Consider the following 57,671-nt stretch of genomic DNA (forward strand, 5'->3'; position numbering starts at 1 on the left):
TTCCTATATCTACGCATTTCACCGCTACACAGGAAATTCCACCACCCTCTACCATACTCTAGCTCGACAGTTTTGAATGCAGTTCCCAGGTTGAGCCCGGGGATTTCACATCCAACTTAACGAACCACCTACGCGCGCTTTACGCCCAGTAATTCCGATTAACGCTTGCACCCTCTGTATTACCGCGGCTGCTGGCACAGAGTTAGCCGGTGCTTATTCTGTCGGTAACGTCAAAACACTAACGTATTAGGTTAATGCCCTTCCTCCCAACTTAAAGTGCTTTACAATCCGAAGACCTTCTTCACACACGTGGCATGGCTGGATCAGGCTTTCGCCCATTGTCCAATATTCCCCACTGCTGCCTCCCGTAGGAGTCTGGACCGTGTCTCAGTTCCAGTGTGACTGATCATCCTCTCAGACCAGTTACGGATCGTCGCCTTGGTGAGCCATTACCCCACCAACTAGCTAATCCGACCTAGGCTCATCTGATAGCGCAAGGCCCGAAGGTCCCCTGCTTTCTCCCGTAGGACGTATGCGGTATTAGCGTCCGTTTCCGAGCGTTATCCCCCACTACCAGGCAGATTCCTAGGCATTACTCACCCGTCCGCCGCTCTCAAGAGGTGCAAGCACCTCTCTACCGCTCGACTTGCATGTGTTAGGCCTGCCGCCAGCGTTCAATCTGAGCCATGATCAAACTCTTCAGTTCAAACATCTTTGGGTTTTGAGAAAACCCTAAACTTGGCTCAGCAATCGTTGGTTACATCTTTGATTTCTCGCGGAGTAACTTGTGATGCTGATAATCTGTTGACTAGCAGTCTGACTCCACAAGCACCCACACGAATTGCTTGATTCAGTTGTTAAAGAGCGGTTGGCTGAGTCTTTCGTCTCAACCGAGGCGCGCATTCTACAGCGCCCCGTGTATCTGTCAAGCGGTTATTTTCAGAAGTTTTCAAAGTTTCCTTTGCAACTTCAACCACTTGCGCCTCCGATCTCTCGTTAGCGGGAGGCGAATTCTACAGCGTTACTCGCTGCTGTCAACACCTCTTTTTCACCGCTTTCGACCGAGAAGATCGAACCGCCGATAGAGCCAAACAACACCGCTCTACCTGCTCCTTCCGGGCCTCGATGAACTGAAGCCCAACACCTTCGAAACCTACTTAACTCATTGAATCTCAAGGAGTTTTCCGTTTCGACTGCGCCGGAAGTGGGGCGAATTATAGACTTCCAGAATCTGCCGTCAACACCTTTTTTCAGCTTTATTCGGATTTCAGCGTAATACGCGCGAAAGCCTTCTTGCCGGCCTGACATACATGAGTAGAACCCAGCACATATATATAGGTGCGATCCACAACCTCACCATCTATACGCACGCCGCCCGAACCCAGGAGATCTCGCGCCACCGCTGCGTTCTTGACCAGGCCTGCTTTATTAAGGACTGCCGCAATCGGCATATCCTCGGCAGCAGTCAACTCGATCTCCGGCAGATCATCCGGCAACTCACCGTCCTTCATGCGATTACCCGCCGCACGATGAGCATTGGCCGCAGCCTCCTCACCGTGGAAACGAGCAACAATCTCTTCGGCCAGCTTGATCTTGATGTCTCGCGGATTGGCCCCCGCCTCGACATCGGCACGGAACGCATTGATCTCATCCATGGATCGGAAGCTCAACAGCTCGAAGTAACGCCACATCAGCACATCAGGAATGGAGACCAGTTTGCTGTACATGACGCCTGGCGCTTCCTGGATACCTACGTAGTTGCCCAGCGACTTGGACATCTTCTTCACGCCATCCAGACCTTCCAGCAATGGCATGGTCAGAATGCACTGCGCCTCCTGACCATAGCCGCGCTGCAACTCACGCCCCATCAACAGGTTGAACTTCTGGTCAGTACCGCCGAGCTCAACGTCCGCGCGCAACGCGACCGAGTCATAACCCTGTACAAGCGGGTAGAGGAACTCATGAATGGCAATTGGCTGATTGGATTTATAGCGCTTGTCGAAATCATCGCGCTCGAGCATACGAGCCACGGTGTATTGAGACGTCAGGCGAATGAAATCCGCCGGCCCCATCTGATCCATCCAAGTGGAGTTGAAAGCCACTTCAGTCCTGGCCGGATCAAGAATCTTGAAAACCTGAGTCTTGTAGGTCTCGGCGTTATCGAGAACCTGCTCACGAGTCAGCGGTGGGCGCGTAGCACTCTTGCCGCTTGGATCACCGATCATCCCGGTGAAGTCACCTATAAGGAAGATGACCTGATGCCCCAGATCCTGGAACTGGCGCAGCTTATTAATAAGCACGGTATGACCCAGGTGCAGATCGGGCGCCGTCGGATCGAAGCCAGCCTTGATACGCAGCGGCTGCCCGCGCTTGAGCTTTTCGATCAGCTCGGACTCGACCAACAGTTCTTCCGCACCACGTTTGATCAGCGCTAGCTGCTCTTCAACCGACTTCATAACAGACCCGTAAGGCTCAGATTCAAAGGGCCCCAACCATACAAGATCGCGCACCAAATACAAGGTTTGCCCGGCGCGCGGACGCCAATCCACAGAACAGAGCGTTCGCGGGCTTGCTTCGCAGGGGTTTTGGTTATATTTTATACAGTTATTTCATCTTCATCATGTCATTCATCTTTTCCAATTCATCTTTTCAAAAGTCAAAATTACTTATGACCACAGAACCGTCTAAAGCGCCACCGCTTTACCCAAAGACCCACCTGCTTGCCGCAAGTGGCATCGCAGCCCTCCTTAGCCTGGCGCTCCTGGTGTTTCCCTCCAGCGATGTTGAAGCCAAAAAGACGACTCTGAGTCTTGAACTGGAAAGCCCTGCTGAACAACTGACACAAGAACAAGACGCCGCCGAAGCCGTTCAAGCCACAAACGAACCGGCCGCCTCTCCTTTTGCGCAGATTGAAAACAGCCCGCAAGACACCGCCGAGGCCGCCACCCAAGTAGAAGCGCCTGTAGCAGAAGAGAAGAAGGGACCAGACCATCGCGAAGTGATTGTTGCCAAGGGCGACACACTTTCCACCCTCTTCGAAAAGGTTGGCCTGCCCTCGACTTCGGTCCATGAAATCCTGGCCAGCGACAAGCAAGCCAAGCAGTTCACTCAACTGCAGCGCGGCCAGAAACTCGAATTCGAACTCAATCCAGACGGACAGCTGACCAACCTGCACACCAAGCTGAGCGACATGGAAAGCATCACCCTGACCAAAAACGACAAGGGTTATGTATTTAACCGCGTCACCGCCAAGCCTACCGTTCGCTCGGCCTACGTTCATGGCGTCATCAACAGCTCATTGTCCCAGTCGGCGGCTCGTGCCGGCCTTTCCCATAGCCTGACCATGGACATGGCCAGTGTATTTGGCTACGACATCGACTTCGCCCAGGACATTCGCCAGGGTGACGAATTCGACATCATCTATGAGCAAAAAGTGGTCAACGGCAAGAGCGTCGGCAACGGTCCGATTCTTTCCGCGCGCTTCACCAACCGCGGCAAGACGTACACCGCAGTGCGCTACACCAACAAGCAAGGCAACAGCAGCTACTACACTGCCGACGGCAACAGCATGCGCAAGGCCTTCATCCGTACACCGGTTGATTTCGCCCGTATCAGCTCGAAGTTCTCCGCCGGTCGCAAGCATCCAATCCTGAACAAGATCCGCGCCCATAAAGGCGTCGACTACGCCGCCCCCCGTGGTACGCCAATCAAGGCTGCTGGCGACGGCAAGGTATTGCTGGCCGGACGTCGTGGCGGTTATGGCAACACCGTGATCATCCAGCACGGCAATACCTATCGCACGCTGTACGGCCATATGCAGGGCTTCGCCAAAGGCGTGAAGACCGGCGGTACTGTCAAGCAAGGGCAGGTGATCGGCTACATCGGCACTACCGGCCTGTCCACCGGCCCACACTTGCATTATGAGTTCCAGGTCAACGGCGTCCACGTCGATCCACTAGGCCAGAAACTGCCGATGGCCGATCCGATCGCCAAGGCCGAGCGCGCGCGCTTCCTGGCCCAAAGCCAACCCCTGATGGCTCGCATGGATCAAGAGAAAGCCACCATGCTGGCCTCGAGCAAGCGTTAAGCATGGCGCTCTATATCGGTGTGATGTCCGGGACCAGCCTGGATGGCTTGGATATCGCACTGATCGAACTGACCCCGGCGATCAAGTTGATCGCCACGCACTACATTCCGATGCCCGCCGTCCTGCGCACCGAATTGCTCGGATTGTGCAGCAGTGGGCCCGATGAAATCGCCCGCTCCGCCATTGCCCAGCAAAGCTGGGTAAAGCTCGCTGCACAGGGTATCCATACCCTGCTCAACGAACAGAAACTCAAGCCTGAAGACATCACGGCGGTCGGCAGCCACGGCCAGACCATCCGCCATGAACCAGCCCGCGGGTTTACCGTACAGATTGGCAATCCGGCCTTGTTGAGTGAGTTGACCGGCATCGCCGTCGTCAGCGATTTCCGCAGCCGCGACGTCGCCGCCGGTGGACAAGGCGCCCCGCTGGTTCCGGCATTTCACGAAGCACTGTTCGGAGAACGAGTCGGTAATCGCGCCGTGCTGAATGTCGGCGGTTTCAGCAATCTCAGCCTGATAGAGCCCGCAAAACCAGTAGCCGGTTTCGACTGTGGCCCAGGCAACGTATTGCTCGATGCCTGGATACACCAACAACGAGGCGAGCATTTCGATCGCGACGGCCAATGGGCTGCCAGCGGGAAGGTCGAACCAGTTTTACTCAAGACACTGCTCAGCGATCCCTTCTTTGTCACCAAGGGTCCGAAAAGTACCGGGCGTGAAGTATTTAACCTGCCTTGGCTGATACAGCATTTGTCGCAGTTGCCAGCCTTCGCCCCGGAAGACGTGCAGGCAACGTTGCTCGAACTGACAGCCCTGACCATCGTCGAATCCCTTCAACATGCCCAGTCCAATACTCAAGAGTTGCTGGTCTGTGGCGGCGGCGCGCACAACCAGACGCTCATGCGGCGCCTGGCTGACTTGCTGCCGGATGCCAAAGTCAGCAGTACGGCGGTGTACGGCGTAGACCCGGATTGGGTTGAAGCCATGGCCTTCGCCTGGCTTGCCCATTGTTGCCTTGAAGGTATTCCCGGCAACCGCCCAAGTGTCACCGGCGCACGCGGGCTACGCGTACTCGGCGCCATCTACCCGGCCTGAATCCAATAATGACGGACACAAAAAAGCCGCAGGGCCCTAAGGCGCTGCGGCTTTTTATTGAAGTACTCAGATCGAGAACGAAGAACCGCACCCACAGGTCGTGGTCGCATTTGGGTTCTTGATCACGAATCGCGAGCCTTCCAGGCCTTCCTGATAATCCACCTCGGCACCTGCCAGGTACTGGAAGCTCATCGGATCGACCACCAGGCTGACCCCTTCGCGCTCGACGATGGTGTCGTCGTCGGCCACTTCTTCATCAAAAGTGAAACCGTACTGAAAACCGGAACAACCGCCGCCCGTGACAAACACGCGCAGTTTCAAACGATCATTGCCCTCTTCATCGACCAGGCTCTTCACCTTGTGCGCGGCACCGTGGGTGAATTGCAAAGCCGTGGGGGTGAAGGTTTCGACGCTCATGCTGAATATCTCCCGGCGCTTACGCCGCCATAATGCGTGATGGCAGGCATTATCCGCTTCTCCTAGAAAATCGGTCAACTATTTAGAAGAGCAGCAGCGACTACAAGCCTCAAGCTTGTAGTTGCCAACTGAAAGCGTGTGACTGCCGTTACGGCAACATCCCTGCATGGGACAGCCCCAGGCGCTCATCCAGCCCGAACAGGATGTTCATGTTCTGCACTGCCTGGCCGGACGCACCCTTGACCAGGTTATCGATGACCGACAACACCACCACCAGATCACCGTCCTGCGGACGATGCACGGCGATCCGGCAAACGTTCGCACCGCGTACGCTGCGGGTTTCCGGATGGCTGCCTGCCGGCATTACGTCGACGAACGGCTCGTTGGCGTAACGCTTTTCAAACAACGCCTGCAGGTCCACCGAACGATCGACGACGGTCGCATAAAGAGTGGAGTGGATACCACGAATCATCGGCGTCAAGTGCGGCACGAAGGTCAGGCCGACCTCCTTGCCCGCAGCCCGGCGCAATCCCTGGCGAATTTCCGGCAGGTGACGATGCCCCTTGACCGCGTACGCCTTCATGCTTTCCGACGTTTCGGAGTACAGCGAACCGACACTGGCGCCACGCCCGGCCCCACTGACACCGGACTTGCAGTCGGCAATCAGACGCGAAACATCGGCAAGACCGGCCTCGAGCAGCGGCAGGAACCCCAGCTGAGTTGCCGTCGGATAGCAACCTGGCACCGCGATCAGTCGGGCCTGCTTGATTTTCTCGCGATTGACTTCCGGCAATCCATAGACTGCCTCGTCGAGCAGATCCGGCGCGCCGTGAGGTTGACCGTACCACTTGGCCCATTCATCGGCGTCCTGCAGGCGGAAGTCCGCCGACAGGTCGATGACCTTGGTCCCGGCGGCCAGCAGTTCACCCGCCAGGGCGTGGGCGACACCGTGGGGCGTGGCGAAGAACACCACATCGCAAGCGCCGAGGGTCTTGATGTCCGGAACGCTGAACGCCAGGCCGTCGTAATGACCTCGCAGGTTCGGGTACATGTCGGCGACGGCCAGGCCGGCCTCGGATCGGGAAGTGATGACCACCACCTCAGCTTGCGGATGCTGTGCCAACAGACGCAGCAGTTCGACACCGGTGTACCCCGTGCCGCCGACGATACCGACCTTGACCATAAACCTGCCCTCAACGAACCCACTGGAAAGCCGTCGATGATAGGGGCCGCAGGGCCCGGCGACAACCGCCAAGGTGACGTGCGGACGCTCTAACCTCTACTATCGGGCTACCGTGAATCCTGGGAATAACTAAAAATGCTCTATCTGTGGCTCAAAGCACTTCACATCGTCAGCATGGTCTGCTGGTTCGCCGGCCTGTTCTACCTGCCTCGCCTGTTTGTCTATCACGCCCAAAGCGAGGACAGCGTCAGCAAGGAGCGTTTCAGCGTCATGGAGCGCAAGTTGTATCGCGGCATCATGGGCCCGGCGATGATTGCCACCCTGGTATTCGGCATCTGGCTGCTCAGCCTCAACGCCGGCGCCTACTTCACCCAAGGTGGCTGGATGCACGCCAAGCTGACCCTGGTCGTGCTGCTGATCGGTTACCACCATATGTGCGGCGCCCAGGTAAAACGCTTCGCCCGTGGCGAAAACACCCGCAGCCATGTCTTTTATCGCTGGTTCAATGAAGTGCCGGTCCTGATATTGCTGGCTATCGTAATTCTGGTTGTCGTCCGACCGTTCTAATCTCCAATCAGCGTCCATTATCCGGGGTACTTGCGATGTCGTTGCCCGCTCTGCTTGAACAACGCTTGCGCCTGCCCGTCGTGGCAGCGCCAATGTTCCTGATTTCCAATCCGCAACTGGTGCTGGCCTGCTGCCGTAACGGCATCGTCGGTAGCTTTCCGGCGTTGAACCAGCGCGAAAGCAGTGGCTTCAAGGCCTGGCTGGAGGAAATCGAAGCAGGCCTGGCGACCCTGGAAAATCCGGCACCCTACGCTGTGAACCTGATCGTCCATCACAGCAACCCGCGGCTTCAAGTCGACTTGGCCATATGCATCGAACACAAGGTGCCGATTGTCATCACCAGCCTTGGCGCGGTGAAGGAGTTGGTGGATGCCGTCCATGCTTATGGCGGACTGGTGTTCCATGACGTGACGACCCGGCGTCATGCCGAGAAAGCCGCCGAAGCCGGTGTCGATGGCTTGATCGCCGTTGCCGCCGGTGCAGGCGGACACGCCGGGACCTGGAGCCCGTTTTCATTGATTGCCGAGATCCGGCAGTTTTTTGATAAGACCTTGCTGCTTGCAGGATGCCTGAACCACGGTCATCAGATTCTGGCCGCACAATTGCTCGGCGCCGATCTGGCCTACTTCGGTACGCGCTTTATCGCTACGAGCGAAAGCCACGCCCCTGACGCTTATAAAGAGATGTTGCTCACATCCAGAGCCGCAGACATCGTGCATACTCCCGCTGTATCCGGAGTGCCGGCCAGTTTCATGCGCCAGAGCCTGGAGAACGCCGGTTTCGATCTGGCCGCTCTGCAGAACAAGGGCGAGGTGGATTTTGGCTCGAAACTCAAACCGCTGAACGATGAAGCCAAGGCCTGGAAAACCGTATGGTCCGCGGGCCAGGGCGTGGGTGAAATCAATGATTTGCCCAGCGTCGATCAGTTGGTGGCACGCCTGGATGAAGAATACCGTCAGGCACATGCCCGGGCGGCGCAGCTTGGCGGGCAATGGCCCCGCTGAAGCAACCCCAAAACAACAGTTACTTAACTTTCAGAGACAAGGATGCCGGGCATGAGCGAAACCCGTTTCAACATCGTATTCGACGGAGGCCTGATGCCGGGCGTCGATACCACCACAGCCAAACTCAACCTCGCCGAACTGTTCAAAAGCGACACCAGCGCCATTGAACGGCTGTTCACCGGTCGCAAGGTTGCCCTTAAAAGCAACCTGTCCCAGAGCGAAGCCCAGCAGTACCTGGAAGCGCTCAACAAGAGCGGAATCGACGCCCGAATCGAAGCCGAACCTGCCGCCCTCCAACTGAGCCTTGGCGAAGTACAGGAGTCGCCGCAACAGCCGGGTGGACGCCATCCAGAGTCGATCGTCGACCCCGTCTCGCCGTACGCGCCTCCCCGCGCCGAAGTGGGTGAAGCGCTCGCCGAGTACAGCACGCTAAAACCCTTCAGCTTCGATGGGCGTATCGGGCGTTTGCGCTACCTGGCCTGGACCATGGTGTTGACCCTGGCCATGCTGCCCTTGGTCGGCCTGGGCTTCTGGTTGGCCACGGCCTGGCTGCTGGCTTCCAACTCGATAGCTGCACTGATTGTCGGCGGCCTGCTCGGCGCAGCCGTTGTACTTGCCTTTGCCTTCGTGAGCATCCAGTTCAACGTCCAGCGCCTGCATGACCTCGGCTGGTCGGGGTGGTTGTGGCTGGTCAACCTCGTTCCATTCGTGGGCAGCATCTTCCCGTTCATCCTGATCATCGCCCCAGGCAATACCGGTGCAAACCAGTATGGTCCGCCGCCACCGCGCAATACCACGGCAGTCAAACTGCTGGCGTCGCTTTGGCTTGTGATGATCGTCCTGATTTTCCTGGCTACCTTTGCCGGCATCTTCGGAGCCCTCCAGGAGGATTACGACAGCAGCAGCCTGAGCAGCTATGAAAGCAGCGAGTCCAGCAACGAAACCACCGAAGAACCCGCTGTCGAGGCAGCCGAGCCCGCCTCGCCTTCTGTAGACTATGAGGAAGAAGAGGAACAATAAGCGCGCTTCATGCCGGTGACAGCCCAGTCAACTGGCGGCGGGCTGTTGCGATGGAGAACTGCATGACCCGTTACGCACTGATCACTGGCGCTTCCAGCGGCATTGGCCTGGCCATGGCTGAAGCGCTGGCCCGGCGCGGCCGCAACCTGATACTGGTGGCTCGACAGCGTGATCGGCTGGAAAGTATTGCAATCGAACTGACTCAGCGGTTTGGCGTAGAGGTGTTGTTCCGGGCCTGCGACCTGGGAGAACCGCTGAGGCTTTCAGGCTTTCTCCTGGAACTGGAGGAAGGCGAGCGGCAGATTGATCTGCTGGTCAATTGTGCTGGCATCGGCACCAGCGGGCCGTTCCTGGGCCAGGACTGGATGACCGAGCAGGATCTGATCGAAGTCAACATCCTCGCCCTGACACGGCTTTGTCATGCCATCGGTAACAGCATGGCGCTGCTTGGCGGCGGCCAGATCCTCAACGTCGCCTCGACTGCCGCGTTCCGGCCCGGCCCCTGGATGAGTACCTATTACGCCAGCAAGGCCTATGTGCTGCACTTCTCCGAAGCCCTGCGGGTCGAGCTGAAGAAATGCGCGATCAAGGTTTCGGTGCTTTGCCCTGGCCCGACCCGGACCGGCTTCTTTTCCAGGGCGCAGATGGACGAACAGAAACTCATCGACAGCAAGTTGCTGATGAGCCCGGAAGAAGTGGCCCTGTACGCCGTGCGCGCACTGGACCGCAACCGCGCCATCATCATTCCCGGACGCCGCAACCGCTGGCTGGCCGCACTGCCGCGACTGGGGTCGCGATGGCTGGTACGAACCATCGCCGGCATGATCAACAAGGCTTATTGCCCGCGCTGACCCCTTCAAGTTGAATAACCAGGCGCCTCAACCGGAGCCTTCACGCCCCCGACCTCGACGAACCCAACGGAGAAAACAGCTGTGGATACTCTGTTTACCAAGATTATCAACCGGGAAATCCCGGCGAAGATCATTTACGAGGATGACCAGGTATTGGCCTTCCACGACATCGCCCCGCAGGCGCCTGTACATTTTTTGGTCATACCGAAAAAACCGATCCGCACCCTCAATGACCTGACCGAGGAAGACAAAGGCCTGGCTGGACACATTTTGTTCACTGCTCAGCGCCTGGCACTTGAATTGGGCTGTGAAGAAGGTTTTCGCGTGGTGATGAATTGCAATGAACTGGGTGGGCAAACGGTCTATCACATTCATATGCATGTGCTGGGGCAGCGCCAGATGAACTGGCCGCCGGGCTGATACCCCTGACCCAACGCAAATCTTCGGCGGTCGATTGGGTTAAACTGGCCGCTGTGATTTTTCCCGGAGGTAAGCATGACTACCCAACGTCACTACTCGCCGATTGACCGTCTGTTGCTGCAAGCTGATACCGCGATGCGCACGCTGCTGCCCTTCAGTGGCCAGCCGTACCGCCCATCACCGGCTATCGTGCAGCCAGACGCGCAACTGAGTGACGAGCAAACCCGCCACGTCGCCGGACTGATGCGCATCAACCACACCGGCGAAGTCTGTGCCCAGGCGCTGTATCAGGGCCAGGCGCTGACAGCGAAGCTACCGCAAGTGCGTGAGGCAATGGAGCATGCCGCCGAGGAAGAAATCGACCATCTGGTCTGGTGTGAACAACGGATTCGCCAGCTGGGCAGCCATACCAGCGTCCTGAACCCGCTGTTCTATGGGATGTCATTCGGGATCGGCGCCGTTGCCGGGTTGATCAGTGACAAAGTCAGCCTCGGTTTCGTTGCGGCGACCGAGCATCAAGTGTGCAAGCATTTGAATGAACACCTCGAACAACTGCCAGCCGAGGATGAAAAATCCCGGGCGATCCTTGAGCAGATGCGCGTGGATGAGGAACACCACGCCGAGAGTGCGCTTGAGGCCGGTGGCTTCCGTTTTCCGGCCCCGGTGAAGTTCGGCATGAGCCTGCTGGCCAAGGTCATGACCAAAAGCACTTATCGGATTTGACGGCAATTGGGGACTGACTAGCTCATTCCCACGGAAATTAAAAAGGCGACGTCCCCCTAGGGAAGTCGCCTTTTTTCTGTCCGAAAACTTCAATACGGCCCGTCAGCTATCGACTCAACCCAACTCGATGATTTCATAATCGTGGGTGATTTCGACCCCGGCGGCGCCAAGCATGATCGAAGCCGAGCAGTATTTCTCGGCGGACAGCTCAATGGCGCGCTTGACCTGGGCTTCCTTCAGGGCCCGCCCCTTCACCACGAAGTGCATGTGGATCTTGGTAAACACTTTGGGATCTTCAGTGGCGCGCTCTGCCTCCAGGAAAGCTTCGCAGCTTTCGACCGCCTGGCGGGATTTTTTGAGAATGCTGACCACGTCGAAGTTGCTGCAACCGCCCACGCCCAGCAGGAGCATTTCCATCGGCCGAACACCCAGGTTCCGCCCACCGGCCTCTGGCGGGCCGTCCATGACGACCACATGACCACTGCCTGACTCACCGAGGAACATGGCTTCACCAGCCCATTGGATGCGTGCCTTCATCGCCAAGACTCCACTGTTAAAAAAAGGGTCGCCAGCTTAGCACAGCGCTCCGGCATGACCGCTCTGCGTCTTAGGAGACCTGACCTACCAGCACGTAGGTAAATTCTCAAATCAATTAAGGACGCCTCTGTTAAGCTGGCCATACGCCAACTCGCTGGCGCATGGCCAGCTTTTAGCGATAGCCATTCGCGTCTATAAAAAAACCAAATCACTGCGCAGTCTTTCGGGATACAACCATGGTTGCCATTACTCCCACGTTCAAGATCAAGAATCTCGACAAACTCTTGATGCATTGCCAGCGCCGCCGCTATCCAGCCAAACACAACATCATTTGTGCGGGAGATCGTTCCGAGACGCTGTTTTTCATCATCAAGGGGTCGGTCACTATCCTCATAGAAGATGATGACGGTCGGGAAATGATCATCGCCTACCTCAATTCCGGGGATTTTTTCGGCGAGCTGGGGTTATTCGAACAGGCGGGCAAGGAACAGGAACGCAGTGCCTGGGTGCGGACCAAGATTGAATGTGAAGTTGCGGAAATCAGCTACGCAAAATTCCGAGAACTGTCCCTGCAAGACCCAGACATTCTTTACGTTCTCAGCGGACAAATCGCACAGCGCCTGCGCAATACCACCCGCAAGGTCGGCGATCTCGCATTTTTCGATGTCACCGGACGAGTCGCACGCTGCCTGTTGGAACTGTGCAAGCAGCCCGATGCCATGACCCACCCGGACGGCATGCAGATCAAGGTGACCCGCCAAGAGATTGGGCGGATTGTCGGCTGTTCGCGGGAAATGGTCGGTCGCGTTCTCAAGGATCTGGAAGAGCGCAACCTGGTCAGTGTCAAAGGCAAGACCATGGTGGTGTTCGGAACGCGTTAGGCGCCCAGCAGATTGCTCAGCAGCTCCCGGTACAAAGCGTCGAGCCGCTCCAGCGCGTGAGGCGCCGGGAATTTTTCATGCAGGGCAATATGGCTCTCAGCTCGCACTCGCCGCTCCAGGCCGCAAGCCTCATTGAAGCGATTGACTGCCGCGACCATGGACTCGCGCTCGTTCTCCAGCAAAAGCGCGCCATGAACCAGCCCCACCGGACGTTGGCCACCCTTGCTCTGGCGCCAGCGCTGAGCGGTGCCCACCATTTTCCGGCCGTCGAGGTTGACGTTGAAGCGCCCGTCACAAAAAGCCCCTTCCACCTCTCCCAGCGAAGCTACCCCGCCCAACTCGTCCAACAGCTGACAGATGGGATCGCACAACCGGCGATACCCGGTTTCGATACGTCCGTGGTCACCTTCACTGCGCGGTGGTGCGTAGACCAAGGCGATATTGACCGTAGCGGCTGACTGCGGCACCGGTTCGCCGCCCGTTTCGCGCAACAGCACCGGCCAACCGTTGGTGGCCGATACTTCACAGGCGTGTTCAAACCCCGGCAGGCGACTCAAGCGACGCGGCATAACCAGCGCACGGTCGTTGGGCTGCCAGAACAGCAGGCCGAACTCGGCGTCGCCCGCGCAGATGCTGGCCAACAGATCCTGTTCGGCTTGCAGGCCAGCTTCGACGGTGAGGGAAATCACAAGCGACATGGATCAGTCCAGCGTCGAGCCGCTCACCGGCAGACCACGCTCAGGAAAGAACAGTCGCTGCAATTCCGTACCCGGGTTCTCGGCGCGCATGAACGCTTCGCCCACCAGGAACGAGTACACATCGCTGACTTCCATCAGCTCGACATCGGCCCGGTTGAGGATCCCGCTTTCGGTGATGACCAAGCGATCGCGCGGAATGCGCGGCAACAGGTCCAGGGTGGTTTCCAGGCTCACTTCGAAAGTGTGCAGGTTGCGATTGTTCACGCCGACCAGTTTGGTATCGAGGGTTTTCAGGGCTCGCTCCAACTCGTCACCGTCGTGGACTTCCACCAGGACGTCCAGCCCGACGCTTTTGGCAACGGCCGCCAGCTCGGCCATTTTCACGTCGTCCAAGGCGGAAACGATCAACAGTACGCAGTCGGCGCCCAGCGCACGCGCCTCGATGATCTGGTACGGGTCGATCATGAAATCCTTGCGGATCACTGGCAGCTTGCATGCCGCCCGCGCCTGCTTCAGGTAATCGTCGGCCCCTTGGAAAAAGTCGACGTCGGTCAGCACCGAGAGGCAGGTAGCACCGCCCTTCTCGTAGCTTCGCGCGATCTCGGCCGGGACAAAGTGCTCGCGAATCACGCCCTTGCTGGGGGACGCCTTCTTGATTTCGGCAATCACCGCCGGCTGTTTTTTCTTGGCCTGATCGATCAGAGCCTGGGCAAAGCCGCGCGGCGCATCCGCTGAACGCGCCAGGCTTTCCAGCTCGGCCAGACTGACCCGAGCGCTGCGCTCGGCCACTTCCTGGGCCTTGCGAGCCAGAATTTTTTCCAGAACCGTTGGCACGCTCATCCTTCGTTCTCCACTTTGAATACGGCGGTAAATGCACCCAATTCTTCGAGCTTTTCCCTGGCCAGCCCAGTGTGCAGTGCATCATGGGCCAGTTCCACGCCTTGCTTGAGGCTGCTGGCGTGGTCGGCGGCGTACAACGCGGCACCGGCATTGAGCACGATCATCTCGGCGGCTTTCTGGCCATTCTCGGTCTTGCGACGCCCCAGGGCATCACGAATCAGCTCCAGCGACTGGGCCGGGCTGTCGACTGCCAGCCCGTGCAGGCTCTGGCTCTTCATGCCGAGGTCTTCAGGTTCGACCCAATACTCGCTGATCTGATCATTTTTTAGTTCGGCCACGAATGTAGGCGCCGCCAGGCTGAACTCATCCAGCCCATCCTTCGAATGGACCACCAGTACGTGCTTGCTGCCCAGGCGTTGCAAGACTTCAGCCAATGGCCGGCACAACGCCTGGCTGAACACACCGACTACCTGATGTTTCACGCCGGCCGGATTCGTAAGCGGGCCGAGCATGTTGAACAGCGTACGCAGGCCCAGCTCACGGCGCGGCGCGGCGGCGTGTTTCATGGAGCTGTGATGGTTTTGGGCAAACATGAAGCCGATGCCGACATTATCAATGCAACGGGCCACTTGGATCGGCGTCAGGCTCAGGTAGATACCGGCCGCCTCCAGTACATCGGCGCTGCCACTCTTGCCAGAGACGGCGCGATTGCCGTGTTTGGCCACCGTGCAACCAGCTGCCGCGACGACAAATGCCGAGGCGCTGGAAACGTTGAAAATATTAGCGCCGTCACCACCGGTGCCCGCTACATCCACTACACCGTCCAGCGTCTTGAGTTCGACCTTGTCCGCCAGCTCACGCATCGCCGAAACCGCACCCACGATTTCATCGATGCTCTCACTCTTCATGCGCATGGCCATCATGAACGCGCCGATCTGCGCATCCGAGCATTGGCCGGTCATGATTTCACGCATCACGTCGCGCATCTCGTCGGTGCTCAGGTCGAGATGGCCGACGATACGGCTCAGGGCTGTCTTGATATCCATGAAAAGTCCTTAGCGCGTGCCGCCGGTTTGTTTGAGAAAGTTGGCGAACAGTTCGTGGCCCTGTTCGGTGAGAATAGACTCGGGATGAAATTGCACACCCTCGATATTCAGCGTCTTGTGGCGCAGCCCCATGATTTCATCGACCGAGCCATCTTCAAACTGGGTCCAGGCGGTCAATTCCAGACAGTCGGGCAGAGTTTCGCGCTTGACCACCAGGGAATGGTAGCGGGTTACGGTAAGCGGATGATTCAGCCCCTCGAACACGCCCTTGTCCTCGTGGAATACCGGGCTAGTCTTACCGTGCATGACTTGTCGGGCACGCACCACGTCGCCGCCGAACGCCTGGCCGATCGACTGATGTCCCAGGCAAACACCGAGGATTGGCAGCTTGCCGGCGAAATACTTGATGGCGTCGATGGAAATGCCCGCTTCGGTCGGCGTGCACGGGCCGGGCGAAACTACGATTCGCTCAGGCTTGAGGGCTTCGATTTCGGCGATGGTCAATTCGTCGTTGCGCACGACCTTGACCTCGGAGCCCAGCTCGCCGAGGTACTGCACAACGTTGTAGGTAAAAGAGTCGTAGTTATCGATCATCAGCAACATGGCGTAAGCAACCTATTGAATTCACTGACTTTAAATACAGCCTTCAGAGAGAGACCCGCACGCTGCTGCGCTTGGCGAGGCAAGTGATGCCCCTGCGAAGCGGCTCTACGAGCGGGTAAAGAAGGCAAATCGGTACAGGTCCGGCGAGGCCGGCGGAGAATGTTCAGGCGCGCCAACGCCAGCGGGCGTGAGCCTTGATCATTTGATCCAGAAGTTTGCTGACAATCGACACAGGGAAAGTCTCGTTCATACGTCCCGGCACAGTAGCTTAGCTGGGCGGAGCACGCAATATGAGCGATCCCGAAGGGCTTTGAAACAATCGCGACGTTCAAGATGGATGGCAAAATGCCGGAAGTTTTTGGTACTGTCGTTTCGTTTTCTAACAAAAATAAGATAAAAACGGACTTCCTCATGATCAAAAAAACGCTGTTCGTACCGATTGCCGGTTGCCTGCTGGCGATGGCCTGCGCCCAGGCGAGCGCCGCCCCCAACCCTTATTCCAAGTTCATCGTGTTCGGCGACAGCCTCAACGACGCTGGCCAGTTTGCCGACCCGAATGGTCCACCCGGCTCGACCGAGCGTTATACCAACCGAACCGGTCCGATCTACACCGACGGCAGCGGCGAGGCCTACTCCGCCAACTCCACCCAGTTGCTCGGTGGGCGCCTGGGTTATTCCGCCGACGAGACCGCCGCTTCCACTTCGGCGGTCCGCGCCGGCGAGGGGCTGGCGGACGGCAACAACTGGGCAGTGGGCGGTTATCGTACCGACCAGATCCTCGAATCGATTACTGGCGTGTCCGACACCGGCGAGCGCAGCCGTCCCGGCTACTTGCAGTCCAATGGCCTGCGCGCCGATCCGAATGCGCTGTATTACATTTCCGGTGGTGGCAACGACTTCCTACAAGGTCGGGTGCTGACCCCCGAACAAGCGAACGCCGCCGCGGACCGCCTGGCCGACAGCGTCCAGGTGCTGCAAACGGCCGGCGCGCGCTATGTGATGGTCTGGTTGTTGCCCGACCTGGGCCTGACCCCGGCCCTCAACGGCGGTCCTTTGCAAGATGCCTTTTCGCAACTGGGCAACCAGTTCAACCAACAACTGATCACACGACTACAAGGCATCGACGCTGAAATCATTCCATTGAACATTCCGCTTCTGCTGAAGGAAAGCTTCGCCGACCCAGCAAGATTTGGCCTCGCCACCGGTGAGAATCTCACCGCGACCTGCTTCAGCGGCAACGGCTGCACGGAAAACGCCACCTACGGCATCAACAGCGCCACGCCTGATCCCACCAAGCTGATCTACAACGACGCGGTCCATCCGACCGAAACCGGGCAAAAACTGATCGCCGACTACGCCTATTCCCTGCTCGCGGCACCATGGGAGCTGACGCTGTTGCCGGAAATGGCCCACTCGACCCTACGCGCCCATCAGGACGAGTTGCGCAGCCAATGGCAATCGGACTGGGAGAACTGGCAGGCCGTCGGCCAATGGCGAGCCATCGTCGCAGGCGGCGGCCAGCATCTGGACCTGGACAGCCAGAGCGGCGGCGCCAGCGCCGACGGCAGCGGCTACAGCCTGAACATCGGCGGCAGCTATCGCCTCAACGACGCGTGGCGCGTGGGTGTCGCCGCCGGTTTCTATCGCCAGGACATGGAAGCAGGCCATAACGACTCGGACTACAAGCTCAACAGCTACCTGGCGACCGCTTTCGCCCAGTTCCAGCAAAACCGCTGGTGGGCCGATGCAGCGCTGACCGGCGGCAAGCTCGACTATGACAACCTGGAGCGCAAGTTCGACCTGGGCGTCAACGAAGCGCAGGAGAAAGGCGACACGGACGGCCATCTATGGGCATTCAGCACGCGGGTGGGCTACGACATCGCCCAGCCGGGCAGCGAATGGCACCTCTCGCCGTTTGTCAGCGCTGATTATGCGAAGGTGGAAGTCGACGGCTATTCGGAAAAGAGCAGCCGTTCCACAGCCCTGACCTTCGACGACCAGACCCGCGATTCGAAACGCCTGGGCATTGGCTTGCAGGGTAAATACAACATCACCCGCCAGACCCAGGTGTTTGGCGAATATGCCCACGAACGCGAGTACGAAGACGACACGCAAAAGGTCAACATCGCCCTCAACAGCCTGCCGGCCAACGACTTCACACTGGAAGGCTATACGCCACAGAGCCACCTCAATCGCCTGAGCCTGGGGGTCAGCCACAAGTTGACCAACGACTTGGCGCTACGGGGTGGTTATACACTGCGCAAGGATGATGACATGACCCAACAAGGGGTAAGCCTGGGGGTAAGCCTGGATTTCTGAGCGTAGAGAACCTGTAGGAGCGAGCTTGCTCGCGATAGCGGACTGTCAGTCGACCTATGGGTTGAATATGACGGTCTCATCGCGAGCAAGCTCGCTCCCACATGTTGATCGAGTTGCCTGAACGAACTGTGGCGAGGGAACTTGCTCCCTCGCTACAGTTGTTTGTTCGAGGGTTTCAGTCGTTCGAGGTCTGCTCGGCAAGCGCCACGGCGCGGAACATGGCCCGGCGCTTGTTCAGGGTTTCTTCCCACTCCAGCGCCGGCACCGAGTCGGCGACGATACCGCCGCCGGCCTGTACGTGCAGTTCACCGTTCTTGATGACGGCGGTGCGAATGGCAATGGCGGTGTCCATATTGCCGTTCCAGGCGAAGTAACCCACGGCCCCGCCGTACACGCCCCGCTTGACCGGCTCCAGTTCGTCGATGATTTCCATCGCGCGGATTTTCGGCGCGCCAGACAAGGTGCCCGCCGGCAGGATCGCCCGCAAGGCGTCCATCGCCGTCAGCCCGGCCTTCAACTGGCCGGTGACGTTGGAAACGATGTGCATCACGTTGGAGTAGCGCTCGATGACCATCTTCTCGGTGAGCTTCACCGAGCCGATTTCCGAGACCCGCCCGGTGTCGTTGCGCCCCAGGTCAATCAGCATCAGGTGCTCGGCGATTTCCTTGTCGTCTGACAGCAGGTCCTCTTCCAAGGCCCGGTCAGCTTCCTCCGTGGCGCCACGGGGACGAGTGCCGGCGATCGGTCGCACCGTGATCAGGTTGTCTTCGACCCGCACCAGCACTTCCGGCGAACTGCCCACGACATGGAAGTCGCCGAAGTTGAAGAAATACATGTAGGGCGTCGGGTTGAAACAGCGCAGCGCCCGATAGAGATCGATGGGCGCTGCCTTGAAGTCGATGGACATCCGTTGCGACGGCACGACCTGCATGCAGTCACCGGCGAGGATGTACTCCTTGATGGTATCGACGGCCCGTTCGTAATCGTCCTGGGTGAAACTGGAACGAAACACCGGATCGGCCGCCGACTGCTTGCTGAAGTCCAGGCCAGGACGCGGAGCGATCGGCTGACGCAACTTTTCCAACAGTGCTTGCAGGCTTTGTTGACCTTGCTCGTAGGCATCTTCCTGGGACGGATCGGCCAGAACGATGGCGTGCATCTTGCCGGCGAGGTTGTCGAAAACGACGACCGCGTCGGACACCATCAGCAAAATATCCGGCACGCCCAGCGGATCGGGGTTCGGGCAGGTGCCCAGGCGTTTTTCCACGTAGCGCACGCAGTCGTAGCCGAAATAACCCACCAGGCCACCGTTGAAACGCGGCAGGCCGGGGATGGTCGGTACGTTGTAGCGGGCCTTGAAGGTTTCGACGAACGCCAGCGGGTCTTCGACTTCGAGGCTTTCGATTTCGACACCGTCGTGGGTCACGCTGACGCGATGGTCATGGACCCGCAGCACCGTGCGGCACGGCAAGCCGATGATGGAATAACGGCCCCATTTTTCGCCGCCCTGTACCGATTCGAGCAAGTAGGAGTTGGGCTGGTCGGCCAACTTGAGGTAGATCGACAGCGGCGTGTCGAAGTCGGCCAGGGTTTCACAGGCAAGGGGGATGCGGTTGTAGCCGGCAGCGGCTAGACGCAGGAATTCTTCGCGGATCATGGGGTGCCTCGTGGCAAGAGGAGCTGACAGTCAGGTATGCAAACGCGCCGGATAACCGGCCAGGATCATGTCAGGTGCGCCAACGCCAGCGGGCCAGGGCCTTCATGACTTTCATCCAGAGTTTGCGAGTGACCACCACGATGGCGTTTCCAGAAGAGGATTGAACAGCGTCGGGCAACGTTATCTCAGCGGCCGGGTCCAGGCAACCGGGAATTAACAGGCGCAAATCGTCAATCACCAGCGTCGGAAACTCTTCGGCGATTGGCCGGCCGTGGTTGTAGCCGTAACTCAGTGCCACGCACTTGACCCCTGCCGCCTTGGCCGCCAGCACGTCACTGCGCGAGTCGCCGACGAACAAGGATTGAGAGGCCGGGATGTTGGCCATTTTCATCACGAAAAACAGCGCGGCCGGATCCGGTTTTTTCTGCGGCAAGGTATCGCCACCGATGATCCAGCGAAAATAGCGGCCGATTTTCATCTGGTCCAGCAACGGCGCAACGAAGCGCTCCGGCTTGTTGGTAATCAGGGCCATTTCCACGCCCTGCTTTTGCAGCCACTTGAGGGTGGAACGCACGCCGGGGTAGACCACCGTCAGCTGGTGATTGTCTTCGTAGGCTTCATTGAACAACTCCAGCGCCCGCTCGACCTCGGCATCATCGACACCTTGGGCGTCGATGTCATTGGCCAGGGCCCGGCGCACCAGCATCGGCGCGCCATTGCCGACCCAGTGGCGCACCGAATCGAGGCCGGCAGGCGGGCGTCCAAGCTTGAGCAGCATCGTGTCCACCGCCGCCGCGAGGTCCGGGACCGAATCGACCAATGTGCCATCAAGGTCGAACATCACCAGACGCGGCAAACTGCCGGGGAACAGCTGCTCGAAGCCGCTCATGGGCGCGCCAGGGCCAGTTCGGCGCGCATTTGTGCAATCACCTCTTCGTAGTTCGGTGCGTTGAAGATCGCCGAACCCGCGACGAACGTATCGGCGCCGGCCGCGGCGATTTCACGGATATTCTTCACGTTCACGCCACCGTCGATTTCCAGGCGAATATCACGGCCCGAGGCATCGATCAGCGCACGGGCTTCGCGCAGCTTGTCGAGCGTACCCGGGATGAACTTCTGCCCACCGAAGCCTGGGTTGACGCTCATCAGCAGGATCATGTCGACCTTGTCCATCACGTACTTGAGCACGTCCAGGGGCGTTGCCGGGTTGAACACCAGGCCGGCCTTGCAACCGCCTTCGCGGATCAACTGCAGGGAGCGGTCGATGTGCTGCGTGGCTTCAGGGTGGAAAGTGATGTAGGTAGCGCCGGCTTCGATGAAGTCACCGACGATGCGGTCCACCGGGCTGACCATCAGGTGCGCATCGATCGGCGCGGTGACGCCGTACTTGCGCAGCGCCGCGCAGACCATCGGGCCGATGGTCAGGTTGGGCACGTAGTGGTTGTCCATGACATCGAAGTGCACGATGTCGGCCCCGGCGGCCAGAACGTTGTCCACTTCCTCGCCCAGGCGGGCGAAGTCGGCAGAGAGAATCGACGGAGCAATAGCGAAGGGCTGCATGACGCACCTGTTTTGAGCGAAATCACGATGGCGCGCATTGTATACCTCAAGATTTGGCGCGCCCACCGTGGCAATCGATCAATACGCCGCGCGGTAGATCTTCTCGATATCGGCGGCGCTCAGTTTGCGTGGATTGTTGCGCATTAGCCGTTCTATTCCCGCCGCTTCCACCGCCATGGACGGAATCACGTCCTCGGTCACGCCCAGGCTGCTGAGGCCCTTGGGTATTTCCACGGCGGCGCACAACGCAACCATGGCTTCCACGGCTTCGTCGGCCGCTTCAAGATCACTCAGGTGAGCGGTCTTGAGGCCCATGGCCTCGGCGATGTCACGCATGCGCTCGACACAGGCCATCTTGTTCCAGGTCATGACGTACGGCAGCAACAAAGCATTGGCGACGCCGTGGGACACGTGAAAACGCCCGCCCAACGGATAGGCCATCGCATGCACCGCCCCGACCCCGGCATTGCCGAACGCCATGCCGGCCATCAGGCTGGCCGTGGCCATGTCTTCCCGGGCTTGCAGGTGAGCCGGGTTGGCATAGGCCTTGGGCAGCGCGCGGCTGATCAGCTTGATTGCGCCGATGGCCAGGGCATCGGTGATGGGCGAAGCATTGAGCGACAGGTAGGCCTCGATGGCGTGTGCCAGCGCATCAACGCCACTGGCAGCCGTGACGCCGCGCGGGCAGGTGAGGGTCATTTGCGGACTGACCAGCGCCACGTCCGGCAACAGATAATCGCTGACGATACCTTTTTTCAGCTGCGCAGCCTTGTCGGAGAGGATCGCCACGTTGGTGACTTCCGAACCAGTACCGGCCGTGGTGGGGATGGCAATCATGGGCGGGCCTTTGCGCGGCACCTGATCGACACCGAACATATCCTGCAGCTCGCCGTGGTAACCGGCATAGACGCCCACGCACTTGGCAATGTCGATGGCACTGCCACCACCGAGACCGATCAGGCCATCATGACCACCGTCGCGATAGGCTTGCATGCAGTCCTCGACAATGGCGATTTCCGGGTCCGGCATGACCCGGTCGAAAATCTCGTAGTCCCGTCCGCCCAGATGTTGCAGGGCCAGTTCCACGGTGCCGGACTTGACCAACGCCGCATCGGTCACGATCAGCGGGTTGTCGACGTCCAGGCGCGTCAACTCCGCGGCCAGTTGCTCGATGGCAGCAGCACCGGTGATCAGTTTATGGGCGATTTTGAATGAGGAAAGACTCATGTGCGCGGCCTCTTATTCGAGTATGAGCTGGCACAAGGATAGCTCGGTATTGAGGGTTGTCTGCCATTCAGCGCATGAATACACCTCAGCCCCCCTGTGGGAGCGAGCTTGCTCGCGATGAGGCCATCACATCCAACATTGATGCTGGCTGACACACCGCTATCGCGAGCAAGCTCGCTCCCACACTGGTTTTGCATGGGTCGTCAGACTTGGGTCGTACGCAGCTTCTCGCTACGCCCACGCAACCACTCCAGGGTCAGCAACAGGATCACCGAGAAGGCAATCAGCAGCGTCGCCGCCGCGGCGATGGTGGGGCTGAGGTTTTCGCGAATGCCACTGAACATCTGCCGTGGCAAGGTTGCCTGCTCGGGGCCGGCCAGGAACAGGGTCACCACCACTTCATCGAACGACGTCGCGAAGGCGAACAGTGCCCCGGAGATCACGCCCGGGGCGATCAACGGCAGGGTCACCCGACGAAACGCCGTCAGTGGCGAAGCCCCAAGGCTGGCAGCGGCCCGAACCAGGTTGTGGTTGAACCCCTGCAGGGTCGCCGACACCGTGATGATCACGAACGGTACACCCAGCACGGCGTGGACCACGATCAGCGAGAAGAAGCTGTTGCCCAACCCCAGCGGTGCGAAAAACAGGTAACTGGCCACGCCAATGATCACCACAGGCACCACCATCGGCGAAATCACCAGGGCCATCACCAACGCCTTGCCTGGGAAGTCACCCCGGGTCAGGCCGATGGCCGCGAGCGTGCCGAAGACCATCGCCAGCAACGTCGCCGCCGGGGCGACGATGATGCTGTTTTTCAGCGCTCGCATCCATTCGGCCGAGGCGAAGAAATCGTGGTACCACTGCAGCGAAAAGCCCTGCAACGGGTAGACCAGGAAGCTGCCGGAGTTGAACGACAGTGGAATGATCACCAGCACCGGCAGGATCAGGAACAACAGAATCAGCCCGCAGAGTGTGCGCAAGCAGTAGAACCACACCCGCTCGACGGGGGACATGTAAGGACTCACCATTTTCGATCTCCCCTTAGCTCAGGCGCAGGCGACTGGCGCCCACCAGCCAGCTGTAAATCAGATAAAGCACGATGGTCGCCAGCAACAGCAGCCCGCCGAGCGCCGTGGCCATGCCCCAGTTGATGCTGGTGTTGGTGTAGAACGCGACGAAGTAGCTGACCATCTGATCGTTCGGGCTGCCCAGCAGCGCCGGCGTGATGTAGTAGCCGATGGCAAGGATGAACACCAACAGGCAACCGGCACCGACCCCGGCATAGGTCTGCGGGAAGTACACCCGCCAGAAACTGGCGAACGGGTGGCAGCCCAGGGAAATCGCCGCACGCATATAGGTTGGCGAGATGCCCTTCATCACGCTGTAGATCGGCAGGATCATGAACGGCAGCAGGATGTGGACCATGGAGATGTATACGCCGGTGCGGTTGAACACCAGCTCCAGGGGCTTATCGATGACGCCCATGGCCATCAGCGCACTGTTGATCAGGCCACCGGACTGCAGCAACACGATCCATGCGGCGACGCGTACCAGGATCGAGGTCCAGAACGGCAGCAGCACCAGGATCATCAGCAGGTTGCTCTGGCGCGATGGCAGGTTCGCCAGCAGGTAGGCCAACGGATAGGCCAGCACCAGGCAGATCGCGGTGATCACCAGGCCCATCCAGAAGGTACGGGCAAAGATGTCGAGGTAGATCGCCTGGTCAGGGGTGGCCGTGGCCAGTTCGCCGAGGTCATCGATGCGGTGATCGACGGCCGCCAGCAGGTAATATGGGGTGACGTTGCTGGTGTTGCGGCGGATCACCTGCCAGTACGCTGGGTCCCCCCAACGCTCATCGAGGTTTTCCAAGGCTTCTTTATAGGAAGCCGGCTCGGTGGCAAACGGCAACGCCCGAGCGGTCTTGGTCAGCAGGCTGCGATAGCCGGCCAGTTCCATGTTCAGGCGCTTGGACAAGTCGCCCAGGGTCTGATTCTTGCGGGCGTCGGCCAGGTCTTCGCTGGCAGCCTTGTACACTGGCTCGCCCGGCAAACCACGTCCGTCCCAGGCAGCGACGGCGGCGACAGTGCGTGGCATCGCGCTCACCACTTCCGGGTTGCTGACGCTTTTGAACAGCAGCGCCACGATCGGTACCAGGAACACCAGCAACAGAAACAGCACCAGCGGCGCGATCAAGGCCTGGGCCTTCCAGCGGTTGATCCGCTCGGCGTGCTTGAGCCGTTGCTTGAGGGTGGGGCTGGTGCCCGCGTTCAGTGGAACGGCGATGGCCATGGCGAACTCCGCAAATCTTTTTGATCGTTACAGGGGCGGCGGGCCGCCTCTGTTCTTTTGAAACCGCAACCTGTGGGAACGAGTCATTGTGGCGAGCGAGCTTGCTCGCGCTGGGCTGCGAAGCGGCCCCAAAATTTTGTCGGCAACGCCAATTTTGTGAGTGCTGCGCACTCAAGCGGGAGCAAGCTCCCTCGCCACAAAAGCCCGTTCATTCAGGGCGCTTTGGTTACTTCGCAGCCCAGGAGTTGAAGCGCTGCTCCAGTTGCTCACCGTTGTCAGCCCAGAAGCTGACGTCGATCTGCACCTGGTTGGCGATGTTTTCCGGGGTGGTCGGCATGTCCTTCAGGACATCCTTGGCCAGCAACGGTACAGCCTGGGTGTTGGCCGGACCGTAGGCGATGCTTTCCGAGTAGGTCTTCTGCTGCTGCGGCGCCACCGAGAAGGCGATGAATTTCTTCGCAGCTTCGGCGCGGGTCTTGTCCAGGCCGCGTGGGATGGCCCAAGCGTCGAAGTCGTAGATGCCGCCGTTCCACACCACTTTCAGGTTGCTTTCTTTCTGTACCGCGGCGATCCGGCCGTTGTAGGCCGAGCTCATGACCACGTCACCTGAGGCCAGGTACTGCGGCGGCTGGGCACCCGCTTCCCACCACTGGATGTTCGGCTTGAGCTCATCGAGCTTCTTGAAGGCGCGATCCTGGCCATCTTTGCCAGCCAGCACTTTGTAGACGTCTTTCGGCGCTACGCCATCAGCCATCAAGGCGAATTCCAGGGTGTACTTGGCGCCCTTGCGCAGGCCGCGTTTGCCCGGGAATTGCTTGGTGTCCCAGAAGTCCGCCCAGCTGGTCGGCGCGGTCTTCAGTTTGTCGGCGTTGTAGGCCAGCACGGTCGACCACACGAAGAAGCCCACGCCGCAAGGCTGGATGGCGCCCTTGACGTAGTCTTCGCTCTTGCCGAACAGCTTCGGATCGAGTTGTTCGAACATGTCTTCGTCACAACCACGGGACAGTTCCGGGGACTCGACTTCTACCAAATCCCAGGAAACGCTCTTGGTATCGACCATGGCCTTGACCTTGGCCATTTCGCCGTTGTACTCGCCAGCCACGATCTTGCCATTGCCGGCCGCTTCCCACGGTGCGTAGAAGGCTTTGACCTGAGCCGCCTTGTTCGCCCCGCCGAAAGACACCACGGTCAGGTCCGGGCCCGCCGCCATCGCGCTTGCCGCACCCATCATGCCCAGTGTCAGGGCTGTGAACTTCAGGGATCTCAACATTTATTGTTCTCTCCACGTGCAGGGTTGGTGTTGGTACAGCAGGGGGCGATCAATTCGCCTCTAGAAGGGGATCGAGCGCACGCACATGCTCGACTTGCCAGCCAAGCGGAACCACGTCCCCGACGGCGAGCGCGGGATCGAGCTCGGCAATCGGCTGTTTCACGAAGAAGTCGGTCTTGCCGCAGACTTCCAGGCGAACCCGGACGTGGTCGCCCAGATAGATGAATTCCGCCACCCTCCCTGAGAAGCGGTTGACACATTGTTCGCTGACGCCGTTGAGGCTCACCCGTTCCGGACGGATCGACAGGGTCACCGGCTCGCCGGGCTGGCCGACGTTCACCGCCAGGGCCTCGACCTTCTCGCCACGCCCCAGCTCCACCAGGCAACGGTCGCCGGTGTGACTGTGCAGACGACCGTTGAGACGGTTGTTTTCGCCGATGAAGTTGGCGACGAAGGTGTTTTTCGGCTCTTCATACAGTGTGCGCGGTGGGGCGATCTGCTGGATCTCGCCCTGGTGGAATACCGCCACGCGGTCGGACATGGTCAGGGCTTCGCCCTGGTCGTGAGTCACGTAGACCACCGTCACGCCCAGGCGCTGGTGCAGGTGCTTGATTTCCATCTGCATGTGCTCGCGCAATTGCTTGTCCAGCGCACCCAGGGGTTCGTCCATCAGCACCAATTGCGGCTCGAACACCAGCGCCCGGGCCAAGGCCACCCGTTGTTGCTGGCCGCCGGACAATTGCGCCGGGTAGCGTTGGGCGAAGCTGTCCAGCTGGACCATGCTCAAGACGCGCTTGACCCGATCACTCACGTCGCTCTTGTTCAGGCCACGCACCGTCAGCGGGAACGCCAGGTTCTCGGCGACGGTCATGTGCGGGAACAAGGCGTAGTTCTGGAACACCATGCCGATGTCGCGCTTGTGCGGCGGCACATTGTTGATCGAGCGCCCGGCCAGCAGGATCTCGCCGGCGGTGGGGGTTTCAAACCCGGCGAGCATCATCAGGCTGGTGGTCTTGCCGGAGCCGGAAGGCCCGAGCAGGGTCAGGAACTCGCCTTTGCGAATATCCAGGTTGAGGTCTTTGACGATCAGGTTCTCGCCGTCGTAGCTCTTTTGCACACCACGAAAGCTGACCAGCACATCACTGGCCCCCGCGCTTGAATCGACCTGGCTCATACCCGCACCTTTTGTTTTGATGACTGCTTGTGAGTCAAGCCTAGTGGAGCCTGGGGCCTGCGCAAATCGGGACGCAGGAGAGAATCACCTCAGCCGGATGGAAGAGTCGGGGTAGGGATTGCCCTACAGGGATGGCGGGATTGGGTAAATGCAGTGGCGCGTTTTAAGCGGCAAGCAGCAAGTAGGGGCAAAAAGCGCTGTTGGGGCGTGTCGCAAATGGATATGCCAACACGAAACCCTGTGGGAGCGAGCTTGCTCGCGATAGCGGAGTGTCAGCCAACATCAATACTGAATGTGCTGCCGCCATCGCGAGCAAGCTCGCTCCCACAGCGGGAGTGGTGAAGCTCAGAGCAACTTGTGCTCCATCGCATATTTCACCAGCTCCGCCAACGAAGTGATGTTGAGCTTCTGCATCAGCCGTGCCTTGTGGGTGCTGATGGTCTTGCTGCTCAGGGCCAGTTGCTGGGCGATATCGTTGACGTTGGCGCCCTGGGCCAGGCGTTCGAAGACTGAGAATTCACGCTCGGACAGCAGCGAGTGCAGCGGTCGTGCGTCGGTCAGGCCGACTTCGAAGACCATGCGGTCGGCCAGGTCCGGGTCGATATAGCGTCCGCCGGCGGCGACCTTGCGAATCGCCATGAGCAGCAGGGCCGGATCACTGTCCTTGGTCGCGTAGCCGGCGGCACCGACTTTCAGGGCGCGGGCAGCCATTTGCGCTTCGTCATGCATCGACAGCACCAGGATGGCCGGCGGATTGTTCAGCGCCCGGATCCGTGGGATCGCCTCCAGGCCGTTGACGCCGGGCATGGAGATATCCAGCAGCACTACTTCGCAGGGCACATGCCGCAAGGTTTCGAGCAACTGCTCACCATTGCTCGCCTCCCCTACCACCACCAGATCCTTGGCCAGGCCGATCAGCTGCTTGATGCCTTCACGGACGATGGTGTGGTCTTCGGCTACCAGTACACGGATCACATTGTTCTCCAGATTCAGGATCTCATCGCGAGCAAGCTCGCTCCCACAGGGTGTATGTGTACATCTGAATCAATGTGGGAGCGAGCTTGCTCGCGATTGGGCCCGTCCAGGCAACCCACCCCATCAGGCCTCACGCAACGGCACCCGCACCGACAGGGTCGTCCCCTCCCCCGGCTCACTCTCCAGGGTCAACTGCCCGCCCATGATCAATACCCGTTCACGCATGCCGACCAGGCCAAAGGAGGTTGGCCGACCCGTATCGGCAATAAATCCTACACCGTCGTCGCTGACGGTCAGGCACAATTCGTCGCCCTCCTGAACCAGCGTCAGCTCTACAGTATGCGCTTGGGCATGGCGCATCACGTTGGTCAGCGCTTCCTGGAGAATCCGGAACAGGCCAATGGCCTTGGCGTCGCTCAGGGCCGGCAGGTTGTCCGGCACCTGCACCAGGCATGGGATCTGCGTACGCGCCTCGAAACGCCGAGCCTGCCATTCGATGGCCGAGGCAATGCCAGCATCCAGGATCGGCGGGCGCAGCGCCGTCGCCACGTCCCGCACCAGCTGGAACAACTGGGCAATCAGGCGCTTCATGCTATTAAGCCGCTCATGCAGGCCCGGGTCGAGTTGCGCGTAGGCCAATTCACACATGGATGTTTCTAGCTTCAACACCGTCAGCATCTGGCCCAACTCGTCGTGGACCTCCCGGGCAATGCGCGCCTTTTCCTCTTCCCGCACGCTTTCCAGGTGCGCCGACAACTCGCGCAACTGTTCCCGGGAGCTGGCCAGCTCCAGTTCGATACGCTTGCTTTCGGTGATGTCCCAGACGATTCCGTCCCAGACGTAGGCGCCATCTTCGAGACGACGGGTGATCGCCTTGATCTCGGCCCAGCGCTCCAAGCCTTCGCGGGTCAGGATGCGGCCCTGCCATGACCAGTCACTGTCGGTGTCCAGCGCCTGGTCCTGAGTGCGGTGGTAATCGGCCTTGTCCTGCGGGTGCACCAGGCTGCGCAGCCCGGTGTCGCTGCGGGCCAGGGTTGCAGGGGAATAACCCACCAGGCTTTCGCTGCCTTCGCTGATGTAGGCAAAGTCGATCTGGCCAGTCACCGGCGCCCGCTCCAGGCGAAAGACCAGACCCGGCACGTTGGCGGCGATGCCTTGCAACCGCGCTTCGCTTTCGCGTAGCGCCGCCAGCGCACGTCGGCGCTCGGTCACGTCGTTGAGATAGACCACCAGGTATTCGGCGTCGCGAAAACGCAGGAAGCTCAGGGAAACGTCAGCCGGCAAGATGCTGCCATCGGCTCGCACGCATTCGGTTTCGAAACTCTGCGGCCCATCTTCACTGGCCCGGGCACGCTTCCACAGGTTCAGCCAGCGATCCATGTGCAAGCCCGGCTCGAAGTCGATCAACGGGCGGTCGATGATGGCGCCCGAGGCATAACCGAGCATGGTTTCAGCCGCTCGGTTGGCATAACGCACGTGGCTGTCCCAATTGACCCAGAGGATGCCGACCGTACTTTGATCGATGGAAAACTGCGTCAGGCGCAAGGCTTCTTCGCTGGCAGTACGCTGGGCGATGTCCTCCCTCGCGGCACGCAGACGACGCTCCAGCGCGCGTTGCTGGCGGCGCTGCCAGAACACGATGGCGACGCTGCTGAGCAGCAGGGCCAGAATCAATAGGGTCAAGTTCTGCCAGAAGCCCGGGGTCTCGGTCAGACGTGGATATTTTGGTTTGAGCCAACGGCTGTGCAGTTGCTCCAGCTCCTTGGCCGGGATCGCCTGCAAACCGCTGTCGATGATCTCGGCCAGTTCCGGCCAGTCCCGGCGCGTGGCAACCCGCAGCAACTGCGGCAGGCCGATGTCGCCCACCACCGCCAGCTCGGCGAATTCGGGCTCGACCATCAACCGCCCGAGCTGTGCCTCATCGACCACCGCGTATCGGGCCTGCTGGGTCAACAGCAATTGCAGGGCCTCGCGCTCCATCGGCACGCCTTGCAGATTCAGCGTCGGGTAGTTGCTGCGCAGGTAATCGGCCGTCGCGCTGGGCATGCGCACCGCGACCCGAGCCTGGCTGTCGAGTTTTTCCAACTCCACCCCTTCGGCGCCCTTCTGCGCGCCGACGATCAGTTGCGGCACGCGCATATAGGGATCGGAAAACTGCCAGAGCTTGAGCCCGCCCGGGGATTGGGTCAGGCCCGGAGCAACGTCCACCTCACCGGCACGCACCGCTGCTTCCAGTTGTGCCAGGTCCTGGAAATTGCGCCAGGTGAGCTCGACGTTCAACGCCTTGCCCAGCCATTGCATCAACTCGACGTTAGTGCCGGACAAACGCTGCAGGCGCCGGTCGTATTGGGCATAGGGCGCCTGCAATACCAGGCCGACCCGCCATTGCGGATGTTGCACCAACCACTGGCGCTGGCCTGCATTCAATTGCACCCCATGCGCCGACGGCGCGGGCGCGGCCCACGCCATCAAGGGAAGCCATAAACAGCCGATAACCCACAGGCAGCAAAAACGCATCATCGAAGTCTCATGCACTGACAAATACTGACCAACCCATTAGGCTGCCGGAAATACTTCTGGTCATGGAATATCCGATGCCCTCTGTTTATCGCCTGGCGTTGCCAGCATTGTGCCTGTCGCTGATCCTGCCAAGTGCCTTTTCCGTACAGGCCAGCGAAACGGCGCCCGCCGTGCAGCAACCTGCCGAGGAAAAACCCGTCGAGCGCCAACCCTTGCTCGAGCGTAGCCAGGAAGAAGCGACCGCACTTGAACGAACCGTCCCAGCTCAGGAACAACAACAGTTACAGACCGGCAGCGATGCCTTCCTGGCGCTGTGGAAACCGGCCAATACCGGCGATCCCAGGGGCGCAGTCATCATAATCCCCGGTGCTGGCGAAACAGCTGACTGGCCTCAAGTTATCGGCCCTTTGCGGAAAAAGTTGCCCGATGTCGAATGGAGCAGCCTGAGTATCACCCTGCCGGACTTGCAAAGCGACGTCATTGCACCGCGCGTAGTGGAAGCACCGCCCGCGACCAAGCCGGCCGACACCGCTGCCGCGGCACCGGACGCCACCACGGCGGCGCCGATCGAACAGGTCGCAGGCGGCGAAGCCGATGCGGCAGATCCAGTCGTCGCCCAAACCGATGAAGAACATGCCAAGGCCGACGCCGAGCGTATCTTCGCCCGTATCGATGCAGCCCTGGCCTACGCCGAACAGCAAAGCGCACGCCGCATCGTGCTGCTGGGCCATGGCACTGGCGCCTATTGGGCAGCACGTTACCTGAGTGAAAAGCAGCCCTCGCAGGTCGAACGTTTCGTGATGGTGGCCGCCCAGACTCCAACCACCGCCAAGCCGGCCCTGGCCGAACTGACCTCGACCTTGAAACTGGCGACCGCCGACATTTTCTACATGGACAAGCCGCTGGATCGCAACGCGGCGCTGGAGCGCTTGCAGGCGAGCAAACGCTTGAAAGGCTCGACCTTCAGCCAGGTGTCCCTCAAGGCCCTGCCGAACCCGTCGGCGGAGCAGGAGCAGCTGTTTCGTCGGGTTCGGGGCTGGTTGAATCCGCAGAAGGCAGGGGAGTAAGGGCTGGCTCAACGTTGTGTTTCGGTGCCATCCACCGTGGCGAGGGAGCTTGCTCCCGCTGGACCGCGCTGTAGGAGCTGCCGAGCGAAGCGAGGCTGCGATCTTTCCAAGACCAGTTGAATATCAAGCGAAAGATCAAGATCAAAAGATCGCAGCCTTCGGCAGCTCCTACCGCAGCCGAGCGGGAGCAAGCTCCCTCGCCACAAGGGCAGTGGGCTAGCGAAAATCCCGCCGCTCGCGAATCAACCGATAGGCGTTATGCAACTCCCGGGTTTTGTCGGTGGCTTCACGCACCTGCAAGGGCGTTGCCCCGCTGCCGGCAATCTTGTCCGGGTGATGACGACTGAGCAGGCGTCGGTAAGCGCGCTTGATCTGTGACGGTTCGCTGGTGGCCGAAACCCCCAGCAAGCGCAAGGCTTCCTGATAGGTCACCCCACTGTTGGGCCGCGACAGTTTCTGCGGCTCGTAGTCAGCCGCCAGCGCCTGGACCTGTTGCGGTGTCCAGCCCAACCATCGCCCCCACTGGGCCACCAGTTCTCGCTCGCTGATACCGGCGCGCCCATCGGCCCAGACCATTCGCCAACACGCGCGCAATACCCCTTCAGCCGCATGCGGCTGGACAGCCAGGCGGCGCATGTAACCGCGCAAGCGATCGTTCCCGGACTTGCCCCGGTTGAACGCTGCGATCGCCCGGCGTTGCGCCGGCTCGCTCAAGTCCAGTGCACGCATTTCCTGGCGAGCCTGCTGGATGTGGCCATCGACCACGCGGCCATCGCTTTTCGCCAGCCGCCCGAGCAATACAAACAACAATTCATCATTGCGTAACGCCGGGCGTCCACCCAGGCGCTCACGTACCTGCGCCCAGCCCTGCAGGTTCAGACGCCGATCCAGCGCCTGTCCCAACAACGCCCCAAGCATGGCCCCCGGAATGCTGGCTATGGCAAAGCCCGCCCCGGCTCCAATCAGAGTCCCTGGCCACCACATATCAACCGCTCGCTTCTATCAAGGTTTCGACCTGCGCCAAACGTTCATGGGTGCCGACATCGACCCAATGCCCTTTGAGGTGCTCGCCACTGACGCGCCCCTCGGCCATGGCCGCGCGCAACAGCGGTGCAAGCTTGAACGCACCGTCCGAGCAACCGTCGAACAACCGCGGGTGCAGGACGGCAATGCCGCTATAGGTCAGGTTGTCGGCAGGCGCGTGCCTATCGTGAACCTTTCCGTCGACCAGGACGAAATCGCCGTCTGGGTGATGCTCGGGATTATCGACGAGCACCAGGTGCGCCAACCCTTCGAGCGGCCGGCGCAAAGCGTTGAAGTCGTAGTCGGTCCAGACATCGCCGTTCACCACCACAAACGCTTCATCGCCCAGCAGCGGCAAGGCCCGGAAGATTCCACCGCCGGTTTCCAGCGGCTCGCCTTCAGGGGAAAACCGAATGCTCACGCCAAACCGTGAACCATCCCCCAGGTGATCTTCGATCTGCTGACCGAGCCAGGCGTGATTGATCACGATCTCGGTGAATCCGGCCCTGGCCAGCGCCCGCAAGTGGTATTCGATCAAGGGAACACCACCGACGCGAATCAATGGCTTTGGCGTGGTAAGGGTCAAGGGCCGCATGCGTTCGCCCTTGCCCGCCGCCAGAATCATCGCCTTCATGCCGTTGCTCCGGCCGATTGCCGCAGGCTGCCCAGAAGCTCATCGAGCGGTGCCAGCTCCGGACGACGGGCAATGACCGCTTCTATATAAGCAAAGAATCGCGGCACATCGCCGAGGTAGCGTGGCTTGCCATCACGATGACAAATGCGCGCGAAGATCCCGATGACCTTGAGATGACGCTGCACGCCCATCAAATCGCTGGCGCGCAGGAAGTCCTCGAGGTCCGGCTGAACGGGAATGCCGAGGGCGCCGGCCTGCTGCCAGTAACTCTCCAGCCAGCCGCGCACGCGCGCCTCGGGCCAACTGAGGAAGGCGTCCTTGAACAGACAGGTCACATCGTAGGTGACGGGACCATAGACGGCATCCTGAAAGTCCAGCACGCCGGGGTTCGGCACGCTGAGCATCAGGTTGCGTGGCATGTAGTCCCGGTGCACCAGCACTTTGGGCTGGGCCAGGGCGCTGTCGATCAGCAGCTCACTGGCCTGTTGCCAGAGTTGTTGCTGGGCCGAATCCAACTCGATACCCAGCTCGCGCTTGACGTACCACTCGGGGAACAATTCCAGCTCCCGACGCAGCAGCGCGACATCGTAGCTCGGCAGCGGCGCAACCATTGGCAATTGCTGGAAAGCCAACAAGGCTTGCAGGGCATCGCGGAATAAATCGTCGGCATTTTCGCCGCTGATCACGTCCAGATAGGTCTGATTGCCCAAGTCATTGAGCAAAAGAAAGCCGCGTTCGAGGTCTTCGGCATAAATTTTTGGTACGTTAATGCCGGATTTCGCCAGTAAAAAAGCAATATCCACGAAGGGTTTGCAGTTTTCCTGGGGCGGTGGCGCATCCATTACGATCAAACTGCGACCCTCGCCTTCCCAGCGGAAATAACGCCGGAAACTCGCGTCACTGCTGGCGGCGGTCAACGTGGCCGGGGGTACGACGCCCCAGCCCTGTTGAGTGAAAAGGATCGGCAGTTGTTCATCGAGCCAAACTTTCAGGTGTTGCAAGCGTACATCTTGGTCGGGCATTGCAAGGGTCTCCGACGGCGCTAGCCGTCAAGCGGGTCATGCTTTATTATCCAGCATCTTTTTCAGACCATCGAGAGGCGTGCGGCCCACACCGCGGGCAGATGGCACGCAGGAAGCCCGGACTAATAAGATGGCATTGAAATCCCCCGCGTTTCGTAAAAAATTTCCGTTGCTGGTCACCGGCAGTCTGCTGGCCCTGCAACCCCTGGCCTCTTCATTCGTCGTCGCGGCGCAGCAGTATGACTGCTCCGTCTCCGCTTCGGGTGCCTGGGACTGTGCGCCCAAGACACCGGCCGCCGCGTTGCCGCCGCGTCCCGTGCATGATGGCAGTGCGGTTTCCGACAGCGGCGCCGCTGCGGCCGACAGCAGCTCGGGCGAGGAAGCCGGCGAAAAGCCGATGCTCGTTACCGAAGCCAAGGGCCGTGGCCTGAAGTCACGCAGTGCAGACTACAGTCACCTCGATTGGGTTCCACGGGAGAACCTCACCCCGGCGCAATTGGCTGAAACCGGCCCTTACTGCTCGGGTGCCTATATCGAGCCAACCCGTCCTGGCATGAACGACAAGACGGCCAAGAGCGACGCTCCTACCTTCCTCGGCGCCAAGGCTTCACGCTATCAGCAGGAAGAACAGGTGGCGACCCTGGCCGGCGATGTGGTCATGCGCCAGGGCAGCATGCAGGTCGAGGCCGACGAGGCCAGCCTGTACCAGGCCGAGAACCGTGGTGAGCTGAGCGGCAACGTGCGGGTTCGCGACAACGGCGCACTGATCGTCGGCGACCATGCCGATGTACAGCTGGACACCGGCGAAGCCAAGGTCGACAACGCCGAATACGTCATGCACAAATCGCGCATCCGTGGTAACGCGCTGTACGCCAAGCGCGCCGAAAACGCGATCATCCGCCTCAAGGACGGTACGTACACCACGTGCGAACCGAACAGCAACGCCTGGACGCTCAAGGGCAACAACATCACCCTGAACCCGGCCACCGGCTTCGGTACCGCGACCAACGTGACGCTGCGGGTCAAGGACATTCCAGTCCTGTACACGCCTTACATTTACTTCCCGATCGACGACCGTCGCCAGTCCGGCTTCCTGCCGCCGACCATCGGCAGCGGCAGCGATACCGGCTTCCTGCTGGTTACCCCGTACTACTTCAACCTGGCACCGAACTACGATGCCACGTTGTACCCGCGATACATGGGCAAGCGTGGCCTGTTGATGGAAGGCGAGTTCCGCTACCTGACCAAGTCCAGCGAAGGTCAGTTCGGCGCGGCGTACCTCAACGACGAAGACGATGAGCGCAGCGGGCAGACCGACTACGACAAGACGCGCTACATGTACAACTGGCAGCACAAGGGCGGCCTCGATTCGCGCGTGCTGACGGAAGTCGACTACACCAAGATCAGCGATCCTTACTATTTCCAGGATCTGCAGACCGATCAGATCGGTGTCGAGTCCAGGGACTTCGTGAACCAGCAAGGTGTAGTCAGCTATCGCGGCGATAATTATGTCGCCCGCTTGAATGCCCAGGCTTACCAGATGGCGACGATTTCGAAGATCACGCCCTATAATCGCCTGCCCCAGATCACCTTCAATGGCTCCCTGCCCGAACATCCGTATGGCCTGGATTTCGCGTACAAGACAGAGTTGGTGCGATTTGATCGTGATTTGCGGACCGGTAACTACACCGACGAAGACGGTAATACTGAGCCCTTCCTCGATACTCGCGTCGCAGGCTTGGCACGGGCCAACGGCGACCGCATGAACCTGGCGCCAGTTATCAGCCTGCCGATGACCGCGTCCTACGGCTATATCAAGCCATCCCTCAAGTACCAGTACACCCAATACGATTTGGATCTGGATGGTAGGGGCAAGAGCGCCGTTGGGAACAGCTACGACAGCACGCCAAACCGCAGTGTTCCTATCGCCAGCGTCGACAGCGGCCTGTACTTCGATCGCAACACACAATGGTTCGGTACCAACTATCGCCAGACCCTGGAACCACGCCTGTTCTACCTCTATGTACCGGAGAAGGATCAGAGCGATATCCCAGTCTTCGATACCAGCGAATCGACTTTCAGCTATTCCTCGCTGTTCCGCGACAACCGCTTCACCGGCTCCGACCGTGTCGGGGACGAAAACAAGCTGTCCCTGGGCGTAACCAGCCGCTGGATTGAAGACAACGGCTTCGAACGCCAACGTGTCGCCGTTGGCCAGGCGTTCTATTTCAAGGATCGCAAGGTCCAACTGCCTGGCATCGACTTCGAGACCCGCGAAGACGCCAAGTCGGACGTCTCTCCATACGCGCTGGAATACGAATACCGCTGGAACCGCGACTGGCGCACCACCGCCACCTACAACTGGGATCCGGACACCCGCAGCCCTCGTTCGGGCAGCGCGATGTTCCACTACCAGCCGGAAGACAACCCGAACAAGGTCATCAACGCCGGTTATCGCTATCGCAACGACCAGGTCCGTTACGACGAGACCACTGGTCAATGGCAAGTGGGGGGTGGCGACTACGGCAGGCCGGGTGATCCGAACTACGTGAAGGACTACTACAAGATCAAGCAGCACGACTTCTCGGTCATCTGGCCGATCGTGCCGCAGTGGAACGCAATCAGCCGCTGGCAGTATGACTACAACCGCAACCGCACCCTGGAAGCCTTCGGTGGTTTCGAATATGACAACTGCTGCTGGAAACTGCGCCTGATCAACCGTTACTGGGTCGACTATGAAGAGTTCAGTCAAGCCGCCCCGGAAAACGAAAAAGGCGACCACGGCGTCTTCCTCCAAATTGTTCTGAAGGGACTCGGCGGCCTTACTGGCGCCAAGGTAGAGAGCTTCCTCGACAAAGGCATCCAAGGTTATCGTGAACGTGAAGACCAAGCTTTCTGATTGTCTGCGCCCGCTGATGCTGGGCGCGCTGTTCCTGGGTACCGCGGCCAACGCCGCGGTACAGTCCATCGATAAAGTGGTGGCCATCGTCGACAACGACGTGGTCATGCAGAGCCAGCTGGACCAGCGCGTCCATGAAGTGCAGCAAACCATCGCCAAGCGCGGCGGTGGCCAGCCGCCACCAGGCGTACTGGACCAGCAAGTGCTCGAACGCCTGATCGTCGAAAACCTGCAGTTGCAGATTGGCGAACGCTCCGGCATTCGCATTACCGATGAAGAACTGAACCAGGCCGTTGGCACCATTGCCCAGCGCAACAACATGAGCATCGACCAGTTCCGGGCCGCCCTGGCTCGCGACGGCCTCTCCTACGAGGACGCCCGCGATCAGATCCGCCGCGAAATGGTCATCAGCCGTGTGCGTCAGCGCCGTGTGGCCGAACGCATCCAGGTGTCGGAGCAGGAAGTGAAGAACTTCCTCGCTTCCGACCTGGGCAAGATGCAGCTTTCCGAAGAACTGCACTTGGCGAACATCCTGATTCCGACGCCGGAAAGCGCCAACTCCGAAGCGATCCAGAGCGCTTATCGCCAGGCAATGGATGTCTACCAGCAGCTCAAGCAAGGCGCTGATTTCGGTCAGATGGCCATTGCCAAGTCGGGCAGCGACAACGCCCTGGAAGGCGGTGACATGGGCTGGCGCAAGCCCGCTCAACTGCCGCCTCCGTTCGACCGCGAACTGAGCGCCATGGCCGTGGGCGACATCACCCAACCAGCGCGTACGCCAGGCGGCTTCATCATCCTGAAAGTGCTGGAGAAGCGCGGTGGTGGAACCCAGGTCCGTGACGAAGTGCATGTTCGCCACATCCTGATCAAGCCAAGCGAGATTCGCAGCGAAGCCGAGACCAAGCGCCTGGCGGAGAAACTCTACGACCGCATCGAAGCGGGTGAAGACTTTGCTGAACTGGCGAAAAATTTCTCGGAAGACCCGGGCTCTGCCCTCAACGGCGGCGACCTGAATTGGGTTGACCCCAATGCACTGGTTCCCGAGTTCCGCCAGGTCATGGCCGACACGCCGCAAGGCCAGCTGTCCAAACCGTTCAAGAGCCCTTATGGCTGGCACGTGCTGGAAGTCCTTGGCCGCCGCGCCACTGACAGCACCACCCAGGCTCGCGAACAGCAGGCAATGACTGTCTTGCGCAACCGCAAATACGACGAAGAGCTGCAAACCTGGCTGCGTCAGATTCGCGACGAAGCCTACGTTGAAATCAAACTTCCTGGTGCAGACCAGGCAGCGCAGTGAAACCCAAGCGTTTCGCGCTGACTCCCGGCGAACCAGCCGGCATCGGTCCCGACCTGTGCCTGCTGCTCGCCTCGCAAGCCCAGCCACATCCCCTGATAGCCATCACCAGTCGCGACCTGCTCCTTGAGCGGGCCGCGCAACTGGGGGTGGTCGTCAACCTGTTGCCCGTGACACCGCAGGCCTGGCCGGACGTCCCGGCGCCCGCCAACAGCCTGTATGTCTGGGATACGCCCCTGGGCGCTCCGGTCGTCACAGGGCAGTTGGACAAGACCAACGCCGCGTTCGTCCTGCAAACCCTGACCCGCGCAGGCGAAGGCTGCCTGGACGGGTCATTCGCAGGCATGATCACCGCACCGGTGCACAAGGGTGTGATCAACGAGTCCGGGATTGCCTTTTCCGGGCACACCGAGTTCCTGGCTGAGCTGACCCACACCGAGCAAGTAGTGATGATGCTCGCCACCCGTGGCCTGCGAGTGGCCCTGGTGACCACTCACCTGCCCTTGCGGGACATCGCCGACGCCATCACCCCGGAACGCCTGGAGCGGGTCACGCGCATCCTGCACGCCGACCTGCAGGAAAAATTCGGCATCGCCCGGCCACGCATCCTCGTCTGTGGGCTCAACCCCCATGCCGGTGAAGGCGGACACCTGGGCCGTGAAGAAATCGACATCATCGAACCCACCTTGGAGCGCTTGCGCAGCGAGGGCATGGACCTGCGTGGCCCGCTGCCTGCCGACACTCTGTTTACCCCAAAATATCTGGAGCACTGCGACGCGGTGCTGGCGATGTACCACGACCAGGGCCTGCCCGTGCTGAAGTACAAAGGTTTCGGCGCGGCGGTCAACGTGACGCTGGGCCTGCCGATCATCCGCACCTCCGTGGACCATGGCACTGCCCTGGACCTGGCCGGCAGCGGCAAGATCGATACCGGCAGCCTGCAAGTCGCGCTGGAAACCGCCTACCAGATGGCCGAGACCCATTTATGACCGAGCAATACCAACACCGCGCGCGCAAGCGTTTCGGCCAGAACTTCCTGCATGACGCCGGCGTGATCGATCGCATCCTGCGCTCGATCCGGGCCAAGCCCGACGACCGCCTGCTGGAAATCGGCCCGGGCCAGGGCGCCCTGACCGAGGGTCTGCTCGATAGCGGCGCGCAACTCGATGTGGTGGAACTGGACAAGGACCTGGTCCCGATCCTCAACCAGCAGTTCGCCGGCAGGAGCAATTTCAGCCTGCACCAGGGCGACGCGCTGAAGTTCGACTTCAATAGCCTGAACGCCGCGCCGAACAGCCTGCGGGTGGTGGGAAACCTGCCGTACAACATCTCCACGCCGCTGATCTTCCACCTGCTGAGCAACGCCGGCCTGATCCGCGACATGCACTTCATGCTGCAAAAGGAAGTGGTCGAGCGCCTCGCCGCCGGCCCTGGCGGTGGTGACTGGGGTCGCCTGTCGATCATGGTCCAGTACCATTGCCGGGTCGAACACCTGTTCAACGTAGGCCCGGGTGCGTTCAACCCGCCGCCGAAAGTCGACTCGGCCATTGTCCGCCTGGTACCCCATGCCGTCCTGCCGCACCCGGCCAAGGATCATCGCCTGCTGGAGCGGGTGGTACGTGAAGCGTTCAACCAGCGTCGCAAGACCTTGCGCAACACCTTGAAACTATTGCTCAGCAGCACCGAAATCGAAGCCGCCGGCGTCGATGGCAGCCTGCGCCCAGAGCAGTTGGACCTGGCTGCGTTCGTGCGCCTGGCCGACAAACTCAGTGAACAGGTCGCCCCGCAAGTCGACGCCAACTGAACGGGTGACGATCGCTATCGGGCAGTACGCCAGTCTGGTCTACTACCCGATACTTGGCCTAGACTGATCCCTTGAGTCGCGCCCGCGTCCCGCTTCGTTTTTAAGGCCTTTTTGCATGTCCGATCCTCGTTACCAGGTCGACGTCAGCGTCACCACCCGTTTTCTGGCAGAACAGTCGCAACCCGAGCATGACCGCTTCGCTTTCGCCTACAGCATTACCGTGCGCAATAACGGCTCCTTGCCGGCCAGGCTGCTGTCACGGCATTGGATCATCACCGACGGCGATGGCCATGTCGAAGAAGTGCGTGGCGAAGGTGTGGTCGGCCAGCAGCCGTTGATCGAGGCAGGCAAAAGCCACAGCTACAGCAGCGGCACGGTGATGACGAGCAAGGTCGGCACCATGCAGGGCACCTACCAGATGCTGGCCGAGGACGGCAAACGCTTCGACGCCGTCATCAAGCCCTTTCGCCTGGCCGTGCCCGGAGCCCTGCACTAATGGCCACGTATGCGGTCGGCGACCTGCAAGGCTGCCTCGACCCGCTCAAATGCTTGCTGGAGCGCGTTGCTTTCGATCCTCAAAAAGACACGCTGTGGCTGGTGGGCGACCTGGTCAACCGTGGCCCGCAATCCCTCGAGACCTTGCGCTTTCTCTACAGCATTCGTCAGTCGCTGGTGTGCGTGCTCGGTAACCACGACCTGCATCTGCTGGCTGCCTGGCAGAACATCGAGCGCCTGAAAAAGTCCGACACCTTGAGCGAAATCCTCGACGCACCCGATTGCGTTGAATTGCTGGAGTGGTTGCGCCAGCAGAAGCTCATGCACTACGACGAGGCGCGCAACCTTGCACTGGTCCATGCCGGCATCCCGCCCCAGTGGTCCCTGCGCAAGGCGCTCAAGTGCGCTGGCGAAGTCGAACAGGCATTGCGCGACGACAACCTGTTCGCCCCCTACCTGGATGGCATGTACGGCAACGAGCCGGTCAAGTGGGACAACGACCTCACTGGCAGCGCTCGTCTTCGCGTCATCACCAATTATTTCACGCGCATGCGCTTCTGCACCCGCGACGGCAAGCTCGATCTCAAGGGCAAGGAAGGCATCGAGACGGCGCCGCCCGGCTACGCCCCCTGGTTCAAGCACAGTGAGCGCAAGACCCGTAACCTAAAGATCATTTTCGGGCACTGGGCGGCACTGGGCGGACAATCCGACGAACCTGGCGTCTTCGCCCTCGATACCGGTTGCGTATGGGGCAGCGCCATGACCCTGATGAACGTCGACACTGGCGAGCAACTGCATTGCGATTGCGATGAACAGGGCCACGCCAAAACCTATCACCCGACCACTGCACCATTGCCGGCCGGCACTGCCGTTTGACCGGCGTTGCGCTTCAGCTACAGGAGCCCCTCATGAGCGAATTCAAACGCATCCCCCCGGAACAGGCCAAGGCCCTGCGCGAGCAAGGCGCGGTCGTCGTCGATGTCCGCGACCCAGCCACTTTTGCGGCTTCGCATATCAGTGGCTCCCGGCATCTGGACAACCATTCCATCGCCGACTTCATCCGTGCCGCCGACCTCGATGCGCCTACGGTCGTGGTCTGCTATCACGGCAACTCCAGCCAGAGCGCGGCCGCCTATCTGGTCAGCCAGGGCTTCAGCGACGTCTACAGCCTGGACGGCGGTTTTGAATTGTGGCGTGCGACTTTTCCTTCAGAAACAGCGCAAGACAATCACGAATAATTTTTTATGCCGCCCAAGCCCGCGTGAACCGTGGGCTTGAGCGATGGCAGACGAACGGTCTGCCATAACTAATTACGTATTCCACCTTTACCTCCGCGATTCCGAACTATCCTTAGCCTCAGGCCATCCAAAACAGGGGAGAGCCGGTACACCGGCGCGCGGGTCATCGGGAGTCAGCTTTCAAGAGCCTGCATTCTTGAAAGCATTCTGGGGGGTAAAACGGCAACTGGGTTCCCAGCGGCTGTCCAGCATCGACTGATTGATCCGACACCGGCTCCACGTATCGAGCGAGGTGACGTCATGAGCATTTTTAGCCACTTCCAGCAACGTTTCGAGTCCACGCGGCAGGAGGAATACTCGCTGCAGGAATACCTCGAACTCTGCAAGCAGGACCGCAGTGCCTATGTATCGGCTGCGGAGCGTCTGTTGCTGGCAATCGGAGAACCGGAGCTGCTGGATACCTCGACCAACTCGAGGCTCTCGCGAATCTTTTCCAACAAGGTGATTCGCCGCTATCCGGCCTTTGCGGACTTCCACGGGATGGAAGAATGCATCGAACAAATCGTGTCCTATTTCCGCCACGCCGCCCAAGGCCTGGAAGAGAAGAAACAAATCCTTTATCTGCTCGGCCCCGTGGGTGGTGGTAAATCGTCCCTGGCCGAGAAGCTCAAGCAACTGATCGAAAAAGTGCCCTTCTACGCCATCAAGGGCTCGCCGGTGTTCGAATCGCCTCTAGGGCTTTTCAACGCCACTGAAGATGGCGCGATCCTCGAGGAAGACTTCGGCATTCCACGCCGCTATCTCAATACCATCATGTCGCCATGGGCAACCAAGCGCCTGGCCGAGTTCGGCGGTGACATCAGCCAGTTCAAGGTGGTCAAGCTCTATCCATCGATCCTCAACCAGATCGCGGTGGCCAAGACCGAACCGGGTGACGAAAACAACCAGGATATTTCCGCCCTGGTGGGCAAGGTCGATATCCGTAAACTGGAAGAATTCCCACAGAACGACGCCGACGCCTACAGCTATTCGGGTGCGCTGTGCCGGGCCAACCAGGGCCTGATGGAATTCGTCGAAATGTTCAAGGCGCCCATCAAGGTGCTGCACCCGCTGCTGACCGCCACTCAGGAAGGCAACTACAACAGCACCGAGGGCCTGGGGGCCATTCCGTTCACCGGCATCCTGCTGGCCCACTCCAACGAATCGGAATGGCATACCTTCCGCAACAACAAGAACAACGAGGCCTTCATCGACCGAATCTACATCGTCAAGGTGCCGTACTGCCTGCGAGTGAGCGATGAGGTGAAGATCTACGACAAGCTGCTGTTCAACAGTTCGCTGTCCAAGGCTCATTGCGCACCCGACACCCTGAAGATGCTTGCCCAGTTCACGGTACTGTCGCGCCTCAAGGAGCCGGAAAACTCCAACATCTATTCGAAGATGCGCGTGTACGACGGTGAAAACCTCAAGGACACCGATCCGAAGGCCAAGTCGATCCAGGAATACCGCGACAACGCGGGGGTCGATGAAGGGATGAACGGGCTGTCCACACGTTTCGCGTTCAAGATCCTGTCCAAGGTCTTCAACTTCGACCCCCACGAGATCGCGGCCAACCCGGTTCACCTGCTGTATGTGCTGGAACAGCAGATCGAGCAGGAGCAATTCCAGGCCGAAACCCGCGAGCGCTACCTGCGTTTCCTCAAGGAATACCTGGCCCCGCGCTACATCGAGTTCATCGGCAAGGAAATCCAGACGGCGTACCTGGAGTCCTACAGCGAGTACGGCCAGAACATCTTCGACCGCTACGTGCTGTACGCAGACTTCTGGATCCAGGACCAGGAATACCGCGACCCGGAAACCGGCGAAATACTCAATCGCGTGGCCCTCAACGAGGAACTGGAAAAAATCGAGAAACCGGCGGGCATCAGCAATCCGAAGGACTTCCGCAACGAGATCGTCAACTTCGTATTGCGCGCCCGGGCCAACAACAACGGCAAGAACCCAACCTGGCTCAGCTATGAAAAGCTGCGGGTGGTCATCGAGAAGAAAATGTTCTCCAACACCGAAGACCTGCTGCCAGTCATCAGCTTCAACGCCAAGGCCAGCAAGGAGGACCAGCAAAAACACAACGATTTCGTCACACGCATGGTCGAACGTGGCTACACCGACAAACAGGTACGACTGCTCTCCGAGTGGTATCTGCGGGTCCGGAAATCGCAGTAAGCAGCGGCAAGCTTCTAGCTACAGCCTGCAAGGGAACGGCGTTGAGCCCATGGCTCGACGCCACGCTCCTTGCAGCTTGAGGCTTACGACTTGAAGCTCCCCCGGAGGGGCCTATGAGCTATGTGATCGACCGACGCCTTAATGGCAAGAACAAGAGCACGGTGAACCGCCAGCGGTTTCTGCGGCGTTACCGTGACCACATCAAGAAGGCCGTCGAAGAGGCGGTCAGCCGTCGTTCCATTACCGACATGGAACACGGCGAACAGATCAGTATCCCCGGTCGCGACATCGACGAGCCGGTGCTTCACCATGGTCGCGGTGGCAAACAGACCGTCGTGCACCCCGGCAACAAGGAATTCACCAGTGGCGAGCACATCCCCCGTCCCCAGGGCGGAGGCGCCGGCAAGGGACCCGGCAAGGCCGGTAACTCCGGCGAAGGCATGGATGAGTTCGTGTTCCAGATCACCCAGGAGGAATTCCTGGAGTTCATGTTCGAGGACCTGGAGCTGCCGAACCTGGTCAAGCGCAACCTGACCGGCACCGACACCTTCAAGACCGTGCGTGCCGGTATCAGCAACGAAGGCAATCCGTCACGCATCAACATTATCCGCACCCTTCGCTCGGCCCACGCCCGGCGTATCGCTCTGTCGGGCAGCAGTCGGGCAAAACTACGCGAGGCCAAGGAAGAACTGGCCCGCCTGAAACGCGAAGAACCCGACAATTTTGGCGACATTCAGGACCTTGAAGCGGAAATCGAGAAACTCAGCGCCCGCATCCATCGCGTACCGTTCCTCGACACGTTCGACCTCAAGTACAACCTGCTGGTGAAACAGCCAAACCCCAGCTCCAAGGCGGTGATGTTCTGCCTGATGGACGTATCCGGTTCCATGACCCAGGCCACCAAGGACATCGCCAAGCGCTTCTTCATTCTGTTGTACCTGTTCCTGAAACGGAACTACGACAAGATCGATGTCGTGTTCATCCGCCATCACACCAGCGCCCGGGAAGTGGACGAAGAGGAATTCTTCTATTCCAGGGAAACCGGCGGCACCATCGTCTCCAGCGCCCTGAAGCTGATGCAGGAGATCATGGCCGAGCGCTACCCCGCCAACGAATGGAACATCTATGCAGCCCAGGCGTCGGACGGTGACAACTGGAACGACGATTCACCGATCTGCCGTGACATCCTGATCAACCAGATCATGCCGTTCGTCCAGTACTACACCTACGTGGAAATTACTCCACGCGAACACCAGGCCTTGTGGTACGAATACGAACGGATTGCCGAAGCTTTTTCCGACACATTTGCCCAACAGCAATTGGTCTCGGCCGGGGATATCTACCCGGTCTTCCGTGAACTCTTCCAGCGCAGGTTAGTGACATGACCGCCAAAAAAGAGCAGAAGCGCCAGCCTATTTCCACCGGCTCCGAATGGACATTCGAGCTGATCAAGGCCTACGACCGCGAAATCAGCCGTATCGCGGACCGTTATGCCCTCGACACCTACCCGAACCAGATCGAGGTGATCACCGCCGAGCAGATGATGGACGCCTACGCGTCGGTCGGCATGCCGCTGGGCTATCACCACTGGTCCTACGGCAAGCACTTCCTCAGCACCGAGAAATCCTACAGCCGGGGCCAGATGGGGTTGGCCTATGAGATCGTCATCAACTCCGATCCTTGCATCGCCTACCTGATGGAAGAAAACACCATCTGCATGCAGGCCCTGGTGGTGGCGCATGCCTGCTATGGGCACAACAGCTTCTTCAAGGGCAACTACCTGTTCCGCACCTGGACCGATGCCAGCTCGATCATCGATTACCTGGTGTTCGCCAAGCAGTACATCATGCAATGCGAGGAACGCCATGGTATCGACGCGGTGGAGGACCTGCTGGACTCCTGCCACGCCCTGATGAACTACGGCGTGGACCGCTACAAGCGGCCGTATCCGATTTCCGCCGAAGAAGAACGTCGGCGCCAAAAGGATCGCGAAGAGCACCTGCAAAAACAGATCAACGATCTGTGGCGCACCATCCCCAAAGGTGCAGACAAGTACAACGAAAAAGACAATGCCCGGTTCCCTGCCGAGCCCCAGGAAAACATTCTCTACTTCATTGAAAAACATGCGCCGCTGCTGGAGCCGTGGCAGCGGGAAATCGTGCGCATCGTGCGCAAGATCGCCCAGTATTTCTATCCACAGCGCCAAACCCAAGTGATGAACGAAGGCTGGGCCACGTTCTGGCACTACACGCTGATGAACGACCTGTACGACGAGGGCCTGGTCACCGACGGCTTCATGATGGAGTTCCTGACGTCCCACACCAGCGTGGTATTCCAACCTGGCTTCGACAGCCCGTACTACAGCGGTATCAACCCCTACGCACTGGGTTTCGCCATGTACCGCGACATCCGGCGCATGTGCGAAAACCCTACCGAAGAAGATCGTCACTGGTTCCCGGAAATCGCCGGTTCGGACTGGTTGTCCGCCATTAAATTCGCCATGAGCAGCTTCAAGGACGAAAGCTTCATCCTGCAGTACCTCTCGCCCAAGGTGATCCGCGACCTGAAACTGTTCAGCATCCTCGATGACGATCAGAAAGATGACCTGGTGGTACCTGCCATTCACGATGAGGGCGGCTATCGCATCATTCGCGAAACCCTGGCGGCGCAGTACAACCTGGGCAATCGCGAGCCCAATGTGCAGATCTACAGCATCGACCGCCGCGGGGATCGCTCGCTGACCCTGCGGCACCAGGCGCACAACCGCAAACCACTGGGCGACTCCACCGACGAAGTGCTCAAGCACCTGCATCGCCTCTGGGGTTTCGACATCCACTTGGAAACCCTGCAAGGCGACCAGGTGATGAAAACCCATCACGTGCCACCCAGAGGCGAACAAGCCGAAGGAGACTACGGTCGCCTGGACCTAGCCGTCATTCATCTTTGAGCCCGTTTTCACCTCCGGACGTCCGACGCAAAGGTTATCCTGTCGGACCAACGGAGGTTTTTTATGCAGATCTATAAAGTCGGCGGCGCCGTTCGCGACCGCCTGCTAGGCATTCCCGTCACCGACATCGATCGGGTCGTGGTGGGTGCCACCGCCGAGGAAATGCTCGCCAAGGGGTTTCGCCCGGTGGGAGCCGATTTTCCGGTATTCCTACACCCGAAGAGCGGCGAGGAGTACGCCCTCGCCCGCACCGAACGCAAGAGCGGCCGAGGCTATGGCGGCTTCGTGTTCCATGCCAGCCCTGAAGTGACCCTGGAGGAGGATCTGGTTCGCCGGGACCTGACGATCAACGCCATGGCCGAAGATGACCACGGCAACCTGACCGATCCGTACCATGGCCAACGCGACTTGGAAGCCCGGGTACTACGCCACGTTTCCCCCGCTTTCGCCGAAGATCCCCTTCGAGTCCTGCGAGTTGCCCGCTTCGCCGCGCGTTATGCTTCGCTGGGTTTCAAGGTGGCGGACGAAACCCTTGAACTGATGCGCCAACTCAGCGATTCCGGCGAGCTGGAAGCTCTGACGGCCGAGCGCAGCTGGAAAGAAATTTCCCGCGCCCTCATGGAAAAACAGCCACAGGTATTTATCCAGGTCTTGCGCGACTGCACGGCCCTCAAGGTCCTGATGCCAGAGGTCGATGCGCTGTTTGGCGTGCCCCAGCCTGAGGCCCATCACCCGGAAATCGACACAGGCATCCATACCCTGAGCGTGCTGGAACAAGCCGCCCTGCACCAACAACCGCTGACAGTCCGCTGGGCCTGCCTGCTCCATGACCTGGGCAAAGGCCTGACGCCCCAACACGAATGGCCGCGGCACATCGCCCATGAGCACACAGGGCTGAAGCTGATCAAAGCGGTCAACGAACGCTTCAAGGCGCCCCGCGACTGTCAGGAATTGGCGTTACTGGTTGGCCAATACCACACCCATGGTCATCGCGCGCTTGAGCTCAAGGCATCCACTTTGCTTGAGCTGCTGCAGAGCTTCGATGTGTACCGTCGACCTCAGCGCTTCGAGGAATTCATCGCAGCCTGTGAGATGGATGCGCGGGGACGCAAAGGGCTTGAAGAGCGAAGTTATCCACAGGCTGATTATTTGCGGGGCGCAGCGGCAGCGGCCCGCGCAGTGGCGGTGCAGCCCTTGCTGGAGAAGGGCTTCAAGGGACCGGAGCTGGGTGAGGCGATCAAGCGCGAGCGCCTCAGGGCTTTGAAGGCCTACAAGGAAGCGGCAAGCTGACGGAATCTTGGATCAGCTTGCATTTGTGTTGGATGTTCCGTCGTCATCGCGAGCAAGCTCGCTCCCACATTAGGATTTCAGTGAGCACATCTCTAGTGTTCAACCGAGATCCACTGTGGGAGCGAGCTTGCTCGCGATAGTGACAGGCGCTTCAGCGCAGATTCGATGGCGTAAGCTGCTGGCCTCGCCATTCGAAAGCCACCGGCGCCAGCACCTGGTCGATCTGCGATTCTTCCCACAAAGTGGCGAAGCTTTTGCCCACGCCTGGGTGAATCCGATCTGGAGCGATCAACGACAAAGGCCACAGGACGAAGGCGTTCTTGAGGATTTCCGCACGCGGCAAGATCAACCCATCGAAGTTGCCGACCTGTTCGCCATACAACAACACGTCGATATCCAGCGGCAGCCCCTTGCGGTCCGGCGCATAGCGACCGTTGTCCGCCTCGATGAACTTGAGACGACGATCCAGCTCCATCAGCGGCAGATCGGTGAAGGCCGAGACGACGAAATTGAAGAATGGCCCGCTCTTGATACCCACCGGCTGGCTCTCGAACACGGCCGAACAGCGGATGTCCACCAGGAAACCGGCCAAGGCTTCAAGACCGGCGCACAGATGGGTTTCGCGCTCGATATTGCTGCCGAGCCCGAGAAAAACCTGAGTCAGCGACATCCGCGCTCGATCTCCACACCCACGCCGCTGGCCGCCGGTACGGCGCCAGGCTTGGTTAATTTCAGACGCAGCCAGGTGATCTTGAACTCATCCATGAGCTCCTGGGCCAGTCGCTCGGCAAAGGTCTCGACCAATTGGAACTGCGCCCGTTCGGCAAATGCCTGGATGCGCGACGATACGCTGGCGTAGTCGAGCGCCAGGGTCAGGTCGTCGCCCGCGGCGGCCGGGCGGTTGTCCCAGGCGAAGCTCAGGTCAAGCCGCAGGCACTGTCGGATGCCTCGCTCCCAGTCGTAGGCCCCGATTACCGTGTCGACTTCCAGGCCCTCGATAAACACTCTGTCCAAGCACTCTTCTCCGCAGCACGACAAGGGCGCAATGCGCCGTTAGAATCAGGGCGTCCTCGCCCGGAATAGTTAGCATGTTTTGGTTACTGGCGATTCTCGCCTACCTGCTCGGCTCGCTGTCCTTCGCCATTTTGCTCAGCCGCCTGACCGGTCGCCCGGATCCGCGAATGAGTGGCTCAGGCAATGCCGGCGCCACCAACATGCTGCGCCTGGCCGGACGCAAACTTGCCATCCTGACCCTGCTGGGCGACCTCTGCAAAGGCCTTGTCCCGGTATTGATCGCCAGCCTCGCAGGGCTCTCGTTGCAGCAACAGGCCTGGATTGGCGTCTGCGCCGTCATCGGCCATCTATTCCCGCTGTACTTTCGCTTTCGTGGCGGCAAGGGTGTCGCAACCGCCGCCGGCATGCTGCTGGGCCTGTACCCGCCCGCCGCCCTGCTGGCTGCCTGTGCCTGGCTGCTGACGTTCTACCTGACCCGCACCAGCTCCCTGGCCGCGCTGATCGCCACGCCGCTGACCCTGCCGTTGCTGGCCTGGCAGGAACCGGCGGCCTTGCTGCCCATGACCGCGCTGGTTGCGCTGATCGTCTGGCGTCACCGGGGCAATCTACGCGACCTGTTCGCCGGGCGCGAACGGCATTTTTAAATGACGCTTCACAGGGGCGCCAACTGCTCCATCGGCCAGCGCGCCTGTACGCTGATCGCCAGGCTTTCGTGCTGGCCGGCCTGCAAGCGCTGGCAACCGGCAAAGGCAATCATCGCGCCGTTATCTGTACAGAACTCCGGCCGGGCGTAGTAAACGTCGCCCTTCATGTCGCCGAGCATTTTCTCCAGCGATGTCCGCAAGGCCTTGTTCGCGCTCACGCCGCCTGCGATCACCAGGCGCTTGAGCCCGGCCTGCTTGAGGGCGCGCTTGCACTTGATGGTCAAAGTCTCCACCACGGCCTGCTGGAACGCCAGCGAGATGTCGCAACGGGTTTGCTCGCTGTCGTCCCCGGCGCTGACGCACTGCTGCCAAGTGTTCAGGGCGAAGGTCTTCAACCCGCTGAAACTGAAATCCAGGCCGGGACGGTCGCACATTGGCCGCGGGAACACGAAACGCCCATCGACCCCTTGCGTCGCAAGCCGGGAGATTTCCGGCCCGCCGGGATAATTGAGGCCCATCATTTTTGCAGTTTTGTCGAACGCTTCGCCGGCAGCATCATCGAGCGTCTCGCCGAGCAACTCGTATTGGCCGATGCCATCGACCCGAATGAGCTGCGTATGGCCGCCCGATACCAACAAAGCGACGAACGGGAATTGCGGCGGTTGCGACTCCAGCATCGGCGCCAGCAGGTGGCCTTCCATGTGATGCACGCCCAGGGCCGGAATCCCCCAGGCAAAGGCCAGCGCCTGGGCACAGGAGGCGCCCACCAGCAACGCGCCCACCAGGCCCGGGCCAGCGGTGTAGGCGATGCCGTCGATCTCGGTCGGCACGCAGCCAGCTTCGGCCAGGACCTGGCGGATCAAGGGCAGCATGCGCTTGACGTGATCGCGGGAGGCAAGCTCGGGCACCACCCCGCCATAGGCGCGGTGCAGGTCGATCTGGCTGAACAGCGCATCGGCCAGCAGGCCGCGCTCACTGTCGTAAAGTGCGACACCAGTTTCGTCGCAGGAGGTTTCTAATCCCAGTACTAGCATGGGTTTGCGCCTTGTAGAGGCTGAATTCGAAGGCGCGCATAATAGTCGCCGCGTTGTGCCCCGACCAGCGGTTTTCGATCAGAGGCTTTGCATTCCGAGCGTTGAGGGGTTAACATCCGCAACCCTTAAAAACCGACGTCTTCAAGTGCTCTTTTGCCGCGAGGATGTTGCCCCCGGTAATGAATGAAGGTAGCTCTGGATGCCAGCCGTCAAAGTAAAAGAGAACGAACCCTTCGACGTAGCTCTGCGTCGTTTCAAGCGCTCCTGCGAAAAAGCCGGTGTTCTGGCTGAAGTTCGTAGCCGCGAATTCTACGAGAAGCCGACTTCTGAGCGTAAGCGCAAGGCAGCAGCCGCTGTTAAGCGTCACGCCAAGAAAGTTCAGCGCGAACAGCGCCGCGCCGTACGTCTGTACTAATACACAGACGTTCGTAGCAAGCTTCTGCCAAGCCCGGCCTTCAAGCCGGGCTTATGGCATTTGCGGAATAACGCTTGATGCTTCACCGTCAAAGCCGCAGACGCGACCAAGACAACCTGCTTCACCGCGTCAGACCTGGCTCTTTTGCCAGCGGTGCACGTCTTTCCTGACGAGCCTTCCAAGGCTACCGACGAGCACACCCTGATTCCTCTAACGACGATCAGCCCAAGGCACCTGCCTGCGTGTCCGCTTCATGAGCTATCCGAGGCCTGAACAGCCGTTACCGGACTCAGCGCAACACATTCAAACAGTCGAATACTGATAGTTATTAACGTCAGTGGATTATCGGCAGATACACTTCCCGACAGCGATGATGCAGACGACCCGGTCGAGCCACCGATTTAGCGTGCCTCAAACCCAGACCCGGTTACGCCTGCCGATTTCGGGTCCATATTTCGCGCAGTGATGATGAGAACGCCATGGCCGGGCTGATTCCCCAGAGCTTTATTGACGACCTCCTGAACCGCACCGACATCGTCGACGTGGTCAGCTCTCGCCTGCAAATGAAGAAAGCGGGCAAGAACTACACGGCCTGCTGCCCGTTCCATAAAGAAAAAACGCCTTCTTTCAGCGTCAGCCCCGACAAGCAGTTCTATTATTGCTTCGGCTGCGGCGCTGGCGGCAATGCCCTCGGCTTCATCATGGACCACGACAACCTGGACTTCCCCCAGGCCGTCGAAGAACTGGCCAAAGCCGCTGGCATGGAAATACCCCGGGAGGAAAGCGGTCGACAGCACAAGCCACGCCAACCGACCGATTCTCCGCTTTACCCACTGCTGACGGCGGCGGCGGATTTTTATCGCCTGGCCCTCAAAAGCCATCCGGCACGCAAGGCTGCGGTGGATTATCTCAAGGGCCGCGGCCTGACCGGCGAAATCGCCCGGGACTTCGGCCTCGGCTTCGCCCCGCCCGGTTGGGACAATCTGTACAAGCACCTAAGCAGCGATACGCTGCAACAGCGCGCCATGATCGACGCCGGCCTGCTGATTGAAAATGCCGAAACCGGCAAGCGCTACGACCGCTTCCGCGACCGGGTCATGTTTCCGATCCGCGACACACGCGGACGGATCATCGCCTTTGGTGGCCGAGTGCTGGGCGACGACAAGCCAAAATACCTGAACTCCCCGGAAACCCCGGTGTTCCATAAGGGCCAGGAACTCTACGGCCTGTACGAAGCGCGCAAGAACAACCGCAACCTCGATGAAATCATCGTCGTCGAAGGCTACATGGACGTTATTGCCCTGGCCCAGCAAGGCCTGCGCAACGCCGTGGCAACCCTGGGCACAGCCACCAGCGAAGAGCACATGAAGCGCCTGTTTCGCGTCGTGCCCAACGTGCTGTTCTGCTTCGACGGCGACCAGGCCGGCCGTAACGCCGCCTGGCGCGCACTGGAGGCTACCCTGCCGTGCCTGCAGGACGGACGCCGGGCACGCTTCCTGTTCCTACCCGAGGGCGAGGACCCGGACACCCTGGTGCGCTCCGAAGGTACCGATGCGTTTCGTGCGCGGATCAACCAGCATGCACAACCGTTGGCCGACTATTTTTTCCAGCAATTGACCGAAGAAGCCGATCCACGCTCCCTCGAAGGCAAGGCCCACATGGCCACCCTCGCGGCACCGCTGATCGACAAGGTGCCCGGCGCCAACCTGCGCACACTCATGCGCCAGCGCCTGACCGAAATCACCGGCCTGAACAGCGAAGCGGTCAATCAACTGGTGCACAGCGCCCCCCAGGAAGCGCCACCGGCTTATGACCCGGGCATCGATTACGACGCGATGCCGGATTTCGCCGACTATCATCAACCCCAACAGGATTACGCCCCCCAGCAGGAATGGACACCGAAAAAACCCGGCAGTGGCGGCAAGAAATGGGACAAGAAACCCTGGGACAAGAACGGCAAGCGCGGCGATCGCGACCAGCCACGTGCCCCGCGCGTGCCGGCCGCCGTCGAACCACCAACACTGGCCGCCTTGCGCACTTTGCTGCATCACCCGCAACTGGCGGAAAAAGTAGAGGACGCCGGGCACTTCGCCGCCGAGGACCACAGCAATACGCAATTGCTGGTTGCACTCCTTGAAGCCGTGCAGAAGAACCCCAAGCTAAACTCTTTCCAGTTGATTGCGCGGTGGCATGGCACCGAGCAGGGGCGCCTGTTGAAGGCCCTGGCCGAGAAGGAATGGCTGATTGAGGGAGACAACCTTGAACAACAGTTTTTCGACACCATTACTAGCTTGTCCGCCCGCCAACGCGAGCGAAACCTGGAACAACTTTTGCGAAAAGCTCGCCAGAGCGAGTTGACCAGCGAAGAGAAAAACCAATTGCGCGACTTACTCAGCCGCAATGTTTGCGCATCAAACCCGACCTCAACTGGCGCGTGAGGTCACAGCTCAGGTATAATCCTCGGCTTGTTTTTTGCCCGCCAAGACCTTCAGTGGATAGGGTGTTATGTCCGGAAAAGCGCAACAGCAGTCTCGTATCAAAGAGTTGATCCTATTGGGTCGTGAGCAGGGCTACCTGACTTACGCGGAGGTCAACGACCACCTGCCGGAGGATATTTCAGATCCGGAACAGGTGGAAGACATCATCCGCATGATCAACGACATGGGGATCAACGTATTCGAGGTTGCTCCAGATAAGGATGCCCTTATGCTGGCCGACGCCGATACCGACGAGGCGGCCGCTGAAGAAGCGGCCGCAGCGTTGGCAGCGGTCGAGACCGACATTGGTCGCACCACCGACCCCGTGCGCATGTACATGCGTGAAATGGGTACGGTAGAGCTCCTCACGCGTGAAGGCGAAATCGAAATCGCCAAGCGTATTGAAGAAGGCATCCGTGAGGTGATGGGCGCAATCGCGCACTTCCCTGGCACGGTTGACCATATTCTCTCCGAGTACACCCGCGTCACCACCGAAGGTGGCCGCCTGTCCGACGTCTTGAGCGGTTATATCGATCCGGACGACGGCATTGCGCCGCCTGCCGCCGAAGTGCCGCCACCGATCGACGCGAAAGCCGCCAAGGCCGACGACGACACCGATGACGACGACGCCGAAGCGAGCGACGACGAGGAAGAAGCCGAAAGCGGTCCGGATCCGGTCATCGCAGCACAGCGTTTCGGCGCTGTGGCCGACCAGATGGAAATCACCCGCAAGGCGCTGAAAAAGCACGGCCGCAACAACAAGCAGGCGATTGCCGAGCTGTTGGCACTGGCCGAGCTGTTCATGCCGATCAAGCTGGTACCGAAGCAATTCGAAGGCCTGGTCGAGCGTGTTCGCAGTGCCCTGGATCGCCTGCGCCAGCAAGAGCGCGCGATCATGCAGCTTTGCGTGCGTGATGCCCGCATGCCGCGTGCCGATTTCCTGCGCCAGTTCCCTGGCAACGAAGTCGACGAAAGCTGGACCGATGCACTGGCCAAGGGCAAGAGCAAATACGCCGAAGCCATTGGTCGCCTGCAACCGGACATCATTCGTTGCCAGCAAAAGCTGACCGCGCTGGAAACCGAAACCGGTTTGACGATCGCCGAAATCAAGGACATCAACCGTCGCATGTCGATCGGCGAGGCCAAGGCCCGTCGCGCGAAGAAAGAGATGGTCGAAGCGAACTTGCGCCTGGTGATCTCCATCGCCAAGAAGTACACCAACCGCGGCCTGCAATTCCTCGACCTGATCCAGGAAGGCAACATCGGCCTGATGAAGGCGGTGGACAAGTTCGAATACCGTCGCGGCTACAAGTTCTCGACTTATGCCACCTGGTGGATCCGTCAGGCGATCACTCGCTCGATCGCCGACCAGGCCCGCACCATCCGTATCCCGGTGCACATGATCGAGACGATCAACAAGCTCAACCGTATTTCCCGGCAGATGCTGCAGGAAATGGGTCGCGAACCGACGCCGGAAGAGCTGGGCGAACGCATGGAAATGCCTGAGGACAAGATCCGCAAGGTATTGAAGATCGCCAAAGAGCCGATCTCCATGGAAACCCCGATCGGTGATGACGAAGACTCCCATCTGGGTGACTTCATCGAAGACTCCACCATGCAGTCTCCGATCGATGTCGCCACTGTCGAGAGTCTCAAGGAAGCGACTCGCGAAGTACTCTCCGGCCTCACTGCCCGTGAAGCCAAGGTACTGCGCATGCGCTTCGGCATCGACATGAATACCGACCACACCCTTGAGGAAGTCGGTAAGCAGTTCGATGTAACCCGTGAGCGGATTCGTCAGATCGAAGCCAAGGCGTTGCGCAAACTGCGCCACCCGACGCGAAGCGAGCATCTGCGCTCCTTCCTCGACGAGTGACCTTCAAAACCCCCGGCCCTGCCGGGGGTTTTGTTATGTGCAGATAAAATCCCTTTCATTACAGCCCTCCCCGCCCTGTCCGTCTACACTCGAATCATCCTCCCCAAGCCATGTCGAGACAGTGATGCCCAGACTGACGGCCGCGCTTTTGCTGTCATTGATGACCTGGACCGCAACAGCTGGCGCGTTGACGCTCACCGACGAGGAGCTCCGCTGGCTCAAGGACCACCCTGACCTGCGCCTGGGTGTCGATGCCTCATGGCCGCCGTTTGAGTTTCGTGACGACCAGGGCCGCTATCAGGGCCTGGCTGCCGACTACGTCGACATCATTCGTGAACGACTGGCCATCAAGCTCACCCCCATAGAGCCGGTTAGCTGGACCGCCGTGCTGGAGCAGGTTGGACAGGGCAAGATCGACCTTTTGCCGGGCATCATGTCCACGCCGGAACGCCAGAATTACCTGGCGTTTACCCGGCCTTACCTGGATTTCCCCATTGTCATCCTGGCCCATCGCGGTGGCGCCCAGCCGCACAACCTCAAGGAACTGTACGGGCTGAAAATCGCCGTGGTGGAGAACTATGCCCCCCATGAACTGCTGCGCAACCACCATCCCGACCTGAACCTCGTGGCGCTGCCCAACGTCAGTTCAGCCCTTCAAGCCCTGGCAACCGACGAGGTAGACGCGGTAGTCGGCGATCTGGCCTCCAGTGTCTGGAGCCTGCGCCAACTCAAGCTCGAAGGTCTTTATGTCAGCGGGGAAACGCCTTATCGCTATCAATTGGCAATGGCCGTCCCTCCAGATAGCAAGATACTGGTAAGCATCCTGGACAAGGTCATGGCGGACATGAGCCCGGCCGAAGTCGACGAGATCCAGCAGAAGTGGGTCGGCAATGTGCATGACTACCGCCAGCTCTGGTCAGATTTGCTGCTTTACGGCCTGCCTGCGTTGCTGCTCCTGGTCGGCATACTGGCGGTGGTGATTCGCATCAACCGCCGACTCAGCTCGGAAATCGCCCGGCGGGTCGAGCTGGAACAGGAGCTGCGCAGCAGCGAATACCATTACCGTGGACTGGTGGAGAGCCTGTCGGCCATCGCCTGGGAGGCCAGGGTCAGCGACTTCACCTACAGCTACGTGTCGCCCCACGCCGAAGACTTGCTGGGCTATCCCCTTTCCCATTGGCTGATCCCAGGCTTCTGGCGCAACATCATTCATCCGGCCGACCTGATCCGTGCCCAGACCTACTGCGATCATGAAGTGCTGGCGGGTCGCGACCACTGCATCGATTATCGCGTGATCACTGCCGATGGCCGCT

The 57,671-nt window shown here is 60.0% G+C and carries 51 protein-coding genes and 1 rRNA gene (2 of these 52 cut by a window edge); 27 read left to right on the top strand and 25 right to left on the bottom strand.

Translation table 11 applies throughout. The features are described from left to right. A 16S ribosomal RNA gene (locus LOY50_RS25950) occupies positions 1-706 on the bottom strand (it extends 831 nt beyond the left edge of the window). Between the two features lie 550 nt (positions 707-1,256). Continuing rightward, positions 1,257-2,456, bottom strand: a complete 1,200-nt coding sequence (tyrS, locus tag LOY50_RS25955) for a tyrosine--tRNA ligase (protein ID WP_253469870.1) — start codon at positions 2,454-2,456, stop codon at positions 1,257-1,259. 212 nt (positions 2,457-2,668) lie between these two features. Between tyrS and LOY50_RS25960 the strand changes: the two genes are divergently transcribed. Next, positions 2,669-4,087, top strand: a complete 1,419-nt coding sequence (locus tag LOY50_RS25960) for a peptidoglycan DD-metalloendopeptidase family protein (protein WP_258691277.1) — start codon at positions 2,669-2,671, stop codon at positions 4,085-4,087. 2 nt (positions 4,088-4,089) lie between these two features. Continuing rightward, on the top strand, positions 4,090-5,181 hold the full coding sequence (locus LOY50_RS25965) for an anhydro-N-acetylmuramic acid kinase (RefSeq protein WP_258689526.1): 1,092 nt from the start codon (positions 4,090-4,092) through the stop codon (positions 5,179-5,181). 66 nt (positions 5,182-5,247) lie between these two features. On the opposite strand, the gene erpA is transcribed toward LOY50_RS25965, so the two are convergent. Together erpA and argC are read right to left on the bottom strand one after the other, a co-directional pair. After that, positions 5,248-5,598 carry an iron-sulfur cluster insertion protein ErpA gene (gene erpA, locus LOY50_RS25970; protein WP_003206114.1) on the bottom strand — a complete coding sequence of 117 codons (351 nt, stop codon included), beginning with the start codon at positions 5,596-5,598 and terminating at the stop codon, positions 5,248-5,250. A gap of 148 nt (positions 5,599-5,746) precedes the next feature. Further along, entirely contained in the window at positions 5,747-6,781 is a 1,035-nt protein-coding gene (gene argC, locus LOY50_RS25975; protein ID WP_258689527.1) for an N-acetyl-gamma-glutamyl-phosphate reductase, read from the bottom strand. Between the two features lie 135 nt (positions 6,782-6,916). Between argC and hemJ the strand changes: the two genes are divergently transcribed. The 6 genes from hemJ to coq7 all read left to right on the top strand — a co-directional run bounded on the left by hemJ (position 6,917) and on the right by coq7 (position 11,366). After that, entirely contained in the window at positions 6,917-7,348 is a 432-nt protein-coding gene (gene hemJ, locus LOY50_RS25980) for a protoporphyrinogen oxidase HemJ (protein WP_003206117.1), read from the top strand. 35 nt (positions 7,349-7,383) lie between these two features. Further along, positions 7,384-8,352 (top strand): nitronate monooxygenase family protein, encoded by a 969-nt coding sequence (locus tag LOY50_RS25985; RefSeq protein ID WP_258689528.1) that lies wholly within the window; start codon positions 7,384-7,386, stop codon positions 8,350-8,352. 51 nt (positions 8,353-8,403) lie between these two features. Continuing rightward, entirely contained in the window at positions 8,404-9,372 is a 969-nt protein-coding gene (locus LOY50_RS25990; protein ID WP_258689529.1) for a DUF805 domain-containing protein, read from the top strand. A 62-nt stretch (positions 9,373-9,434) separates the two neighbouring features. Beyond that, positions 9,435-10,223 carry an SDR family oxidoreductase gene (locus tag LOY50_RS25995; RefSeq protein ID WP_214509833.1) on the top strand — a complete coding sequence of 263 codons (789 nt, stop codon included), beginning with the start codon at positions 9,435-9,437 and terminating at the stop codon, positions 10,221-10,223. 81 nt (positions 10,224-10,304) lie between these two features. After that, complete coding sequence (locus LOY50_RS26000) at positions 10,305-10,643, top strand: histidine triad nucleotide-binding protein (protein WP_003316306.1); 339 nt, start codon at positions 10,305-10,307, stop codon at positions 10,641-10,643. A 75-nt stretch (positions 10,644-10,718) separates the two neighbouring features. Then, complete coding sequence (coq7, locus tag LOY50_RS26005) at positions 10,719-11,366, top strand: 2-polyprenyl-3-methyl-6-methoxy-1,4-benzoquinone monooxygenase (RefSeq protein WP_014340488.1); 648 nt, start codon at positions 10,719-10,721, stop codon at positions 11,364-11,366. Between the two features lie 114 nt (positions 11,367-11,480). Here the strand turns inward: coq7 and LOY50_RS26010 are convergent, their stop codons facing one another. After that, a complete protein-coding gene (locus LOY50_RS26010; RefSeq protein WP_003206127.1) occupies positions 11,481-11,903 on the bottom strand; it encodes an OsmC family protein in 423 nt (140 codons plus the stop codon). 236 nt (positions 11,904-12,139) lie between these two features. On the opposite strand from LOY50_RS26010, the gene crp reads away from it, so the two are divergent. After that, positions 12,140-12,784: a cAMP-activated global transcriptional regulator CRP gene (crp, locus tag LOY50_RS26015; protein WP_060740379.1), complete on the top strand. Its 645-nt coding sequence runs from the start codon at positions 12,140-12,142 to the stop codon at positions 12,782-12,784. Here the strand turns inward: crp and LOY50_RS26020 are convergent. Genes LOY50_RS26020 through LOY50_RS26035 form a run of 4 tightly spaced genes read right to left on the bottom strand, consistent with a single transcriptional unit; the run spans position 12,781 to position 15,971 of the window. Beyond that, the gene (locus LOY50_RS26020; RefSeq protein WP_258689530.1) at positions 12,781-13,482 is read right to left on the bottom strand and encodes a lipoyl protein ligase domain-containing protein; all 702 of its coding nucleotides are present in this window, start codon (positions 13,480-13,482) and stop codon (positions 12,781-12,783) included. The two genes, crp and LOY50_RS26020, sit on opposite strands and share 4 nt — an antisense overlap. Positions 13,483-13,485: 3 nt before the next feature. Next, positions 13,486-14,322: an indole-3-glycerol phosphate synthase TrpC gene (gene trpC / locus LOY50_RS26025; RefSeq protein WP_214509835.1), complete on the bottom strand. Its 837-nt coding sequence runs from the start codon at positions 14,320-14,322 to the stop codon at positions 13,486-13,488. After that, a complete protein-coding gene (trpD, locus tag LOY50_RS26030; protein WP_253469893.1) occupies positions 14,319-15,368 on the bottom strand; it encodes an anthranilate phosphoribosyltransferase in 1,050 nt (349 codons plus the stop codon). The genes trpC and trpD overlap by 4 nt, the downstream gene beginning before the upstream one ends. Positions 15,369-15,377: 9 nt before the next feature. Beyond that, the gene (locus LOY50_RS26035; RefSeq protein ID WP_063324125.1) at positions 15,378-15,971 is read right to left on the bottom strand and encodes an aminodeoxychorismate/anthranilate synthase component II; all 594 of its coding nucleotides are present in this window, start codon (positions 15,969-15,971) and stop codon (positions 15,378-15,380) included. A gap of 411 nt (positions 15,972-16,382) precedes the next feature. Here LOY50_RS26035 and estP point away from each other — a divergent pair, with 411 nt between their 5' ends. After that, a complete protein-coding gene (gene estP / locus LOY50_RS26040; RefSeq protein WP_258689532.1) occupies positions 16,383-18,290 on the top strand; it encodes an esterase EstP in 1,908 nt (635 codons plus the stop codon). 175 nt (positions 18,291-18,465) lie between these two features. Here the strand turns inward: estP and trpE are convergent, their stop codons facing one another. From trpE to LOY50_RS26090, 10 genes are all read right to left on the bottom strand, one after another. Then, positions 18,466-19,947: an anthranilate synthase component I gene (gene trpE / locus LOY50_RS26045; RefSeq protein WP_253469900.1), complete on the bottom strand. Its 1,482-nt coding sequence runs from the start codon at positions 19,945-19,947 to the stop codon at positions 18,466-18,468. Between the two features lie 70 nt (positions 19,948-20,017). Next, entirely contained in the window at positions 20,018-20,836 is an 819-nt protein-coding gene (locus tag LOY50_RS26050; RefSeq protein WP_214509839.1) for a phosphoglycolate phosphatase, read from the bottom strand. Next, complete coding sequence (gene rpe / locus LOY50_RS26055; protein ID WP_057449607.1) at positions 20,833-21,507, bottom strand: ribulose-phosphate 3-epimerase; 675 nt, start codon at positions 21,505-21,507, stop codon at positions 20,833-20,835. Before rpe ends, LOY50_RS26050 begins: the two co-directional genes overlap by 4 nt. Before the next feature lie 78 nt (positions 21,508-21,585). After that, positions 21,586-22,734, bottom strand: a complete 1,149-nt coding sequence (locus LOY50_RS26060; RefSeq protein ID WP_253469902.1) for an iron-containing alcohol dehydrogenase — start codon at positions 22,732-22,734, stop codon at positions 21,586-21,588. A 203-nt stretch (positions 22,735-22,937) separates the two neighbouring features. Next, the gene (locus LOY50_RS26065; protein ID WP_057449609.1) at positions 22,938-23,762 is read right to left on the bottom strand and encodes an ABC transporter permease; all 825 of its coding nucleotides are present in this window, start codon (positions 23,760-23,762) and stop codon (positions 22,938-22,940) included. A 13-nt stretch (positions 23,763-23,775) separates the two neighbouring features. Next, the gene (locus LOY50_RS26070; protein ID WP_214509842.1) at positions 23,776-25,023 is read right to left on the bottom strand and encodes an ABC transporter permease; all 1,248 of its coding nucleotides are present in this window, start codon (positions 25,021-25,023) and stop codon (positions 23,776-23,778) included. 226 nt (positions 25,024-25,249) lie between these two features. Beyond that, a complete protein-coding gene (locus tag LOY50_RS26075; protein WP_258689533.1) occupies positions 25,250-26,293 on the bottom strand; it encodes an ABC transporter substrate-binding protein in 1,044 nt (347 codons plus the stop codon). 49 nt (positions 26,294-26,342) lie between these two features. After that, positions 26,343-27,467, bottom strand: coding sequence for an ABC transporter ATP-binding protein (locus LOY50_RS26080; RefSeq protein ID WP_214509844.1), 1,125 nt, complete (start codon positions 27,465-27,467; stop codon positions 26,343-26,345). Positions 27,468-27,812: 345 nt separating this feature from the next. Beyond that, complete coding sequence (locus tag LOY50_RS26085) at positions 27,813-28,442, bottom strand: response regulator transcription factor (protein ID WP_122566692.1); 630 nt, start codon at positions 28,440-28,442, stop codon at positions 27,813-27,815. A 123-nt stretch (positions 28,443-28,565) separates the two neighbouring features. Next, positions 28,566-30,962: a PAS domain S-box protein gene (locus LOY50_RS26090; RefSeq protein WP_258689536.1), complete on the bottom strand. Its 2,397-nt coding sequence runs from the start codon at positions 30,960-30,962 to the stop codon at positions 28,566-28,568. A gap of 74 nt (positions 30,963-31,036) precedes the next feature. On the opposite strand from LOY50_RS26090, the gene LOY50_RS26095 reads away from it, so the two are divergent. Beyond that, the gene (locus tag LOY50_RS26095; RefSeq protein WP_258689537.1) at positions 31,037-32,029 is read left to right on the top strand and encodes an alpha/beta hydrolase family protein; all 993 of its coding nucleotides are present in this window, start codon (positions 31,037-31,039) and stop codon (positions 32,027-32,029) included. 216 nt (positions 32,030-32,245) lie between these two features. Here LOY50_RS26095 and LOY50_RS26100 read toward each other — a convergent pair whose 3' ends face one another. From LOY50_RS26100 to LOY50_RS26110, 3 genes are read right to left on the bottom strand one after another with little or no spacing between them, the layout of a single operon-like run. Continuing rightward, entirely contained in the window at positions 32,246-33,013 is a 768-nt protein-coding gene (locus tag LOY50_RS26100) for a TerB family tellurite resistance protein (protein ID WP_258689538.1), read from the bottom strand. 1 nt (position 33,014) lies between these two features. After that, positions 33,015-33,686 carry an N-acetylmuramate alpha-1-phosphate uridylyltransferase MurU gene (murU, locus tag LOY50_RS26105; protein ID WP_258689539.1) on the bottom strand — a complete coding sequence of 224 codons (672 nt, stop codon included), beginning with the start codon at positions 33,684-33,686 and terminating at the stop codon, positions 33,015-33,017. Continuing rightward, positions 33,683-34,708: an aminoglycoside phosphotransferase family protein gene (locus tag LOY50_RS26110; RefSeq protein ID WP_253469915.1), complete on the bottom strand. Its 1,026-nt coding sequence runs from the start codon at positions 34,706-34,708 to the stop codon at positions 33,683-33,685. The genes murU and LOY50_RS26110 overlap by 4 nt, the downstream gene beginning before the upstream one ends. Positions 34,709-34,838: 130 nt before the next feature. Between LOY50_RS26110 and LOY50_RS26115 the strand changes: the two genes are divergently transcribed. From LOY50_RS26115 to LOY50_RS26165, 11 genes are all read left to right on the top strand, one after another. Further along, positions 34,839-37,607 (top strand): LPS-assembly protein LptD, encoded by a 2,769-nt coding sequence (locus LOY50_RS26115; protein WP_253469919.1) that lies wholly within the window; start codon positions 34,839-34,841, stop codon positions 37,605-37,607. Beyond that, a complete protein-coding gene (gene surA, locus LOY50_RS26120; protein ID WP_152667581.1) occupies positions 37,588-38,904 on the top strand; it encodes a peptidylprolyl isomerase SurA in 1,317 nt (438 codons plus the stop codon). The genes LOY50_RS26115 and surA overlap by 20 nt, the downstream gene beginning before the upstream one ends. Next, on the top strand, positions 38,901-39,890 hold the full coding sequence (pdxA, locus tag LOY50_RS26125) for a 4-hydroxythreonine-4-phosphate dehydrogenase PdxA (protein WP_214509851.1): 990 nt from the start codon (positions 38,901-38,903) through the stop codon (positions 39,888-39,890). Before surA ends, pdxA begins: the two co-directional genes overlap by 4 nt. Then, positions 39,887-40,705, top strand: a complete 819-nt coding sequence (rsmA, locus tag LOY50_RS26130) for a 16S rRNA (adenine(1518)-N(6)/adenine(1519)-N(6))-dimethyltransferase RsmA (RefSeq protein WP_018607222.1) — start codon at positions 39,887-39,889, stop codon at positions 40,703-40,705. Before pdxA ends, rsmA begins: the two co-directional genes overlap by 4 nt. Before the next feature lie 115 nt (positions 40,706-40,820). Further along, the gene (apaG, locus tag LOY50_RS26135; protein ID WP_214509852.1) at positions 40,821-41,201 is read left to right on the top strand and encodes a Co2+/Mg2+ efflux protein ApaG; all 381 of its coding nucleotides are present in this window, start codon (positions 40,821-40,823) and stop codon (positions 41,199-41,201) included. Further along, the gene (locus tag LOY50_RS26140) at positions 41,201-42,076 is read left to right on the top strand and encodes a symmetrical bis(5'-nucleosyl)-tetraphosphatase (protein ID WP_253469922.1); all 876 of its coding nucleotides are present in this window, start codon (positions 41,201-41,203) and stop codon (positions 42,074-42,076) included. Before apaG ends, LOY50_RS26140 begins: the two co-directional genes overlap by 1 nt. Positions 42,077-42,108: 32 nt before the next feature. Next, complete coding sequence (gene glpE, locus LOY50_RS26145) at positions 42,109-42,438, top strand: thiosulfate sulfurtransferase GlpE (RefSeq protein WP_253469925.1); 330 nt, start codon at positions 42,109-42,111, stop codon at positions 42,436-42,438. 300 nt (positions 42,439-42,738) lie between these two features. After that, the gene (locus LOY50_RS26150; RefSeq protein WP_253469928.1) at positions 42,739-44,661 is read left to right on the top strand and encodes a PrkA family serine protein kinase; all 1,923 of its coding nucleotides are present in this window, start codon (positions 42,739-42,741) and stop codon (positions 44,659-44,661) included. Positions 44,662-44,774: 113 nt separating this feature from the next. Further along, positions 44,775-46,046: a YeaH/YhbH family protein gene (locus tag LOY50_RS26155; protein WP_014340517.1), complete on the top strand. Its 1,272-nt coding sequence runs from the start codon at positions 44,775-44,777 to the stop codon at positions 46,044-46,046. Further along, complete coding sequence (locus LOY50_RS26160) at positions 46,043-47,608, top strand: SpoVR family protein (RefSeq protein ID WP_253469931.1); 1,566 nt, start codon at positions 46,043-46,045, stop codon at positions 47,606-47,608. Before LOY50_RS26155 ends, LOY50_RS26160 begins: the two co-directional genes overlap by 4 nt. A gap of 63 nt (positions 47,609-47,671) precedes the next feature. Further along, positions 47,672-48,898 (top strand): multifunctional CCA addition/repair protein, encoded by a 1,227-nt coding sequence (locus LOY50_RS26165; protein WP_253469934.1) that lies wholly within the window; start codon positions 47,672-47,674, stop codon positions 48,896-48,898. Between the two features lie 151 nt (positions 48,899-49,049). Here the strand turns inward: LOY50_RS26165 and folK are convergent, their stop codons facing one another. Together folK and folB are read right to left on the bottom strand one after the other, a co-directional pair. After that, entirely contained in the window at positions 49,050-49,568 is a 519-nt protein-coding gene (gene folK, locus LOY50_RS26170; RefSeq protein WP_253469937.1) for a 2-amino-4-hydroxy-6-hydroxymethyldihydropteridine diphosphokinase, read from the bottom strand. Continuing rightward, on the bottom strand, positions 49,559-49,912 hold the full coding sequence (gene folB, locus LOY50_RS26175) for a dihydroneopterin aldolase (protein WP_253469940.1): 354 nt from the start codon (positions 49,910-49,912) through the stop codon (positions 49,559-49,561). The genes folK and folB overlap by 10 nt, the downstream gene beginning before the upstream one ends. Before the next feature lie 74 nt (positions 49,913-49,986). On the opposite strand from folB, the gene plsY reads away from it, so the two are divergent. Further along, positions 49,987-50,556, top strand: coding sequence for a glycerol-3-phosphate 1-O-acyltransferase PlsY (gene plsY / locus LOY50_RS26180; protein WP_249877205.1), 570 nt, complete (start codon positions 49,987-49,989; stop codon positions 50,554-50,556). An 8-nt stretch (positions 50,557-50,564) separates the two neighbouring features. Here plsY and tsaD read toward each other — a convergent pair whose 3' ends face one another. Further along, positions 50,565-51,590: a tRNA (adenosine(37)-N6)-threonylcarbamoyltransferase complex transferase subunit TsaD gene (gene tsaD / locus LOY50_RS26185; RefSeq protein ID WP_253469943.1), complete on the bottom strand. Its 1,026-nt coding sequence runs from the start codon at positions 51,588-51,590 to the stop codon at positions 50,565-50,567. Between the two features lie 199 nt (positions 51,591-51,789). On the opposite strand from tsaD, the gene rpsU reads away from it, so the two are divergent. The 4 genes from rpsU to LOY50_RS26205 form a co-directional block, all read left to right on the top strand. Then, positions 51,790-52,005 carry a 30S ribosomal protein S21 gene (gene rpsU, locus LOY50_RS26190; RefSeq protein WP_002551877.1) on the top strand — a complete coding sequence of 72 codons (216 nt, stop codon included), beginning with the start codon at positions 51,790-51,792 and terminating at the stop codon, positions 52,003-52,005. A 479-nt stretch (positions 52,006-52,484) separates the two neighbouring features. Beyond that, complete coding sequence (gene dnaG, locus LOY50_RS26195) at positions 52,485-54,443, top strand: DNA primase (RefSeq protein WP_253469946.1); 1,959 nt, start codon at positions 52,485-52,487, stop codon at positions 54,441-54,443. A 67-nt stretch (positions 54,444-54,510) separates the two neighbouring features. Next, positions 54,511-56,358, top strand: a complete 1,848-nt coding sequence (rpoD, locus tag LOY50_RS26200) for an RNA polymerase sigma factor RpoD (RefSeq protein ID WP_258689541.1) — start codon at positions 54,511-54,513, stop codon at positions 56,356-56,358. Between the two features lie 124 nt (positions 56,359-56,482). Continuing rightward, positions 56,483-57,671 carry the 5' portion of a bifunctional diguanylate cyclase/phosphodiesterase gene (locus LOY50_RS26205; RefSeq protein WP_253469949.1) on the top strand. It continues 2,555 nt past the right edge of the window, so only the first 1,189 of its 3,744 coding nucleotides appear in the window; its start codon is at positions 56,483-56,485; the stop codon falls past the right edge of the window.

Source organism: Pseudomonas sp. B21-010, from assembly GCF_024749325.1.
Lineage (GTDB): Bacteria > Pseudomonadota > Gammaproteobacteria > Pseudomonadales > Pseudomonadaceae > Aquipseudomonas > Aquipseudomonas kilonensis.

Bases quoted from the DNA above. Each gene is read 5' to 3' on its own strand.
- estP (WP_258689532.1), top strand. From the start codon at position 16,383: ATGATCAAAAAAACGCTGTTCGTACCGATTGCCGGTTGCCTGCTGGCG.
- glpE (WP_253469925.1), top strand. From the start codon at position 42,109: ATGAGCGAATTCAAACGCATCCCCCCGGAACAGGCCAAGGCCCTGCGC.
- LOY50_RS26065 (WP_057449609.1), bottom strand. From the start codon at position 23,762: ATGGTGAGTCCTTACATGTCCCCCGTCGAGCGGGTGTGGTTCTACTGC.
- LOY50_RS26110 (WP_253469915.1), bottom strand. From the start codon at position 34,708: ATGCCCGACCAAGATGTACGCTTGCAACACCTGAAAGTTTGGCTCGAT.
- LOY50_RS26090 (WP_258689536.1), bottom strand. From the start codon at position 30,962: ATGATGCGTTTTTGCTGCCTGTGGGTTATCGGCTGTTTATGGCTTCCC.
- LOY50_RS26035 (WP_063324125.1), bottom strand. From the start codon at position 15,971: ATGTTGCTGATGATCGATAACTACGACTCTTTTACCTACAACGTTGTG.
- rsmA (WP_018607222.1), top strand. From the start codon at position 39,887: ATGACCGAGCAATACCAACACCGCGCGCGCAAGCGTTTCGGCCAGAAC.
- LOY50_RS26075 (WP_258689533.1), bottom strand. From the start codon at position 26,293: ATGTTGAGATCCCTGAAGTTCACAGCCCTGACACTGGGCATGATGGGT.
- LOY50_RS25985 (WP_258689528.1), top strand. From the start codon at position 7,384: ATGTCGTTGCCCGCTCTGCTTGAACAACGCTTGCGCCTGCCCGTCGTG.
- murU (WP_258689539.1), bottom strand. From the start codon at position 33,686: ATGAAGGCGATGATTCTGGCGGCGGGCAAGGGCGAACGCATGCGGCCC.
- LOY50_RS26155 (WP_014340517.1), top strand. From the start codon at position 44,775: ATGAGCTATGTGATCGACCGACGCCTTAATGGCAAGAACAAGAGCACG.
- LOY50_RS26095 (WP_258689537.1), top strand. From the start codon at position 31,037: ATGCCCTCTGTTTATCGCCTGGCGTTGCCAGCATTGTGCCTGTCGCTG.
- crp (WP_060740379.1), top strand. From the start codon at position 12,140: ATGGTTGCCATTACTCCCACGTTCAAGATCAAGAATCTCGACAAACTC.
- LOY50_RS26050 (WP_214509839.1), bottom strand. From the start codon at position 20,836: ATGAGCGGCTTCGAGCAGCTGTTCCCCGGCAGTTTGCCGCGTCTGGTG.
- LOY50_RS26115 (WP_253469919.1), top strand. From the start codon at position 34,839: ATGGCATTGAAATCCCCCGCGTTTCGTAAAAAATTTCCGTTGCTGGTC.
- LOY50_RS26060 (WP_253469902.1), bottom strand. From the start codon at position 22,734: ATGAGTCTTTCCTCATTCAAAATCGCCCATAAACTGATCACCGGTGCT.
- coq7 (WP_014340488.1), top strand. From the start codon at position 10,719: ATGACTACCCAACGTCACTACTCGCCGATTGACCGTCTGTTGCTGCAA.
- LOY50_RS26165 (WP_253469934.1), top strand. From the start codon at position 47,672: ATGCAGATCTATAAAGTCGGCGGCGCCGTTCGCGACCGCCTGCTAGGC.
- rpe (WP_057449607.1), bottom strand. From the start codon at position 21,507: ATGCAGCCCTTCGCTATTGCTCCGTCGATTCTCTCTGCCGACTTCGCC.
- trpC (WP_214509835.1), bottom strand. From the start codon at position 14,322: ATGAGCGTGCCAACGGTTCTGGAAAAAATTCTGGCTCGCAAGGCCCAG.
- apaG (WP_214509852.1), top strand. From the start codon at position 40,821: ATGTCCGATCCTCGTTACCAGGTCGACGTCAGCGTCACCACCCGTTTT.
- LOY50_RS26070 (WP_214509842.1), bottom strand. From the start codon at position 25,023: ATGGCCATCGCCGTTCCACTGAACGCGGGCACCAGCCCCACCCTCAAG.
- argC (WP_258689527.1), bottom strand. From the start codon at position 6,781: ATGGTCAAGGTCGGTATCGTCGGCGGCACGGGGTACACCGGTGTCGAA.
- LOY50_RS25960 (WP_258691277.1), top strand. From the start codon at position 2,669: ATGACCACAGAACCGTCTAAAGCGCCACCGCTTTACCCAAAGACCCAC.
- LOY50_RS26010 (WP_003206127.1), bottom strand. From the start codon at position 11,903: ATGAAGGCACGCATCCAATGGGCTGGTGAAGCCATGTTCCTCGGTGAG.
- LOY50_RS25965 (WP_258689526.1), top strand. From the start codon at position 4,090: ATGGCGCTCTATATCGGTGTGATGTCCGGGACCAGCCTGGATGGCTTG.
- trpD (WP_253469893.1), bottom strand. From the start codon at position 15,368: ATGGATATCAAGACAGCCCTGAGCCGTATCGTCGGCCATCTCGACCTG.
- rpoD (WP_258689541.1), top strand. From the start codon at position 54,511: ATGTCCGGAAAAGCGCAACAGCAGTCTCGTATCAAAGAGTTGATCCTA.
- rpsU (WP_002551877.1), top strand. From the start codon at position 51,790: ATGCCAGCCGTCAAAGTAAAAGAGAACGAACCCTTCGACGTAGCTCTG.
- LOY50_RS26020 (WP_258689530.1), bottom strand. From the start codon at position 13,482: ATGTCGCTTGTGATTTCCCTCACCGTCGAAGCTGGCCTGCAAGCCGAA.
- LOY50_RS25995 (WP_214509833.1), top strand. From the start codon at position 9,435: ATGACCCGTTACGCACTGATCACTGGCGCTTCCAGCGGCATTGGCCTG.
- folK (WP_253469937.1), bottom strand. From the start codon at position 49,568: ATGTCGCTGACTCAGGTTTTTCTCGGGCTCGGCAGCAATATCGAGCGC.
- erpA (WP_003206114.1), bottom strand. From the start codon at position 5,598: ATGAGCGTCGAAACCTTCACCCCCACGGCTTTGCAATTCACCCACGGT.
- plsY (WP_249877205.1), top strand. From the start codon at position 49,987: ATGTTTTGGTTACTGGCGATTCTCGCCTACCTGCTCGGCTCGCTGTCC.
- LOY50_RS25990 (WP_258689529.1), top strand. From the start codon at position 8,404: ATGAGCGAAACCCGTTTCAACATCGTATTCGACGGAGGCCTGATGCCG.
- trpE (WP_253469900.1), bottom strand. From the start codon at position 19,947: ATGATCCGCGAAGAATTCCTGCGTCTAGCCGCTGCCGGCTACAACCGC.
- LOY50_RS26100 (WP_258689538.1), bottom strand. From the start codon at position 33,013: ATGTGGTGGCCAGGGACTCTGATTGGAGCCGGGGCGGGCTTTGCCATA.
- LOY50_RS26150 (WP_253469928.1), top strand. From the start codon at position 42,739: ATGAGCATTTTTAGCCACTTCCAGCAACGTTTCGAGTCCACGCGGCAG.
- dnaG (WP_253469946.1), top strand. From the start codon at position 52,485: ATGGCCGGGCTGATTCCCCAGAGCTTTATTGACGACCTCCTGAACCGC.
- hemJ (WP_003206117.1), top strand. From the start codon at position 6,917: ATGCTCTATCTGTGGCTCAAAGCACTTCACATCGTCAGCATGGTCTGC.
- tsaD (WP_253469943.1), bottom strand. From the start codon at position 51,590: ATGCTAGTACTGGGATTAGAAACCTCCTGCGACGAAACTGGTGTCGCA.
- LOY50_RS26080 (WP_214509844.1), bottom strand. From the start codon at position 27,467: ATGAGCCAGGTCGATTCAAGCGCGGGGGCCAGTGATGTGCTGGTCAGC.
- tyrS (WP_253469870.1), bottom strand. From the start codon at position 2,456: ATGAAGTCGGTTGAAGAGCAGCTAGCGCTGATCAAACGTGGTGCGGAA.
- LOY50_RS26160 (WP_253469931.1), top strand. From the start codon at position 46,043: ATGACCGCCAAAAAAGAGCAGAAGCGCCAGCCTATTTCCACCGGCTCC.
- LOY50_RS26140 (WP_253469922.1), top strand. From the start codon at position 41,201: ATGGCCACGTATGCGGTCGGCGACCTGCAAGGCTGCCTCGACCCGCTC.